The 57,017-nt window shown below is 56.3% G+C and carries 54 protein-coding genes and 1 pseudogene (2 of these 55 only partly in view); 33 read left to right on the top strand and 22 right to left on the bottom strand.

The window, feature by feature from the left end; translation table 11 throughout:
* Positions 1–1,813, top strand: the 3' portion of a protein-coding gene (locus N6G83_RS40775; RefSeq protein ID WP_024529532.1) for a class I adenylate cyclase. Its footprint begins 746 nt before the window's first position; 1,813 of the gene's 2,559 nt are visible here — the last part of the coding sequence; its start codon lies off the left edge, out of view; its stop codon occupies positions 1,811–1,813.
* 37 nt (positions 1,814–1,850) lie between these two features.
* Here the strand turns inward: N6G83_RS40775 and cyaY are convergent, their stop codons facing one another.
* Positions 1,851–2,171, bottom strand: coding sequence for an iron donor protein CyaY (gene cyaY / locus N6G83_RS40770; RefSeq protein ID WP_024529533.1), 321 nt, complete (start codon positions 2,169–2,171; stop codon positions 1,851–1,853).
* Between the two features lie 78 nt (positions 2,172–2,249).
* Between cyaY and lptM the strand changes: the two genes are divergently transcribed.
* The 6 genes from lptM (at position 2,250) to uvrD (ending at position 7,903) form a co-directional block, all read left to right on the top strand.
* A complete protein-coding gene (gene lptM, locus N6G83_RS40765; protein WP_282440812.1) occupies positions 2,250–2,444 on the top strand; it encodes an LPS translocon maturation chaperone LptM in 195 nt (64 codons plus the stop codon).
* Between the two features lie 69 nt (positions 2,445–2,513).
* Positions 2,514–3,338 (top strand): diaminopimelate epimerase, encoded by an 825-nt coding sequence (gene dapF / locus N6G83_RS40760; protein ID WP_021181537.1) that lies wholly within the window; start codon positions 2,514–2,516, stop codon positions 3,336–3,338.
* Complete coding sequence (locus N6G83_RS40755) at positions 3,335–4,039, top strand: DUF484 domain-containing protein (RefSeq protein WP_024529535.1); 705 nt, start codon at positions 3,335–3,337, stop codon at positions 4,037–4,039. The genes dapF and N6G83_RS40755 overlap by 4 nt, the downstream gene beginning before the upstream one ends.
* A complete protein-coding gene (xerC, locus tag N6G83_RS40750; RefSeq protein ID WP_024529536.1) occupies positions 4,036–4,947 on the top strand; it encodes a tyrosine recombinase XerC in 912 nt (303 codons plus the stop codon). Before N6G83_RS40755 ends, xerC begins: the two co-directional genes overlap by 4 nt.
* Positions 4,947–5,663 (top strand): 5-amino-6-(5-phospho-D-ribitylamino)uracil phosphatase YigB, encoded by a 717-nt coding sequence (gene yigB, locus N6G83_RS40745; protein ID WP_021807765.1) that lies wholly within the window; start codon positions 4,947–4,949, stop codon positions 5,661–5,663. Before xerC ends, yigB begins: the two co-directional genes overlap by 1 nt.
* Before the next feature lie 77 nt (positions 5,664–5,740).
* Positions 5,741–7,903, top strand: coding sequence for a DNA helicase II (gene uvrD / locus N6G83_RS40740; protein WP_211135623.1), 2,163 nt, complete (start codon positions 5,741–5,743; stop codon positions 7,901–7,903).
* A gap of 194 nt (positions 7,904–8,097) precedes the next feature.
* Here uvrD and N6G83_RS40735 read toward each other — a convergent pair whose 3' ends face one another.
* Positions 8,098–8,571 carry a WbuC family cupin fold metalloprotein gene (locus tag N6G83_RS40735; protein ID WP_024529537.1) on the bottom strand — a complete coding sequence of 158 codons (474 nt, stop codon included), beginning with the start codon at positions 8,569–8,571 and terminating at the stop codon, positions 8,098–8,100.
* Between the two features lie 190 nt (positions 8,572–8,761).
* On the opposite strand from N6G83_RS40735, the gene ysgD reads away from it, so the two are divergent.
* From ysgD to N6G83_RS40725, 3 genes are all read left to right on the top strand, one after another.
* Positions 8,762–8,851 (top strand): YsgD/CorL family protein, encoded by a 90-nt coding sequence (gene ysgD / locus N6G83_RS54965; RefSeq protein WP_367651464.1) that lies wholly within the window; start codon positions 8,762–8,764, stop codon positions 8,849–8,851.
* A gap of 167 nt (positions 8,852–9,018) precedes the next feature.
* A complete protein-coding gene (gene corA, locus N6G83_RS40730; RefSeq protein ID WP_024529538.1) occupies positions 9,019–9,969 on the top strand; it encodes a magnesium/cobalt transporter CorA in 951 nt (316 codons plus the stop codon).
* Between the two features lie 132 nt (positions 9,970–10,101).
* Positions 10,102–11,163 (top strand): AbrB family transcriptional regulator, encoded by a 1,062-nt coding sequence (locus tag N6G83_RS40725; RefSeq protein ID WP_074030106.1) that lies wholly within the window; start codon positions 10,102–10,104, stop codon positions 11,161–11,163.
* Here N6G83_RS40725 and rarD read toward each other — a convergent pair.
* Together rarD and N6G83_RS40715 are read right to left on the bottom strand one after the other, a co-directional pair.
* Positions 11,155–12,042, bottom strand: a complete 888-nt coding sequence (gene rarD / locus N6G83_RS40720; RefSeq protein ID WP_260524150.1) for an EamA family transporter RarD — start codon at positions 12,040–12,042, stop codon at positions 11,155–11,157. The genes N6G83_RS40725 and rarD overlap by 9 nt on opposite strands.
* A 92-nt stretch (positions 12,043–12,134) precedes the next feature.
* Positions 12,135–12,605, bottom strand: a complete 471-nt coding sequence (locus N6G83_RS40715; RefSeq protein ID WP_074030108.1) for a thioesterase family protein — start codon at positions 12,603–12,605, stop codon at positions 12,135–12,137.
* Positions 12,606–12,807: 202 nt separating this feature from the next.
* On the opposite strand from N6G83_RS40715, the gene pldA reads away from it, so the two are divergent.
* From pldA to rhtC, 3 genes are read left to right on the top strand one after another with little or no spacing between them, the layout of a single operon-like run.
* Positions 12,808–13,686, top strand: coding sequence for a phospholipase A (gene pldA / locus N6G83_RS40710; protein ID WP_024529541.1), 879 nt, complete (start codon positions 12,808–12,810; stop codon positions 13,684–13,686).
* A gap of 60 nt (positions 13,687–13,746) precedes the next feature.
* Entirely contained in the window at positions 13,747–15,579 is a 1,833-nt protein-coding gene (gene recQ / locus N6G83_RS40705) for an ATP-dependent DNA helicase RecQ (RefSeq protein WP_024529542.1), read from the top strand.
* A gap of 12 nt (positions 15,580–15,591) precedes the next feature.
* Complete coding sequence (gene rhtC, locus N6G83_RS40700) at positions 15,592–16,218, top strand: threonine export protein RhtC (protein WP_024529543.1); 627 nt, start codon at positions 15,592–15,594, stop codon at positions 16,216–16,218.
* Between the two features lie 33 nt (positions 16,219–16,251).
* Here the strand turns inward: rhtC and rhtB are convergent, their stop codons facing one another.
* The gene (gene rhtB, locus N6G83_RS40695) at positions 16,252–16,872 is read right to left on the bottom strand and encodes a homoserine/homoserine lactone efflux protein (RefSeq protein ID WP_021181524.1); all 621 of its coding nucleotides are present in this window, start codon (positions 16,870–16,872) and stop codon (positions 16,252–16,254) included.
* 105 nt (positions 16,873–16,977) lie between these two features.
* Here rhtB and pldB point away from each other — a divergent pair, with 105 nt between their 5' ends.
* The 3 genes and pseudogenes from pldB to N6G83_RS40680 all read left to right on the top strand — a co-directional run.
* Positions 16,978–18,015, top strand: coding sequence for a lysophospholipase L2 (gene pldB / locus N6G83_RS40690; RefSeq protein WP_211135166.1), 1,038 nt, complete (start codon positions 16,978–16,980; stop codon positions 18,013–18,015).
* Between the two features lie 11 nt (positions 18,016–18,026).
* Entirely contained in the window at positions 18,027–18,827 is an 801-nt protein-coding gene (gene yigL, locus N6G83_RS40685) for a sugar/pyridoxal phosphate phosphatase YigL (protein WP_024529546.1), read from the top strand.
* 62 nt (positions 18,828–18,889) lie between these two features.
* Positions 18,890–19,062 (top strand): annotated as a pseudogene (locus tag N6G83_RS40680) (IS6 family transposase); the annotation flags it as partial.
* Between the two features lie 37 nt (positions 19,063–19,099).
* On the opposite strand, the gene alsS reads toward N6G83_RS40680, so the two are convergent.
* Positions 19,100–20,779, bottom strand: coding sequence for an acetolactate synthase AlsS (alsS, locus tag N6G83_RS40675; protein ID WP_199061518.1), 1,680 nt, complete (start codon positions 20,777–20,779; stop codon positions 19,100–19,102).
* A 28-nt stretch (positions 20,780–20,807) separates the two neighbouring features.
* Positions 20,808–21,587, bottom strand: a complete 780-nt coding sequence (gene budA / locus N6G83_RS40670; RefSeq protein WP_211135164.1) for an acetolactate decarboxylase — start codon at positions 21,585–21,587, stop codon at positions 20,808–20,810.
* A 430-nt stretch (positions 21,588–22,017) separates the two neighbouring features.
* On the opposite strand from budA, the gene N6G83_RS40665 reads away from it, so the two are divergent.
* Complete coding sequence (locus tag N6G83_RS40665) at positions 22,018–22,920, top strand: LysR family transcriptional regulator (RefSeq protein ID WP_074030112.1); 903 nt, start codon at positions 22,018–22,020, stop codon at positions 22,918–22,920.
* A 123-nt stretch (positions 22,921–23,043) separates the two neighbouring features.
* On the opposite strand, the gene glpQ is transcribed toward N6G83_RS40665, so the two are convergent.
* Positions 23,044–24,123 carry a glycerophosphodiester phosphodiesterase gene (gene glpQ / locus N6G83_RS40660; protein WP_024529558.1) on the bottom strand — a complete coding sequence of 360 codons (1,080 nt, stop codon included), beginning with the start codon at positions 24,121–24,123 and terminating at the stop codon, positions 23,044–23,046.
* Between the two features lie 104 nt (positions 24,124–24,227).
* Positions 24,228–25,580 (bottom strand): glycerol-3-phosphate transporter, encoded by a 1,353-nt coding sequence (gene glpT / locus N6G83_RS40655; RefSeq protein WP_024484654.1) that lies wholly within the window; start codon positions 25,578–25,580, stop codon positions 24,228–24,230.
* A gap of 361 nt (positions 25,581–25,941) precedes the next feature.
* Between glpT and glpA the strand changes: the two genes are divergently transcribed.
* From glpA to glpC, 3 genes are read left to right on the top strand one after another with little or no spacing between them, the layout of a single operon-like run.
* Complete coding sequence (glpA, locus tag N6G83_RS40650) at positions 25,942–27,591, top strand: anaerobic glycerol-3-phosphate dehydrogenase subunit A (RefSeq protein ID WP_211135162.1); 1,650 nt, start codon at positions 25,942–25,944, stop codon at positions 27,589–27,591.
* Complete coding sequence (glpB, locus tag N6G83_RS40645; RefSeq protein ID WP_211135170.1) at positions 27,581–28,852, top strand: glycerol-3-phosphate dehydrogenase subunit GlpB; 1,272 nt, start codon at positions 27,581–27,583, stop codon at positions 28,850–28,852. Before glpA ends, glpB begins: the two co-directional genes overlap by 11 nt.
* On the top strand, positions 28,849–30,048 hold the full coding sequence (glpC, locus tag N6G83_RS40640; RefSeq protein ID WP_021181516.1) for an anaerobic glycerol-3-phosphate dehydrogenase subunit GlpC: 1,200 nt from the start codon (positions 28,849–28,851) through the stop codon (positions 30,046–30,048). Before glpB ends, glpC begins: the two co-directional genes overlap by 4 nt.
* A 40-nt stretch (positions 30,049–30,088) precedes the next feature.
* On the opposite strand, the gene N6G83_RS40635 is transcribed toward glpC, so the two are convergent.
* Positions 30,089–30,655, bottom strand: a complete 567-nt coding sequence (locus N6G83_RS40635) for a DcrB family lipoprotein (protein WP_211135160.1) — start codon at positions 30,653–30,655, stop codon at positions 30,089–30,091.
* A gap of 218 nt (positions 30,656–30,873) precedes the next feature.
* Positions 30,874–31,539: a 7-cyano-7-deazaguanine/7-aminomethyl-7-deazaguanine transporter gene (locus N6G83_RS40630; protein ID WP_024529563.1), complete on the bottom strand. Its 666-nt coding sequence runs from the start codon at positions 31,537–31,539 to the stop codon at positions 30,874–30,876.
* 198 nt (positions 31,540–31,737) lie between these two features.
* Between N6G83_RS40630 and tusA the strand changes: the two genes are divergently transcribed.
* Positions 31,738–31,989, top strand: coding sequence for a sulfurtransferase TusA (gene tusA, locus N6G83_RS40625; protein WP_074030134.1), 252 nt, complete (start codon positions 31,738–31,740; stop codon positions 31,987–31,989).
* A 15-nt stretch (positions 31,990–32,004) separates the two neighbouring features.
* Here tusA and N6G83_RS40620 read toward each other — a convergent pair whose 3' ends face one another.
* From N6G83_RS40620 to N6G83_RS40600, 5 genes are all read right to left on the bottom strand, one after another.
* On the bottom strand, positions 32,005–33,123 hold the full coding sequence (locus tag N6G83_RS40620; RefSeq protein WP_074030136.1) for a DUF4056 domain-containing protein: 1,119 nt from the start codon (positions 33,121–33,123) through the stop codon (positions 32,005–32,007).
* The gene (locus tag N6G83_RS40615) at positions 33,123–34,259 is read right to left on the bottom strand and encodes a BamA/TamA family outer membrane protein (protein ID WP_074030137.1); all 1,137 of its coding nucleotides are present in this window, start codon (positions 34,257–34,259) and stop codon (positions 33,123–33,125) included. The genes N6G83_RS40620 and N6G83_RS40615 overlap by 1 nt, the downstream gene beginning before the upstream one ends.
* Positions 34,259–35,176 carry a hypothetical protein gene (locus N6G83_RS40610; RefSeq protein WP_235163296.1) on the bottom strand — a complete coding sequence of 306 codons (918 nt, stop codon included), beginning with the start codon at positions 35,174–35,176 and terminating at the stop codon, positions 34,259–34,261. Before N6G83_RS40610 ends, N6G83_RS40615 begins: the two co-directional genes overlap by 1 nt.
* A 320-nt stretch (positions 35,177–35,496) precedes the next feature.
* A complete protein-coding gene (locus N6G83_RS40605; protein ID WP_211135158.1) occupies positions 35,497–37,833 on the bottom strand; it encodes a zinc/cadmium/mercury/lead-transporting ATPase in 2,337 nt (778 codons plus the stop codon).
* A 141-nt stretch (positions 37,834–37,974) separates the two neighbouring features.
* Positions 37,975–38,601, bottom strand: coding sequence for a lysoplasmalogenase (locus N6G83_RS40600; RefSeq protein WP_021181510.1), 627 nt, complete (start codon positions 38,599–38,601; stop codon positions 37,975–37,977).
* A gap of 164 nt (positions 38,602–38,765) precedes the next feature.
* Here N6G83_RS40600 and N6G83_RS40595 point away from each other — a divergent pair, with 164 nt between their 5' ends.
* Positions 38,766–39,125, top strand: coding sequence for a DUF2500 domain-containing protein (locus N6G83_RS40595; protein ID WP_021181509.1), 360 nt, complete (start codon positions 38,766–38,768; stop codon positions 39,123–39,125).
* A gap of 5 nt (positions 39,126–39,130) precedes the next feature.
* On the opposite strand, the gene N6G83_RS40590 is transcribed toward N6G83_RS40595, so the two are convergent.
* The 3 genes from N6G83_RS40590 to rsmD all read right to left on the bottom strand — a co-directional run bounded on the left by N6G83_RS40590 (position 39,131) and on the right by rsmD (position 40,689).
* Complete coding sequence (locus tag N6G83_RS40590; RefSeq protein ID WP_248006603.1) at positions 39,131–39,736, bottom strand: hypothetical protein; 606 nt, start codon at positions 39,734–39,736, stop codon at positions 39,131–39,133.
* Positions 39,737–39,803: 67 nt separating this feature from the next.
* Complete coding sequence (locus N6G83_RS40585; protein ID WP_021181508.1) at positions 39,804–40,076, bottom strand: DUF1145 family protein; 273 nt, start codon at positions 40,074–40,076, stop codon at positions 39,804–39,806.
* Positions 40,066–40,689, bottom strand: a complete 624-nt coding sequence (gene rsmD / locus N6G83_RS40580; protein ID WP_024529570.1) for a 16S rRNA (guanine(966)-N(2))-methyltransferase — start codon at positions 40,687–40,689, stop codon at positions 40,066–40,068. Before rsmD ends, N6G83_RS40585 begins: the two co-directional genes overlap by 11 nt.
* Before the next feature lie 228 nt (positions 40,690–40,917).
* On the opposite strand from rsmD, the gene ftsY reads away from it, so the two are divergent.
* From ftsY to rpoH, 4 genes are all read left to right on the top strand, one after another.
* Entirely contained in the window at positions 40,918–42,477 is a 1,560-nt protein-coding gene (gene ftsY, locus N6G83_RS40575) for a signal recognition particle-docking protein FtsY (protein ID WP_260524149.1), read from the top strand.
* A 5-nt stretch (positions 42,478–42,482) separates the two neighbouring features.
* A complete protein-coding gene (gene ftsE, locus N6G83_RS40570) occupies positions 42,483–43,154 on the top strand; it encodes a cell division ATP-binding protein FtsE (RefSeq protein ID WP_024529572.1) in 672 nt (223 codons plus the stop codon).
* Positions 43,144–44,097 (top strand): permease-like cell division protein FtsX, encoded by a 954-nt coding sequence (gene ftsX / locus N6G83_RS40565; RefSeq protein ID WP_024484638.1) that lies wholly within the window; start codon positions 43,144–43,146, stop codon positions 44,095–44,097. The genes ftsE and ftsX overlap by 11 nt, the downstream gene beginning before the upstream one ends.
* A gap of 315 nt (positions 44,098–44,412) precedes the next feature.
* Positions 44,413–45,270, top strand: coding sequence for an RNA polymerase sigma factor RpoH (gene rpoH, locus N6G83_RS40560; RefSeq protein WP_074030142.1), 858 nt, complete (start codon positions 44,413–44,415; stop codon positions 45,268–45,270).
* A gap of 290 nt (positions 45,271–45,560) precedes the next feature.
* Here the strand turns inward: rpoH and N6G83_RS40555 are convergent, their stop codons facing one another.
* The 3 genes from N6G83_RS40555 to panM are packed head-to-tail and all read right to left on the bottom strand — an operon-like array spanning position 45,561 to position 49,229.
* Complete coding sequence (locus N6G83_RS40555; RefSeq protein ID WP_211136182.1) at positions 45,561–47,636, bottom strand: hypothetical protein; 2,076 nt, start codon at positions 47,634–47,636, stop codon at positions 45,561–45,563.
* Positions 47,623–48,840, bottom strand: coding sequence for a DUF3142 domain-containing protein (locus N6G83_RS40550; protein WP_211136183.1), 1,218 nt, complete (start codon positions 48,838–48,840; stop codon positions 47,623–47,625). Before N6G83_RS40550 ends, N6G83_RS40555 begins: the two co-directional genes overlap by 14 nt.
* A complete protein-coding gene (gene panM / locus N6G83_RS40545) occupies positions 48,837–49,229 on the bottom strand; it encodes an aspartate 1-decarboxylase autocleavage activator PanM (protein WP_024529575.1) in 393 nt (130 codons plus the stop codon). The genes N6G83_RS40550 and panM overlap by 4 nt, the downstream gene beginning before the upstream one ends.
* Before the next feature lie 463 nt (positions 49,230–49,692).
* Here panM and N6G83_RS40540 point away from each other — a divergent pair, with 463 nt between their 5' ends.
* The 7 genes from N6G83_RS40540 to ugpB all read left to right on the top strand — a co-directional run.
* A complete protein-coding gene (locus N6G83_RS40540) occupies positions 49,693–50,808 on the top strand; it encodes a branched-chain amino acid ABC transporter substrate-binding protein (protein WP_024529576.1) in 1,116 nt (371 codons plus the stop codon).
* 148 nt (positions 50,809–50,956) lie between these two features.
* Positions 50,957–51,883 (top strand): high-affinity branched-chain amino acid ABC transporter permease LivH, encoded by a 927-nt coding sequence (gene livH, locus N6G83_RS40535; RefSeq protein ID WP_211136184.1) that lies wholly within the window; start codon positions 50,957–50,959, stop codon positions 51,881–51,883.
* Complete coding sequence (locus N6G83_RS40530) at positions 51,880–53,163, top strand: high-affinity branched-chain amino acid ABC transporter permease LivM (protein WP_024529578.1); 1,284 nt, start codon at positions 51,880–51,882, stop codon at positions 53,161–53,163. Before livH ends, N6G83_RS40530 begins: the two co-directional genes overlap by 4 nt.
* Complete coding sequence (gene livG, locus N6G83_RS40525) at positions 53,160–53,927, top strand: high-affinity branched-chain amino acid ABC transporter ATP-binding protein LivG (RefSeq protein WP_024484631.1); 768 nt, start codon at positions 53,160–53,162, stop codon at positions 53,925–53,927. Before N6G83_RS40530 ends, livG begins: the two co-directional genes overlap by 4 nt.
* Positions 53,928–53,931: 4 nt before the next feature.
* A complete protein-coding gene (gene livF / locus N6G83_RS40520; RefSeq protein WP_021807790.1) occupies positions 53,932–54,633 on the top strand; it encodes a high-affinity branched-chain amino acid ABC transporter ATP-binding protein LivF in 702 nt (233 codons plus the stop codon).
* 43 nt (positions 54,634–54,676) lie between these two features.
* Complete coding sequence (locus tag N6G83_RS40515) at positions 54,677–55,864, top strand: PLP-dependent aminotransferase family protein (protein WP_024484630.1); 1,188 nt, start codon at positions 54,677–54,679, stop codon at positions 55,862–55,864.
* Positions 55,865–56,057: 193 nt separating this feature from the next.
* Positions 56,058–57,017 carry the 5' portion of a sn-glycerol-3-phosphate ABC transporter substrate-binding protein UgpB gene (ugpB, locus tag N6G83_RS40510; RefSeq protein WP_211136185.1) on the top strand. Its footprint extends 360 nt past the window's final position, so only the first 960 of its 1,320 coding nucleotides appear in the window; the start codon lies at positions 56,058–56,060; the stop codon falls past the right edge of the window.

Below are 57,017 nucleotides of genomic sequence, written 5' to 3'. Positions count from 1 at the left end.
GCAGCTGTATAAGAGCATCGATTCGCCTTACAAGGCGGTGCTGAAAACGCTGCTGCTCGAAGCCTATTCATGGGAATACCCGAAAACTCAGTTGCTGGCGATGGGGATCAAGCATCGTCTGCACCAGGGGGAGATCGTCTGCTTTGGCCTTGATGCGTATTGCATGATGCTGGAGCGCGTCACCCACTACCTGACAGAAATCAACGATACCACCCGCCTTGATCTGGTTCGCCGCTGCTTCTATCTGAAGGTCTGCGAGAAGCTGTCGCAATCCAACAACGCTACTATCGGTTGGCGGCGGGAAATCCTCAGCCAACTGGTCAGTGAGTGGGGCTGGGACGAAGAGCGGTTGGAGATCCTCGATAACCGGGCTAACTGGAAGATCGAACGGGTGCGCGAAGCCCATAACGAACTGCTGGATGCGATGATGCAAAGCTATCGCAACCTGATCCGTTTCGCTCGCCGCAACAATCTCAGCGTCAGTGCCAGCCCGCAGGATATCGGAGTGTTGACTCGTAAACTGTATGCGGCCTTTGAGGCACTGCCGGGTAAGGTGACGCTGGTGAACCCGCAAATTTCACCAGACCTGTCAGAAAACGACCTGACCTTTATTCACGTGCCGATTGGCCGCGCCAACCGCACCGGCTGGTACCTGTATAACCAGGCACCAGAGATGAGCTCGATCGTCAGCCATCAGCCGCTGGAATATAACCGTTATCTTAACAAGCTGGTGGCCTGGGCTTACTTCAACGGCCTGCTCACCTCACGCACCCGCTTGCATATCAAGAGTGGCAATATCTGCGACACCGCCAAACTGCAGGAACTGGTTACCGACGTGTCGCACCATTTCCCGCTGCGCTTGGCCGCTCCGACGCCGAAAGCGCTCTACAGCCCGTGCGAAATCCGCCATCTGGCGATTATCGTCAACCTGGAAAACGACCCGACGGCGGCCTTCCGTAATCAGGTGGTGCATTTCGATTTCCGCAAGCTGGACGTGTTCAGCTTTGGCCAACAGCAGCAATGTCTGGTTGGCAGTATCGATCTGCTGTACCGCAACTCATGGAACGAAGTGCGTACCCTGCATTTCAGCGGTGAGCAGTCGGTGCTTGAAGCGTTGAAGACCATTCTGGGCAAGATGCATCAGGATGCTGCACCGCCGGAATCGGTGGAGGTATTCTGCTACAGCCAGCACCTGCGTGGCCTGATCCGTACCCGCATTCAACAGCTGGTTTCCGAATGTATCGAGCTACGTCTTTCCAGCACTCGCCTGGAGCCGGGCCGGTTTAAAGCGGTGCGTGTGGCCGGGCAAACCTGGGGCCTGTTCTTCGAACGCCTGAGTGTGTCGGTGCAGAAGCTGGAAAACGCCGTGGAGTTCTATGGGGCTATTTCCAACAACAAACTGCATGGTCTGTCGATCAAGGTAGAAACCGATCAGGTGCATTTGCCACCGGTAGTCGATGGTTTTGCCAGTGAGGGGATTATCCAGTTCTTCTTTGAAGACACCACGGATGATAAAGGCTTCAACATTTACATTCTGGATGAGTCGAACCGGGTTGAGGTTTATCACCATTGTGAAGGGAGCAAAGAGGAGTTGGTGCGCGATGTCAGCCGCTTCTATTCCTCCTCACACGATCGCTTTACCTACGGCTCGAGCTTTATCAACTTCAACCTGCCGCAGTTCTATCAGATAGTCCATCTCGATGGGCGCACCCAGGTGATCCCATTCCGCAGCAATGCGTTGTCGAACCTGTGTATCACGGTCGCCGACGGCAATGCCGCACAGCCTCTGAAGCAACAGTTCCAACTGCATTAATGCTTGAGGGCGCAGTATTGCGCCCCATCAGCAGAACTCAGCTAAAGCTGACCGTCTCGCCGGACTGTGTGCTGGCCGCTTCACTCAGTAACTCATAAAATTCCCGGCCGCTGCGATCGCACTGCCAACTCTCGTCACGATAGTTAAAGTGATAGCCACCGGCCTTGGTGGCCAGCCACACCTGATGCAACGGCTCCTGACGGTTGATCACAATCTTGCTGCCGTTTTCGAAGCTTAGCGTCATCACCCCGCCGTTGGTTTCGTAGTCGATATCCGCATCACCATCAAAATCGTCCAGGGTCTGTTCAATATTCAGCATCAGTTGGTCGGCCAACTGGTGAAACTCACTATCGTTCATATTCGATTCCTATTGCTTTTCATGATCCACCTGCGATTATAGTGAGCTTGGACGCATGAATTACAGGCATTAATGCAAATGAAAAAACAACTACGCTATGCGCTGATGGCCGTTTTGCTGGCCGGGCTCTCTGGCTGTGGCCTGAAGGGCCCGCTGTATTTTCCACCGAAGGACAAACCGGCAGAGCAACCGGTAACCAGTGCAGGTACCGTTAGCAAAAACCAACAAGAACCCGCTGGCACTCAGCAGCAACCGTCGATGATCAATCAGTAATGAGCCTTTAGGGTGGTTGATGCCACCATAAGTATCAGACGGTACGTCGTCCAGATAGCGGAGTATGATATGCAGTTCTCCAAAATGCACGGTTTAGGCAACGACTTTATGGTGGTCGATGCGGTTACACAGAACGTCTACTTTTCACCTGAGCTGATCCGCCGTCTGGCCGACCGGCATCTGGGCGTGGGTTTTGACCAGATGCTGGTGGTAGAACCGCCGTACGATCCTGAACTCGATTTCCATTACCGCATTTTCAATGCTGACGGCAGTGAAGTGGCCCAGTGCGGTAACGGCGCCCGCTGCTTTGCCCGCTTTGTGCGCTTGAAAGGCTTGACCAACAAGCGTGATATCCGCGTCAGCACCCAGACCGGGCGTATGATCCTGAGCGTCACCGATGATGACCTGGTGTGCGTCAATATGGGCGAGCCGAATTTCGATCCGCAGATTGTGCCGTTTCGCGCCACCAAAGCGGAAAAGACCTACATTATGCGCGCGGCGGAACATACGGTGCTGTGCGGCGTAGTCTCAATGGGTAACCCACACTGTGTGTTGCAGGTGGACGACGTGAAAACTGCCAAGGTGGAGCTGTTGGGACCGGTGCTGGAAGGACACGATCGCTTCCCGGAACGTGCCAACATCGGCTTTATGCAGGTGGTGAGCCGTGAGCACATCAAACTGCGGGTTTATGAGCGTGGTGCCGGTGAAACTCAGGCCTGTGGCAGTGGTGCCTGTGCCGCCGTGGCGGTGGGCATTCAGCAAGAGCTGCTGGCGGAAGAGGTGCATGTCGAACTGCCCGGCGGTAGCCTGCATATCCGCTGGAAAGGGCCAGGAGAGCCGTTATTTATGACCGGCCCGGCCACCCATGTTTATGACGGATTTATTCACTTATGAAGCAGGTTGACGATCGGATAGCCACGGGCGTTGAGCTTGATGATGACTCGGTGATGCAATTTCTGATGCAGAATCCGGACTTCTTTATGCGCAATGCGCGGCTGGTTGAACAGATGCGAGTGCCTCACCCGGTGCGGGGCACGGTATCGTTGGTGGAGTGGCATCTGGCGCGCCAGCGCAACCAAATCACCCAGTTGGAAGAAGAGATCACCTTGCTGATGGAGCAGGCCAGCGCTAACGAATCGCTGTTTGGCAGCCTGCTGCATCTACAGGCCGACCTGGCCACCGCCAGCAGCCTGCAGGATATGCTCAACCGCTTACAGCGTTGGGCGCGCGGGTTTGGGTTGGCGGGGGCGAATATCCGCCTGTTTGCCGATCGCTGGAATATTGGCGCACCGTCGGACTTCACCCATCTTGGCCTGGCGCGCTCGGCGTTTGAGCCGCTGCGAATTCAACGCCTGGGGGATCGCTATCACTACCTCGGCAACCTTAATGGCCCCGAACTGCTGCTGCTCTTGCCGCAGGCCAAACAGGTTGGCTCCGTGGCGCTGTCGTTGTTAGGGGAGCAGGGCGATCTCGGCATGGTGATCTTCAGCAGCCGCGATACTCAACATTATCAACAGGGGATGGGCACCGTGATGCTCGGCCAACTGGCGCGTATGTTGCCAAAACTGTTGGAACGCTGGATAGAACGCGCATGACCAGCGTAGCGGCCAACCTGCAACCGCCGGTGGACGCTTTCCTGCGTTATTTAAAGGTGGAGCGGCAACTCAGCCCACTGACTCAGATCAGCTATTCGCGCCAGCTGCAGGCATTGATCGCCATGGCAGGCGAACTGGGCATCAGTGAATGGCCGATGCTGGATGCCGCCAGAGTGCGTCAGTTGGCAGCCCGGAGTAAGCGCGCCGGGTTACAGTCTTCCAGCCTGGCGCTGCGCCTTTCTGCATTACGCAGTTTTCTGGACTGGCTGGTCGGCCAGGGCGTGATAAGCGCCAACCCTGCCAAAGGCATCCGCACACCGCGCAGTGGCCGTCATTTGCCGAAGAATATCGACGTCGATGAAATGAACCAGCTGCTGAACATCGATCTTAACGATCCGCTGGCAGTTCGCGATCGCGCAATGCTGGAAGTGATGTACGGGGCCGGGCTGCGTCTGGCCGAACTGGTGGGGCTGGATTGCCGCCATGTCGATCTGGGCGGCGGTGAGATCTGGGTGCTGGGGAAAGGCAGCAAAGAACGCAAATTGCCGATAGGCCGTACGGCGGTCACCTGGTTGGAACACTGGCTGGCGCTGCGCGATCTGTTCGCGCCGCAGGATGATGCCATGTTCCTCTCCAATCAGGGCAAGCGCATCTCGGCGCGCAACGTACAGAAACGTTTTGCCGAGTGGGGCGTCAAGCAGGGCGTCAACAGCCATATCCATCCGCACAAACTGCGTCACTCCTTTGCCACCCATATGCTGGAATCGAGCGGCGATCTGCGCGCGGTGCAGGAGTTGCTGGGGCACGCCAACCTGACCACCACGCAAATTTATACCCACCTCGACTTTCAACATCTGGCGAACGTGTACGATGCCGCGCATCCACGCGCCAAACGAGGGAAATCCTGATGCACTTTTACCGTCCGTTACGCCCGCTGGCCGCGCTGACTTTCGATCTGGACGATACGCTGTATGACAACCGTCCGGTGATCAAGCAGACCGAGCATGAGTCGGTGGCCTTTTTGCAGAACTACCATCCGGGATTGAGCCATTTCCAGTCGGCGGACTTCCACCGTTTGCGGCAGGAACTGCGTGAACAGGATCCGGAGATTTACCACGACGTTACCCAATGGCGCTGGCGGGCGGTCCACCTGGCGTTGAGCCGTCAGGGGCTGCGCGATGCTGAAGCGTCCATCGGTGCGGATGCCGCCATGCAGAACTTTGCCCTGTGGCGTAGCCGGATCGATGTGCCGGAAGCCACTCACGCTACCTTGCGGGCGCTGGGGCAACGTTATCCACTGGTGGCGATCACCAATGGCAATGCCGATCCGGCCCAGTGCGGCTTGGAGCAATACTTCCAGTTTGTCCTGCGCTCCGGGCCAGATGGCCGCGCCAAGCCGTATCAGGATATGTATCAACTGGCGGTCGAAAGGTTGGGCGTGGCGCCGGAACAAATCCTGCACGTCGGGGATGACCTGACCACCGACGTTGCTGGGGCGCTGCGTTCGGGCCTGCAGGCCTGCTGGATCAACGACCGTCAGCGCAGCCTGATGCAGGTGGCTGACAGCCGTCTGCTACCACATATTGAGATTTCGCAGTTGGCATCGCTGACAGCATTGTTATAATCCCAGCAGAACTCTGTATAAATTCCCAGTGGAAAGTGCGTGGAAGCGGGCTTTCCCTTTACCAATCAATGGTGCCTATGGACGTTTCCGACCTGCTCGACAGCATGAATGATAAACAACGCGAAGCCGTGGCTGCGCCACGCAGCAACCTGTTGGTGCTGGCCGGTGCAGGCAGCGGCAAGACCAGGGTGCTGGTGCATCGCATTGCCTGGCTACTGGCGGTGGAGAACTGCTCGCCGTACTCCATCATGGCGGTGACTTTCACCAACAAGGCGGCGGCAGAGATGCGCCACCGTATCGAACACCTGATTGGCACCAGCCAGGGCGGCATGTGGATCGGCACCTTCCACGGCTTGGCACACCGCCTGCTGCGCGCCCATCATATGGATGCCAACCTGCCGCAGGACTTCCAGATCCTGGATAGTGAAGACCAGCTGCGCCTGCTGAAACGCATCGTGCGGGCGCTGAACATTGACGAGAAGCAATGGCCGCCACGCCAGGCGATGTGGTACATCAACGGCAAGAAAGATGATGGCCTGCGCCCGCAGCACATCGAAAGCTACGGCAACCCGGTGGAAGCCACCTGGCTGCGGATCTATCAGGCTTATCAAGAGGCTTGCGATCGTGCAGGGCTGGTCGATTTTGCCGAATTGCTGCTGCGCGCCCATGAGCTGTGGCTGAACAAGCCGCATATCCTCAATCATTATCGTGAGCGCTTCACCAATATCCTGGTGGACGAATTCCAGGACACCAACCGCATCCAGTACGCCTGGATCCACATGCTGGCCGGGGGCAAGGCCAACGTGATGATCGTGGGGGATGATGACCAGTCGATCTACGGCTGGCGTGGTGCGCAGGTGGAAAACATCCAGCGTTTCCTGAAAGATTTTCCCGGTGCGGAAACGGTGCGTCTGGAGCAGAACTACCGCTCGACCAGCACCATCCTGAAGGCTGCCAACACCCTGATCGCCAATAACGACGGGCGCATGGGCAAAAACCTGTGGACTGAAGGGGCCGAAGGCGAGCCGATATCGATTTACTGTGCGTTCAACGAGCTGGATGAAGCCCGCTTTGTGGTTAACCGCATCAAGGCCTGGCAGGACAACGGCGGCGCGCTGAACGACTGTGCCATCCTGTATCGCAGCAACGCCCAATCGCGCGTGCTGGAAGAGGCCTTGCTGCAAACCGTCATGCCATACCGCATTTACGGCGGCATGCGCTTCTTCGAACGTCAGGAGATCAAGGATGCCCTGGCCTATCTGCGACTGATCGCCAACCGTAACGACGATGCGGCCTTTGAGCGCGTTGTGAATACCCCAACGCGCGGCATTGGCGATCGTACCCTCGACGTAGTGCGCCAGGCGGCACGAGACCGCCAACTGACGCTGTGGCAGGCTACGCGTGCGCTGCTGCAAGATAAGGTGCTGGCGGGCCGTGCAGCGTCCTCCCTGCAGCGTTTTCTGGAGCTGGTGGACTCACTGGCTCACGAAACCGCCGAAATGCCGTTGCATGTGCAAACCGATCGGGTGATCCGCGATTCCGGGCTGTTTATCATGTATGAGCAGGAAAAGGGTGAGAAGGGCCAGGCGCGTATCGAAAACCTTGAGGAACTGGTCACGGCTACGCGCCAATACAGCTACCAGGATGAAGATCAGGATCTGATGCCGTTGCAGGCCTTCCTGTCCCATGCCGCACTGGAAGCGGGGGAGGGACAGGCAGATGCCTATCAGGACGCGGTACAGCTGATGACCCTGCACTCGGCAAAAGGGCTGGAGTTCCGCCAGGTGTTTATCGTCGGCATGGAAGAGGGTATGTTCCCAAGCCAGATGTCGCTGGACGAAGGTGGCCGCCTGGAAGAGGAACGCCGTCTGGCCTATGTTGGCCTGACCCGTGCGATGCAAAAATTGACGCTGACCTATGCGGAAACCCGCCGCCTGTATGGCAAAGAGGTGTATCACCGACCATCACGCTTTATCGGTGAGATCCCGGAAGACTGTGTGGAGGAGGTGCGCCTGCGGGCCAGCGTCTCCCGCTCGGTGAGCCACCGCCGGATGGGGACGCCGATCAGTGAAAACGACACTGGTTACAAGCTTGGACAGCGCGTGCGCCATGCCAAGTTTGGCGAAGGCACCATCGTCAACCTGGAAGGCAGCGGTGAACACAGCCGGTTGCAGATCGCGTTTCAGGGTGAAGGCATCAAGTGGCTGGTAGCAGCTTACGCCAAGCTGGAAACGGTGTAACATCCCCTCACCCCAACCCTCTCCCACAGGGAGAGGGAGCTAAAGTCCCTGCTCTGTTGGAAGCAAGAAGATAATCTCAGCAAAAATTGAGTTTATCTTCTCCTAAGGTGAGTCAACAGAAGTCCATGATGTATCACCGTTTTTGCAGGCCAACTCGATCTGCCCCCTGTGGGAGAAGGTGAGGGGGCAATAATTTAGTGAGCGAAACGGTCACCCACCTTTGCAGTGGCATACCAGCGCATCACCGCTTCGATCCCCTCGCCACCTTCCGGTGGAGCCCAACTCATACAGTCGTCTTCACCGAGCGCCTGATAAGGGCCCTGCTTCACTTCAAACACCACGCCACCTGGATCGACAGATAGCACAGCATGCCAGGTAAACGCCGGCATCTCCAGCACCTTGGTTTCTTCACCCAGCAGGGTGCGTTGGGTGACCACGCCTTCGTCATTGAACTGCAACACTACGAAACGGCCACGTAGTGGGGTGAGTAACTCCCAGGTCTGCGGGTGGCGGTGTGGGCGAATATAGGTGCCAGGCTCCATGGCGATCGCCAGGCGTTGCACCGGATCGCTCAACTCTTCATGCAAGGTACGGTGGGCACGCAGGCGTGGCAGTGTGGCAGCCTGTTCGCTCATGGTCGTCAAATCGTGGGCGGTAATCTGTTTCATGTCGTCAATCCGCAATATTTCTGTGTGCTAATCTTAGCAAGATTCCTGGCCGCGGTCAGAGATCGCGACCAGGTTTTCCATCAGGCATGAGCAAGGTTGCAGGTGTGTTACAAACCGGCCGCGAGCGTGATGAATTGTTGCGCGATTATCCGCCCTAACCGGTTGACAGGCTTTTTCTTCTCGGCGTAACATGCGCGCACGAATCTCAATGAGGACACACGCCTTGGACACACCCAGTAGATACTGGCTCACAGACCTGGACACCAGGTACAACTTCTAAGGCTATCCCATTGCGCTGATACCCTTCGTGGTTGTCGGCGACCCTCCCCAGCGTCGCTCCGAGTCAGATCTCTTCATGGTCTGGAACGAGCCGGTATTGCATACTTTCCTCGCTTTCTGTGCTTCAATGCGTTGTCTACCCCCGTTACCATTAGGGAGCTTTGGCACATGCTAAGCGCTTTTAAATTAGATAACAGCCGCTTATCCCGTCTGGAGTTGGATGACTCAGAGGATCTGACCTCGTCGCTGTGGGTTGACCTGGTCGAGCCGGAGGAGGGCGAACGCGAGCGCGTGCAAAGTGAGTTGGGCCAAAGCCTGGCGACACGCCCCGAACTGGATGATATCGAAGCCTCGGCCCGTTTCTTCGAAGACGATGACGGCCTGCATATCCACTCCTTTTTCTACTACGAAGACGCCGAAGATCACGCGGGCAACTCTACCGTGGCATTCACTATCCGCGATGGCCGTCTGTATACCCTGCGTGAACGCGAACTGCCTGCTTTCCGGCTTTACCGGATGCGCGCGCGCAATTTACGAATGGTGGATGGCAACGCCTACGAACTGCTGCTGGATCTGTTTGAAACTAAAATTGAACAGCTGGCCGACGAGATCGAAAACGTCTACAGCGATCTGGAAAAGCTCAGCCGGGTGATTATGGAAGGGCACCAGGGCGACGAATATGATGAAGCGCTGTCCACGCTGGCCGAGCTGGAAGATATCGGCTGGAAGGTGCGCCTGTGTCTGATGGATACCCAACGCGCACTGAATTTCCTGGTGCGCAAGGCGCGTTTGCCAACCAGCCAACTGGAACAGGCGCGGGAAGTGCTGCGTGATATCGAATCCCTGCTGCCGCATAACGAATCGCTGTTCCAGAAGGTCAACTTCCTGATGCAGGCGGCGATGGGCTTTATCAACATTGAACAGAACCGCATCATCAAGATCTTCTCGGTGGTATCGGTGGTGTTCCTGCCACCGACGCTGGTGGCCTCAAGCTATGGGATGAACTTTGAGTTTATGCCCGAGCTACGTTGGTCGTTTGGCTACCCTGGGGCGATTGCGCTGATGATCGTGGCGGGATTGGCACCTTATCTCTATTTCAAACGCAAGAACTGGCTTTAAATCCGGCTTTCGTTCGCTTCGGGTGGTGGTCTACACCACCGCCCCATTTTATCTTCAATGATCCCCTCTTTCGCCCGTTAAACCGGGGTAGAATATCCCCATTGCTTATCGGCTCGTAAGGCATGCGTCTTAATGGAGAAGTTCCCGCGCGTCATTCAATGGCTGATCCTGCTGCTGGCTTCGCTGGTGTTGGGATTTGGTCTACAGGCCTTTCACGTTCCTGCTGCCTTGCTGCTGGGGCCGATGATTGTCGGCGTCGCGATGGGGCTGCTCGGCGCTTCGGTGCGCATCCCTGGTCCCTTCTTTATTGCGGCACAAGCGATCTTGGGCTGCATGATTGCCCAAAGCCTTTCGCCCAATATTCTTACCCCCTTGTTGGATGACTGGCCGCTGGTGTTGCTGGTGCTGATAGCGACGCTGTTGGCGAGCGGTGTTTCCGGCTGGTGCCTGGTGCGTTTCAGTGGTCTGCCCGGCCCTACCGGTGCCTGGGGATCTTCCCCTGGCGGCGCATCGGCGATGGTAGCGATGGCGGGAGATTTCGGCGCAGATGTGCGGCTGGTGGCGTTTATGCAGTATCTGCGCGTGCTGTTTGTCGCGACGGCAGCAGCGGTCGTGGCGCGTATCGGCCTAGGAGATGAAGCTGGGCATGGGAGCGCCGCTCTGGAGTGGTTCCCCGCCCTCGACTGGCGCTTTGCCGGTACTTTGGCCGTGGCCGTTATCGGCTCCTGGTTAGGACCGCGCCTGCGCATTCCTTCCGGTGCGCTGATGTTGCCAATGATCGCGGGGGCAGCATTACATTCTACCGGCACCATGGCGTTACAGGTGCCCGAATGGCTGCTGGCGCTGGCCTACACGTTGATTGGCTGGAGCGTCGGGCTGCGTTTTACCCGGGCCATCTTCCTGCTGGCGTTGCGCACCTTGCCGCAGATGGTGGTATCGATTGTCGCGCTGATGCTGTTTTGCGGTGGGCTGGGGTGGATGTTGACCCAGTTCCTGCCGGTCGATCTGCTGACGGCCTATCTGGCCACCAGCCCAGGTGGATTGGATACCGTGGCGATCATCGCCGCAGGCAGCCGGGTTGATATGACCTTTGTGATGGCGATGCAGACGCTGCGGCTGTTTACTATTTTGCTGACCGGCCCGGCGATGGCCAGATTCATCTCTAACCACGCCCAGCCAGTGCAATCAACGTAGCTTTCGTTGCTGGTATAAGGCATCCAACAGGAACAACACCAACGCCGCCCAGATGAAGCCAAAGGTCACCAGTTTATCCTGACCGATGGTCTCACCGTAGAAGGTGACCGCCAGCAGGAACATCAGCGTTGGCCCCAGATATTGGAAGAACCCGAGCGTTGACAGGCGCAGGCGAGTGGCCGCTGCGGTAAAGAACAGTAGTGGAACGGTGGTAACCACCCCGGCGGCAACCAGCAGTAAATTCAGCGACCAGGGGTTGGCGTTCAGATGGCTGGTCGGGCTGTTGGCAATCAGGAACAGGTAGATGGCGGCCACCGGCAGCAGCCACAGGGTTTCGATCAGCATGCCGGTTTGTGCATCAATGGCAATCTTCTTGCGCAGCAGGCCGTAGAAGGCAAAGCTGAAGGCCAGGCCAAGCCCGATGATCGGCAGCGAACCAAACTGCCACAGCTGCACCAAGACTCCGGTAAAGGCCAAGGCTACGGCCACCCACTGCATACGGCGGAAACGCTCACCCAGGAACAGCATCCCCAGCAGCACGTTCACCAGTGGATTGATGAAATAGCCCAGACTGGCCTCCAGCATATGGTGGTTATTCACCGCCCAGATAAACAGCAGCCAGTTCCCTCCCACCAACAGCGCGGTGACGGCCAACAGCAGTAGCCGCTTGCGGTTTTTACAGGCGGCCCGCACCTGCGGCCAGTTGCGGCCCAATGACACCAGCCCCAGCATAAAGAAGAAGGACCAGATCACCCGGTGGGTGAGGATCTCATCGGCAGGGACTTGTTGGATCAGCTTGAAATAGGCGGGGGCGATACCCCAAATAAAATAGGCGGCCAGAGCAAAGAAAATGCCCTGCCGGGTCTGTTGAGCGTCCATGACGATTACCGGGTGGGAAAAGGAGATGCGGTGATTTTACTGAAGATAACCGGCTGTGTCTTACAATTGTGTGGCACAACCGGTTGGTACCCCTAGCCTACCAGGTAGGTGGCGGTGGCGCTGGCGATGTGTAAGCCATCGTGGTTGTGCAGCTCGACGCGGGCTACTGCCACTTTATTGCCACTGCGCAGTACGCTGGCGGACGCGACAAAATGCTCACCACGGCCAGGGCGAAGATAGTCGACGCGCAGATCGATTGTTCCCATGCGCGATAAACGTGACGCCAGCTCTTCTTCGATCAGCGGATCCTGACGCATCAGCACGCTGCCTACGCACGCTAGCCCGGCGGCAACATCCAGTACGGAAGCGATCACGCCGCCATGCAGGATTTTCTGGGCGGCATTGCCCACCAGCTTAGGCTGGTTGGTAAAGCTCAATTCAACGAAGTCGTCCTCAAAGCGGCGTAGCTCCAGTCCCAATTCACGGTTAAACGGCATGTGATAGACGAAGATTTCGCCTATCTTCTGGCGGGCGGCCTCGAGGGTCAAAGTTGTGTGTGACATAGTTCCTTTCTTCATTTGAGTTTTGCCAGCCGATGTACTGGTCAGTCCAGGTTAATGACTTGTGGATTTTATGCTTATCTTTTGTTGCTTTCCAGAGCCACCAGATAAATGTATTCACTAGTGCGGTAAATCCTGCAATGTGTGTAAAATGACCTGCTTTTATTTCTGGGTTTTTCCTTATCTTTCGAGAGTGAACTAAATTATGCGCGTTCTGTCTGGGATTGTGATGGCGATGCTGTTTACGCCAGTAGTGGTGCAGGCCAATGAGGCCACTGAGCAAAAGAATCTGAATAAACCGGCAGTTCGTGGCAGCATCATCGGCAACATGCTGCAAAACTACGATAACCCGTTCACACTCTATCCCTATGAAACCAACTACCTGCTTTACACCGATACCAGCGATCTGAACAAAGAAGCGATCAAGTCCTACAACTGGGCGGAGAACGCGCGCAAAGATGAGGTGAAGTTCCAGCTTAGTCTGGCATTCCCGATCTGGCGTGGCATTGCCGGGGAAAACTCGGTTTTGGGGGCATCTTACACCCAACGTTCCTGGTGGCAGTTTTCTAACCACGACGAATCCTCACCGTTCCGTGAAACCAACTACGAACCGCAAATTTTTGTCGGCTGGGCCACGGCGTATAAGTTTGCCGGCTGGACGCTGCGTGATATCGAAGTGGGTTTGAACCATGAATCCAACGGCCGTGAAGATCCTACCTCGCGTAGCTGGAACCGTGGCTATGCGCGTCTGATGGCGCAGAACGGTGACTGGCAGGTCGAGGTCAAACCCTGGTTCCGCTTCTCGGAAAGCGATAGCAACGACGATAACCCGGATATCACCAAGTACATGGGCTATTACCGCCTGACGGTGGGCTATGCCTTGGGGGAAAGCGTGTTCAGTGCCGAAGGCCAATACAACTGGAATAGCGGGTATGGCGGCGCGCAGTTGGGCTGGAGTTACCCAATTACCAGCCATGTGCGTTTTTATACCCAGGTGTTCAGCGGCTACGGTGAATCGATGATTGATTACAACTTCAAGCAGACACGGCTGGGTGTTGGTGTCATGCTTAACGATATTATGTAATTTGCCGTCCAGATAGCGGTGCCCAGATTGGCACCGCCGTAAAGAAAAATGGGGAAGTGTGTGTCAACCGCAGCAGTGATAAACAGAGAGTTGCTGGCAGAGCAGGTATTACGCGATACCTTCGGCTACCAGCAGTTCCGTCCGGGCCAACAAACGATTATCAACGCAATTATCGGCGGCCAGGATTGTCTGGTGGTGATGCCGACCGGCGGAGGTAAATCGCTGTGCTATCAAATCCCGGCGCTGGTGATGGATGGGCTGACGCTGGTGGTATCCCCACTGATTTCGTTGATGAAAGATCAGGTCGATCAGCTCTTGGCCTATGGCGTTTCCGCCGCCTGCTATAACTCGACGCAAACGCGGGAGCAGCAGTTGGAGGTGATGGCGGGCTGTCGCAGCGGCCAGATCAAGATGCTGTATATCGCCCCCGAACGGCTGATGATGGACAGCTTCCTCGAACTGTTGGATCACTGTCCGCCGGTGATGCTGGCGGTGGATGAGGCACACTGTATTTCCCAGTGGGGCCATGACTTCCGCCCGGAATACCGTGCGCTGGGCCAACTGAAGCAACGCTTCCCGACCATGCCGGTAGTGGCATTGACGGCCACCGCTGATGAAGCCACGCGGGGGGATATCGTTCGCCTGTTGGCGCTAGACGATCCGCTGATCCAGATCAGCAGCTTCGATCGCCCAAATATCCGCTACACGCTGGTGGAGAAGTTCAAACCGCTCGATCAACTTTGGCGCTTCGTGCAGGACCAGCGCGGTAAAAGCGGCATTATTTACTGCAACAGCCGCGCCAAGGTGGAAGACACCACCGCACGTTTGCAAAGCCGTGGGTTGAGCGTTGGGGCTTATCACGCCGGGCTGGACAACGAACGCCGCTCCCAAGTGCAGGAAGCCTTCCAGCGTGATGACTTGCAGGTGGTGGTCGCCACCGTGGCCTTCGGCATGGGCATCAACAAACCCAACGTGCGTTTTGTGGTGCACTTCGATATTCCGCGCAACATCGAGTCCTATTATCAGGAGACTGGTCGTGCAGGGCGTGATGGCCTGCCAGCGGAAGCGATCTTGCTGTATGACCCGGCGGATATGGCCTGGTTACGCCGTTGCCTGGAAGAAAAACCGGCGGGGCAGCAGTTGGATATCGAACGTCATAAGCTCAATGCCATGGGGGCATTTGCCGAAGCACAAACCTGCCGCCGTCTGGTGCTGCTGAACTACTTCGGTGAAGGCAAACAGCAGGCCTGTGGCAACTGCGATATCTGCCTTGACCCGCCCAAGCGTTATGACGGCCTGGAGGATGCCCGCAAGGCGTTGTCGGCGATTGGTCGCGTTGGGCAACGTTTCGGCATTGGCTATGTGGTGGAGGTGCTACGCGGCTCCAATAACCAGCGTATCCGGGAGTTTGGTCACGAAAAGCTGCCGGTGTACGGCATTGGCCGCGATCAGACCACCGAACACTGGACCAGCGTGCTGCGCCAACTGATCCATCTGGGCTTTATCACCCAGAACATTGCGATGCATTCGGCGCTGCAACTGACCGAGGCCGCGCGCCCGGTGCTGCGTGGTGAAGTAGTGCTACAACTGGCGGTGCCGCGTATTCAAAGCTTCAAGGTACGCAGCAGCGCCAACCAGAAATCCTACGGCGGCAATTACGATCGCAAGCTGTTTGCCAAACTGCGCAAGCTGCGTAAATCGATTGCCGACGAAGAGAACATCCCCCCGTACGTGGTGTTCAACGACGCAACGCTGCTTGAGATGGCCGAACAGATGCCGATCAGGGCCAGCGAGCTGTTGAGCGTCAACGGCGTGGGGCAGCGTAAGCTGGAACGTTTTGGTGCGCCATTTATGGCGATGATCCGCGCTCACCTCGACGGTGACGACGAATAAGGATAATCACTCATGCTGATGTTGTTTTTAACGGTGGCGATGGTGCATTTGATTGCACTGATGAGCCCAGGGCCGGACTTCTTTTTTGTTTCGCAAACCGCAGCCAGTCGTTCCCGTCGCGAGGCGATGATGGGCGTGGTGGGGATCTCCCTCGGCGTCATGGTCTGGGCCGGTGTGGCGCTGCTGGGGCTGAACCTGATCCTGCAAAAGATGGCCTGGCTGCACCAGATCATCATGGTGGGCGGTGGCCTGTATCTGTGCTGGATGGGCTGGCAACTGCTGCGTTCCGCCCGTAGCCAGAATGCGCAAACTGCTCCGGCAGAAGAGGTGAAGGTGGCGTTACCCAAGCCGGGCCGCAGCTTTATCCGTGGCTTGCTCACCAACCTTTCCAACCCGAAGGCTGTCATTTACTTTGGTAGCGTATTCTCGCTGTTTGTCGGTGAGGATGTAGGGGCCGGAGCGCGTTGGGGATTATTCGCTCTGATCACCGGTGAAACCTTTATCTGGTTCACCCTGGTGGCGATCATCTTCGCGTTACCCGCCATGCGCCGGGGTTATCAGCGGATGGCGAAATGGATCGACGGTTTGGCCGGGGTGTTGTTCACCGGTTTTGGCCTGCATCTGATTTTTACCCGTTAATGATCGTCGGGCCGAACGCTTCGGCCCAATCGATCATGCCTTTCTTGCCGTTGCCAGTAATCCCGCCACCAGAATAAACAGCGAGCCAAAAATCCGGTTCAGCAGCTGCATTTGGCGCGGGGTCTTTAACCAACCGGCAATGCGCGTGGCCAGCGTGGCGTAACCAATCATCACCAGGATATCGATCACCACCGTGGTGACGCCGAGAATGACATACTGCTCGGCCTGGGGCTGGTTGGGCATGATGAACTGCGGGAACAGAGCTGCCAGAAACACGATGCTCTTGGGGTTGGTCAGATTCACCAGTACCGCGCGGCGAAACAGACGGCGCCGTGGCATGGTGCCTGCCAGAGTGTGCAGATCCAACGCGCCTGCGGCGCGCCACTGCTGGATACCCAGCCATACCAGATAGGCCGCACCAAACCATTTCAGTAGTTCAAAGGCCAGCAGCGATTGGGAGACCACCGCGCCGAGGCCAATCCCCACCAGCACGATATGGATACTCAGGCCTACCTGCAGACCCGCAATCGACGCTGCCGCTCCGCGATAGCCGTGGCTGATGCCGGTACTCATGGTGTTGATGGCACCGGAACCGGGGGAAAGACTGAGGATAAGGGTTGTCAGCAGATAGGTTAACCACCAGTCTAAGGTCATCGCAATGCTCCCTGAATACACCAATTTGTGCCACAATACGCTAGTATGATTTCCCGTGCCAGAGATCACATTTACCTCTCTGAACATCCCGTTAAAAGGTAGGCCATGTCGTCATTCACCCTTGATCCCGCGCAATGGTTAAACCGTGAAAAGCAGTTCTCTGCCTTCGCGACCGGGCCACTGCTGGATTTTTGGCGGCGACGCGAGGAAGGGGAGTTCACCGGCGTCGGGGGCGTACCGATCCGCTTTGTGCGTTTTGCTTCCCCGCTGCACCAGCGGGTAGTGGTGATCAGCCCGGGGCGCATCGAAAGCTATATCAAGTACCCGGAAGTGGCGTACGATCTGTTTCACAGCGGTTATGACGTGATGATCATCGATCATCGTGGTCAAGGGTTGTCCGGGCGGATGCTGGCAGATACGCACCGGGGGCATGTGGTAAACTTTGCCGACTACGTGGACGATTTTGCCCAGTTTTACCATCAGCAGGTCAAACCCTTGGGTTACCGGCAGCACGTCGCGCTGGCACACTCTATGGGGGGCGCGATACTGGCGCAGTTCCTGGCGCGTGAGCCACAGGCGTTTGCCGCCGCCGCACTCTGCGCGCCAATGTTGGGCATTTATCTGCCAATGCCGGGCTGGATGGCCAACGGTATTTTGAACTGGACGGAAAAGCGCCCAGGGTTGCGTGACTATTATGCGGTTGGGACCGGGCAGTGGCGGCCATTGCCCTATGTGGTCAATACGCTGACCCACAGCCGCGAGCGTTATCGCCGCAACCTGCGTTATTACGCCGATCATCCCGAACTGCGGGTAGGTGGGCCAACCTATCATTGGGTCAAGGAAAGTATTCAGGCCGGGCAGCAGATCATTGCCCAGGCTGCTAACATCACTACGCCGATTTTATTATTGCAGGCCGGTGAGGATCGGGTGGTCGACAACCGTTCCCAGCGCGCTTTTTGTCAGGCACTGTCAGACGCGGGGCACCCTTGTGAAGGGGGAAAACCGTGGATTATCAAAGGCGCTCGCCATGAGATCCTGTTCGAACGGGACGCGATGCGCGCCGAGGCACTGAACGCAATCCTGCGATTCTTTGCTCAGCACTTAGGCGGTACTGCTGCCGCCGAAAATTCCACTAGAGGTTAGAACATATCGCTATGTATCACGTCGTTGCTTCCGATTTAGATGGCACTCTGCTGTCCCCTGAGCACACCCTGACACCGTACGCCAAAGAAACGCTGCAGCTGCTGACGCAGCAGGGCGTGCACTTTGTTTTCGCTACCGGCCGCCACCATATCGACGTTTCCCAGATCCGCGATAATCTCGGCATCAGTGCTTTTATGATCACCTCCAACGGTGCGCGGGTACATAACACCGCCGGTGAGCTGATCTTCAGCCACAACCTGGATCAGGATATCGCCCGCGATCTGTACAACATGATGCACGACAACCAGGATATCCTGACCAACGTCTACCGCAACGACGACTGGTTCATGAACCGTGAAAGCCCGGAGCAGGAAGAATTTTTCCAGGAATCGATCTTTAAATATGAGCTGTTTGAGCCGGGCTTGCTGGAAACCGATGGCGTGTGCAAAGTGTATTTCACCTGCGACGATCATGAAAAACTGCTGCCGTTGGAAGATGCCATCAACGCGCGCTGGGGCGATCGCGTCAACGTCAGCTTCTCGTTCCCAACCTGCCTGGAGGTGATGGCCGGTGGCGTCTCGAAAGGCCATGCGTTGGAAGAAGTCGCCAAGATCATCGGCTATTCGCTTAAAGAGTGCATCGCCTTTGGCGACGGCATGAACGATTTGGAAATGCTGTCGATGGCGGGGAAAGGCTGCATCATGCAGGATGCCCAGCAACGTCTGAAAGACAAGTTGCCGGAGCTGGAAGTGATTGGCTCCAACGTTGACGACGCCGTGCCTCATTACCTGCGTAAAATGTACTCGATTTAACTGATTGGGGCGCAGTCTTTACCGGCTGCGCCACCGAGCGACCTGGCTCACATTCCATCAACAATAACATGATTGAATGTGACCACGGTAAGCTGAAACGGATAATCAACCCGATGTTAGGCTTCAAGTCCATGAAGACGGCTTATAGCGGTCATGCGTGTGTTACGTAAAGGCCAGGCTGAACCTTGGTCCCCAAGGGAAAGTGCGTCTGGTGAACGACGTTTTCAGTCTCTAAGGGGAGTAGCTGAAGGGAACGTTTTCCCTAGCCCGAATCAAATCATCTGGCTGAAGTTCATTTGAGCCATCAGTTTGTAATTGTCAGCATAATCTACCGGGATTGCCACCACCACCGGCCCCTGAATTTCCATAGCCTTACGCAACATAGGCCGCAACTCCTCCACTGATTGCACCGCAAACCCGACTGCACCGCATGCCTCTGCATAGGCTTTGAAATCAATCGGGCCAAACTCTACACCAGACTTGCGTTGATATTTACTCACCTCCTGCATTTCCACCATGTTGTAGGCATTATCTACCCAAATCACATGCACAATATTGGCTTTCAGCCGCACCGCGGTTTCCAACTCCATGCTCGACTGCATAAATCCTCCATCGCCGGAGATGGATAACACTTTGTCTCCCGGCCGGACCAGCGCCGCACCAATGGCCCACGGCAGGGCAACCCCCATGGTCTGCTGGCCATTGGAGATCAGGAGTTGGCGGGCGCGGAAGCTATACAAATAGCGAGCGATCCAGATATGGAAGCTCCCCATATCCACACATAGCGTCACGTCATCGCTGACGATATCCTGCAGTTCCTTGACGATGCGCAACGGGTGAATCGGCATACCGCCACGGCGTGCAGCACGCTCTGCCAGCTCCGCGCGCTGCAGGCCGAGATCGGATAAGATCAGTTCCACCTCGGCAGGCATACCGATCACATTGCTGAAACCTTCGGTCAGCAAATTGATAGTGGCGTTGATATTACCGACCAGCTCCACATCTGGGCGGTAACAGGTATCAATTTCGGCCGGTTGTACATCGATATGTACCAGCATCAACCGCCTTTGGCTGTTCCACATGCAGGGATCGTATTCGATCGGGCTATAGCCCACACTGACCACCAGATCGGCTTTTTGCAACAGTTGGTCGGCAGGCTGATTGTTAAATAACCCGACGCGGCCAGCAAAGCGGGAAAAATCATTTGCATCAATCACTCCGGCGGCCTGATAGGTTCCTACCACCGGCATATGCGTACGCTGTAACAAATGGCGTATTGCGGCACTATTTTCCGGGCGGCTGGCTTGCAGCCCCAGCAACAGTACCGGACATTTCGCCTGCTGGATCAGTTTAAGCGCTTCGTGAATGTCCTCAGTTGAAGCGGCCCCCAGACGGGGTGAGCGGCCTCCGGTCAGCACCGGTGCCGTAACCGGTTCATTGATGATATCCATCGGCAAGCTGATAAACGCAGCCCCAGGACGGCCAAATTCAGCACTGCGGAACGCATTGGCCATCACTTCTGAAATGGCGGAACCGGTATGTACCTCGGCACAATATTTGGTTACTGGCCGGAACATGCTGACGGTATCCATGCTCTGGTGTGTTTGCTTAAGGTTGTCAGCACGTTTCACCGCCCCGCCCAAGGCCACCACCGCATCCCCTTCGGAGGTCGCGGTGGCCAGCCCGGTGATCAGGTTAGAGCTGCCAGGCCCGGAGGTCACCAGTGCGACTCCTGCCTTGCCGGTCAAGCGGCCAACTGCTGCCGCCATAAATGCCGCGTTGGCTTCGTGACGTACCACCACGGTTTTTATCTCAGGTTCATCTTCCAACGCATCGAACACGCGATCTATTTTAGCCCCGGGAATACCAAATACCTGTTTCACGCCCTGCGCGTGCAGATTTTTAACCACCAAATCTGCACCACACCGCCAGTGATTGTCTGAACCAACCATAATCCACCTCCTGAAAAAACGACGCCGATTAACCCTCGGCAGAACGAATGGCGCAATCCAAATCCTCTGGACAGAGGTCGGCGCACAGGAAATCCGCATCGTGCGGCAATTGAAGATTGAGACGAGCGATCACGCCAAACTGCAGACGGCCATGATCGAGCTGATAATCCAGGACATGACCCCCACCGATGCGATCGTCAGTGATAAAGTGTTCGTGGTAACCCGCAACACTGATGCCCTGCATATAATCAGGTGAGCGGAATCCCACCAATGTGCCGCTGCGTTGCTGAAATGCAAAGGTCGGCTGCGATTCGATCGCTTCCAGCATCGGTTTGTAGGGCCGCTCTTGCCGCGGTACGGTCCGGGTTTCCACATGGCTGAACAGACCATCAACCCGTAACGCACAGAATAGATTAGGTGAAGCTACCTTCTGGTCGATGCACCGGTGCAGGTCGGCTTTGCAGATCGGTTTTTCAATCTTTAGCGTCACACTCGGCTGAAAAAAAGTGACCACCGCGAACGGCGTTCTTTGTTGCAAACTGGCCGCACGGGCGCTGCCATCTGCACGCAACTGATGAACTTCCCGATCAAAAGCGATCAGTTCGCCATCAAGATGGTTGAAGGTTCCCAAGCCGAAGTTACCGTGCTTGAGCAACTCGGCGATAGTGACATCCCCTTCGTAAACACCATCAAGCAAGGCGCTCATCAATGAGGTCTGATAAATTTCCCCCTGACCACAATCCAGCGCTTGCCTGGCAAAACCTTTCGCCAGCTGCTGCGCACATGAACAGCCATGATTTTCATTCATTACCACCTCCTCCACCCGCACGGCACCTAAGGTGCGATGCGTATAAATGCTCAAGAACATGAGCAAACCTGCCGCTGCTAAAGTGCTCACTGAGACCCCTTCAGCTGGCAACGGCAAAAAACAGTGATACAAACAGGCAACGCGCCGGACTCAACCAGAGTCTAGGTAAAACAAAGACCTGCTAATGATTTTAACCGCGCCACACCACGTTTACGATTAATGTGGTATTGATTTTAAAATGCATGAAGCAGATGAATTAACTATCTAATTTCAAATTTTAAGTTTTATAAAGATAAATTAAGGTTTTTTATATTGATAATTGAATATTATTAGCACGATATCGCTGACTCACTCTGGAAGTAGAGTAGCGCTAACTCAGCCGGTAGAGAACCGAGTATTCATAAGTAATGCTTTTGCATATAATGCAAAGATGAATGACGCACGCTATGCCGAACATTTGCCGATCTTTCTCGATGTTGCCCAATTGGGTAGTTTCTCTGCCGCCGCACGCAAACTGGGTATGGTGCCTTCTTCATTGGTGCGGCATATCGATACGCTGGAAGGTGAGCTTGGGGTCATGCTGTTTGTGCGCTCAACTCGCGGCCTGGTGCTGACCGATGCTGGTGAAATGCTGAAAAAGCGTGCCACACTGTTGCTGACGCAAATCATCGACATCCGCGCCGAACTGGCAGCACAAAACGAGACTCCGCAAGGCGTGCTGCGTATCAGTTGCTTGCCCACCTTCGGTAAAACCTATCTGTTGCCGCTGTTGCCGGTGCTAATCCAGCGTTATCCAAGGTTGGCAGTTGAGTTGGATCTCACCGAGCGCCAGACCGATCCGAAACAAGAATTGCTGGACGCCGCCATCCGTATCGGCGAGCAGAAAGACAGTTCACTGTACGCAACCCGCATCGCCACCCAGCGCTGGTTCATGTGTGCCAGCCCGGACTATATCGTTCACAATGGGATACCGGCCAACCTACAGGAGTTACGTGATCATCAGTTGATCGCTCGCTATCACAAACAGCAACCCGCTTGCTGGGCGCAAATCCTCAGTGAACCTCTGATGAATCAGTGCAAGATGGTGCTGCGCTGTGATGATTTCTCGGCACAGCGGCAAGCGGCATTACTCGGATTAGGCATCGCTTTCTTGCCTAACTGGGTGGTAGGACCGGATATTCAGGCAGGAAGTTTGTTGCCTCTGCTGGCAGATCCACGCGGCGAGGAACAAGGGATCTATCTGTTGCGCCCAGTAGCCAGAATCTCGGCCAAATTGAGCGTTTTTATAAGTTTGCTTACTGAGCGTATTGGTCAACCTCCAAGCTGGCAATGACGTGGCTCAATCGAGCTTTTCAATCCCGGTTCAGCCTCTGGTATCGGCATTTATGTGGTTGCTTTGCTGTTACGGCAGGCTTGGTTCTGATCCCCACCGGGGTAACCCGGTGGGGAGTCGTCGTTACTTATGTTGCCCCTGCTTTTGCAGGAACTGTACGCCCTTGTCCGGGAAGTCGGTAAACACGCCGTCAACGCCCGCCTGATTGTAAATCGCGTCGAACAGTTGGTTCACGTCGGTGACGTATTTCGGCAGCTTATCGGCACGAATGGTGTAAGGGTGCACCGCCATATTGCTGGCATGAGCGTCCTTGACCATATCGGTCAACACGATCTGGTTCGGTTTGGATTTTTCTTCGACGATCAGCATATGATAGTCAGGCCCGATGCCGTCGGCATACTGGGCGATCTTTTTCATCGCGCCCGGTTTGAACATCCAGTCGTAGTCATAGTTGACCCACTTGCCGTCGGCCTTCTGCTCGTAGGTTTCGTTCCAGTCGGTGTAGGCAATCAGCTGCACCAGCTTCAGATCCATCCCCATCTTGGGTTCCAGCTGATCCTTGATGCGTTTCAGCTCGTTGGCATCAAAACACTGCAGATAGACGTTATCGCTCTTGCTGGTGTAGCCGTATTGCTTAAGGACTTCCAGCACCCTGGTGGAGATGTCTTTTCCTTCCTGCTGATGGAACCAGGGGGCCTTGATTTCCGGGTAAAGGCCGATGTTCTTGCCGGTTGAATGGTTGAGACCCTGTACGAACTCGATCTCTTCCTGGAAGGTGTGGACGCGGAAGTCGGATTTGCCCATCGGGAAGCGGCCTGGGTAGCTTTGCACCTGCTTACCGTCTTTGATATCAAAGCCTTCGGTGAACTTCAGCGATTTGATCTCAGGCAGCGTAAAGTCGATGGCGTAGTAGCGGCCATCTTTACGCGCCCGGTCGGGGAAGCGCTCGGCAACGTCGGTGACGCGATCCAGATAGTGGTCGTGCAACACCACCAGCTCGTTGTCTTTGGTCATCACCAGATCTTGCTCAAGGAAGTCGGCACCCTGCGCGTAGGCCATCGCCTTGGCCGGTAACGTATGCTCCGGCAGATAGCCACTGGCACCGCGGTGAGCGATAACCACTTTATCTGCAGCTTGGGCGGCACTGAGCATTGAAGTGGCAAGAATGATCCCTGTCAGCAGGGCTTTGGTTTGAGTCCGCATTCTGTGTTGCTCCATGTTGTAGAGGTAAGAAAAAGGCCGCAGCGCGGCCTTAGATTGACGATAAAGGGTAGGTAGGGGCGCTGCATGCTGCGCCCGCTTAGCTTTTAACCGCGTTTGGCCGCGATTTCTGCGTGGTGTTTCTTCTCGCTGATCATGGTCAGCACCAGCAGGATCACCGCACCGATGCTGCCGCCGATCATCACCATAAAGCCGCCGTCCCAACCGAAGTAGTCAACGGTATAGCCGACGATGGCGCTGGCTGCGACCGAACCGCCCAGGTAACCGAACAGGCCGGTAAAGCCTGCGGCGGTACCTGCCGCTTTCTTCGGTGCCAGTTCCAGCGCGTGTAGGCCGATCAGCATGACTGGGCCATAGATCAGGAAGCCGATGGTGATCATACAGGCCATATCGATGCCTGGGTTACCCACCGGGTTCAACCAGTAAACGATGGTGGCGATGGTCACCAGAACCATGAAGAACACCCCGGTGGCGCCACGGTTGCCTTTAAACACCTTGTCCGACATCCAGCCGCACAGCAGGGTGCCTGGGATACCGGCGTATTCGTACAGGAAGTAGGCCCAGGAGGACTTATCCAGCGCGAAGTGTTTCACTTCTTTCAGGTAGGTTGGTGACCAGTCCAGGATGCCGTAGCGCAGCAGATACACGAACACGTTGGCGATCGCGATGTACCACAGCAGTTTGTTTGGCAGCACGTACTGCATGAAGATCTGCTTGGCAGTCAGCTCTTCTTCTGCTTCTTCGCTGTAATCATCCGGATAGTCGTTTTTGTATTCTTCAATCGGTGGCAAACCAACAGATTGCGGGGTGTCACGCATCAAGGCGAAAGCGATCAGGGCCACCAGGATCGCACCGAAGGCAGGCATATACAGCGCCGCATGCCAGTCGTTAAACCAGGCCATACCCAGCAGGAACAGCAGTGGGGGCAGGCCACCACCGACGTTGTGCGCACAGTTCCATACCGAAACAATACCGCCACGCTCTTTCTGTGACCACCAGTGCACCATGGTACGGCCACAAGGCGGCCAACCCATACCCTGGAACCAACCACACAGGAACAGCAGCACGAACATCACGGCAATGCTGGAGGTAGCCCAAGGCACAAAGCCCATAAACAGCATGACGGCAGCAGCCAGGATCAGGCCGGCGGGTAGGAATACACGCGGGTTGGAACGGTCAGAAACCGACCCCATGATGAACTTGGAGAAACCGTAGGCGATGGAAATCCCTGACAGCGCAAAGCCCAGGTCACCACGGCTGAAGCCCTGATCGATCAGATACGGCATCGCCAGGGTGAAGTTTTTACGCACCAGATAGTAGGCGGCGTAACCGAAAAAGATCCCCATAAAAATCTGCCAGCGCAGCTTACGGTAGAGCGGGTCTACCTTGTCGACTGGCACACGAGAAATGTGTGCAGCTGGCTTAAAAATACTCAACATGAGCGCCTCCGATGGCTTTATCTGTTTATTGCCTCAACAGGAAACGGCTGTCCTGAAGATGAGCTTGCGGATACCTGAAGTGTTGTTAAATGTTCCATAACGAGCGCAATGCTAGAGAAAACCCCCCGGTCACACCGTGATGGATGGCTCATTTGTTACACTTTTATGAAACTGTGGCGAATTTTGAGTGATCGGTTAACATTTTGGAATGGCTAAATAGCACAAATACGTGATGTTTGTCACATTCATGGCTTTTTATGGCCATATTATTTTCGTTTTCTGTTCGTTATTGTTCCTTATCAAACAAAAACCCTACTGACTGTGGCTAAATAAACGCATAACTACAGGCTCAGGGGGCGTGATGAGCAACAACTCACCAATCACCGAAACGGACGTGATCATCATTGGCGGCGGCGCTACCGGCGCGGGGATTGCCCGTGACTGCGCGCGGCGCGGTCTGCGTTGCGTTTTACTGGAAAGGCATGACATCGCCACTGGCGCGACTGGCCGCAACCACGGGTTGTTGCACAGCGGGGCGCGCTATTCGGTCACCGACGGCGAATCGGCACGCGAGTGTATTGAAGAAAACCGCATCCTCAAGCGCATTGCACACCACTGCATCGAACGTACCGACGGCCTGTTCATTACTTTGCCTCAGGACTCATTTGCCTTTCAGCAGCAGTTTATTACTGCCTGTCGCAGCGCTGGCATTGAGGCCGAAGCCATTGACCCCGCGCTGGCATTACGCCTGGAGCCTGCGGCTAACCCGGCGCTGATCGGCGCGGTGCGAGTGCCGGATGGCACCGTCGATCCTTTCCGCTTAACGGCGGCCAACATGCTTGATGCGCGTGAACATGGCGCACAAATCCTCACCTATCATCAGGTTACCGGTTTGTTGCGTACTGGCGATCGCGTGACGGGCGTGCGCGTTTTCGATCATCAGGTTGCACAGCAGTACGATATTCATGCTCAGGTGGTGGTCAATGCCGCCGGGATCTGGGGCCAGCAAATTGCCGAGTATGCCGATCTGCGCATCCGCATGTTCCCTGCCAAAGGGGCGTTGCTGATCCTGGGCCATCGCATCAATAACATGGTGATTAACCGCTGCCGTAAACCGGCGGATGCCGACATTCTGGTACCTGGTGATACCATCTCGCTGATTGGTACCACCTCCACTCATATCGAGTACGACCAGATTGACAACATGGTGGTGACGCCACAGGAAGTGGATATATTAATCCGCGAAGGCACGCTGCTGGCCCCGAAACTGGCGCAAACGCGCATTCTGCGTGCCTATGCGGGCGTGCGGCCACTGGTCGCCAGCGACGACGACCCTTCTGGGCGCAACGTCAGCCGCGGCATCGTGCTGCTCGACCATGCGGCGCGCGATGGGTTGGAGGGTTTTATCACCATTACCGGCGGCAAGCTGATGACTTACCGGCTGATGGCCGAATGGGCCACCGATTTGGTCTGCACCAAGCTGGGCATCGACAGCCCTTGCACCACGGCGGAAGTGGCGTTGCCCGGCTCCCGCCAGAGCGCCGAAGAGACGGTGCGCAGCGTGGTTTCACTGCCTGCCAGCATCCGGGGTTCGGCAGTGTACCGCCATGGCGATCGTGCCAGCCTGGTCCCTTCTGGCAACCGGCTGGACAACAGCCTGGTGTGTGAGTGTGAAGCGGTGACCGCCGGTGAGGTACGTTACGCGGTGGATTCTCTGACCGTCAACAATCTGGTCGATCTGCGCCGCCGCACCCGCGTTGGGATGGGGACCTGCCAAGGTGAGCTGTGTGCCTGCCGTGCTGCAGGTTTGTTGACGCGGTTTAACGTGGTGACGCCGCAGCAATCCATCACCCAACTGTCCCATTTCCTCAATGAACGCTGGAAAGGCGTGCGGCCTATCGCCTGGGGCGATGCCCTGCGGGAGAGCGAATTCACCAGTTGGGTATATCAAGGGTTATGCGGGTTAGATGCGCAGGGTGACGCTAAGCAGGAGGCGGATGATGCAATTTGATGCGGTGGTGATTGGTGGTGGTTTGGCCGGGTTGAGCTGTGCTATCCGTTTAGCCGAGCATGGCAAACGCTGCGCAGTAGTCAGTTCTGGCCAAAGCGCGCTCTATTTTTCTTCCGGCTCGCTCGATCTGCTGGCCCATCTGCCCGATGGGACGCCGGTGGCGTCGCCTCTGTCTGCCTTGCACGAACTGGCGCAACAGGCTCCACAGCATCCATATAGCCTGATGGGGGCCACACAGGTGGCCGCGCTGGCAACGCAAGCCGAGCAATTGCTACAGCGTTGCGGGTGGCAGATGCAGGGCGATAGCAGCCAAAACCATCTACGCGTGACCCCCCTCGGGACCCGCCGTGGCACCTGGCTCAGCCCCCTGGCGATCCCTGTCTCTCCCTTGGATGGGAAGTTGCCGTGGCGGAATATCGCCGTACTAGGGATTGAAGGCTTTCTGGATTTCCAACCGCAGATGGCGGCCAGCTCATTGATTCAGGAGCAGGGCCTCAAGGCAGAAGTGGCATTTTTGCATCTGCCAGTGTTGGATCGCTTACGTAATAACCCTAGCGAGTTCCGCGCGGTGAATATTGCCCGCGTACTGGATCTGCCAGAACATCTAGCCCTGCTGGCGGAAGAGATTACACGCCAGGCAGGTGAGGCAGAGGCCATCTTGCTGCCAGCCTGCCTGGGGTTAGAGGATGATGAACCCTTGATGACGTTGCGCCGGTTGGTCGGTAAGCCCGTTTATCTGTTACCCACGCTGCCACCTTCCGTGCTTGGTATGCGGCTGCATCAGGCATTGCGCCAGCGCTTGCAGCAACTGGGTGGGGTGTTTATGCCGGGGGATAGCGTGTTGCGTGCCAGCGTCGACGGGCAGCGTGTCACCGGTCTGTATACCCGCAATCACACCGACATTCCGCTGCGGGCGCAGCAGGTGATATTGGCCAGCGGCAGCTTCTTCAGCAACGGCCTGGTGGCCGCTTTTGACGGCATTCGTGAGCCAGTATTTGGCCTCGACGTGTACAGCAAAGCCGAACGCGCCGACTGGAGCGATGCCAATCTGTTTGCTCCGCAGCCGTACCTGCAATTTGGGGTTCAGACCGATGCCGCGCTGCGGGCGTTAAAACAGGGGGAGGTGATGACCAATCTGTATGCTATCGGTGCCGTGGTTGGCGGTTACGATCCGTTGCAGCAGGGCTGTGGTGCCGGGGTTTCGCTGCTCGGTGCGCTGCACGTTGCCCAACAGATCCTGTCACAGGAGGTTTCAGCATGAGCCTGTTACCAGACAACAGCTTCGAGAGCTGCATCAAATGCACCGTCTGCACCACCTATTGCCCGGTCGCCAAGGCTAACCCGCTCTATCCAGGGCCAAAACAGGCCGGGCCGGATGGGGAACGCCTGCGGCTGAAAGATCCGGCGCTTTACGACGAAGCGTTGAAGTATTGTACCAACTGCAAGCGCTGTGAGGTGGCTTGCCCTTCCGACGTTAAAATCGGCGATATTATCCAACGTGCCCGGGCCAATTTCAGCCAAAGCAAACCGACGCTGCGCGACGCCATCCTCAGTCATACCGACATCATGGGCACCCTATCGACGCCGTTTGCGCCGATCGTTAACGCGACTACCGGCCTGAAGCCGGTGCGCAAGCTGTTGGATAAGGCGCTGAAGATCGACCATCGGCGTGAACTGCCGAAATACTCGTTTGGCACCTTCCGCCGTTGGTATCGCCAGCAGGCGGAACAGCAGCAGCGCTATGCCGAGCAAGTGGCGTTTTTCCACGGTTGCTTTGTTAATTACAACCATCCGCAGCTTGGTAAAGACCTGATCAAGGTGTTTAACGCCATGGATATCGGCGTGCAACTGCTCAAGCGTGAGAAATGCTGTGGCGTACCGCTGATCGCCAACGGCTTTATTGCGCAGGCGAAGAAGCAGGCCAAAGTGAATGCGGAATCACTGCATGATGCGGTCCTGACCAAAGGTATACCGGTGGTGGCTACTTCGTCGAGCTGCACGTTTACCCTGCGTGATGAGTACCCGCATTTGTTGGAGGTGGACACCTCGGCGGTGCGCGAACGGGTTGAGCTGGCTACGCGTTATCTCTATCGTCTGATCAGCCAAGGGCGCACCTTGCCGCTCAAACAGACGCCGCTGCGGGTGGCTTATCACACGCCGTGTCATATGGAGAAAATGGGCTGGACGGCCTATACGCTGGAGCTATTGCGGCAGATCCCAGGGCTGGAGCTGGTGGTGCTGGACTCGCAGTGCTGCGGTATCGCCGGGACTTACGGCTTCAAGTCGGAAAACTATGAAACCTCGCAAGGCATTGGTGCCTCGCTATTTCGCCAGATTGAAGCGAGCGGGGTGGACATGGTGATCACTGACTGTGAAACCTGCAAATGGCAGATCGAGATGTCCACCAGCAAGCGCTGTGAACATCCGATCACCCTGTTAGCACAGGCATTGGCGTAGCGCATTAAAACGGGCCAGCATGCTGGCCCACTGCGGTGACTTACTGCTTGATCTTCACCGTATTGAACACGCCAGCTGCTACGCTTTGAGACTGCTGCTGGTTATCCGCTGGCAGCGTGATTTGCAGGGTCAGTTGCTTACCGTCTGGCAGCATAGCGAGCAGCACGCCAGAGTAGGCTTTCTGGCCAGCTACGGTGATCACGGTATCCAGTTGGTGCATTGGCGTACCGTTAATTTCAACCGCTTTATTGGTAATGACCTGCAGGTTGGCATCGCGGGAGTGTTGCTGCTCTTCCATGCGCTTGGCCAGGGTGTCCAGATCGCCCGCTGCCTTGTCGGCAACGATCACGATCACCGCACGCTGGTTGGTGCTGTCGGCATAGATGTGCACGTTAGTCGGCTGGTTGGTCAGCTTATCGCTCTGATCGGCCAAACCGTTTGGCAGGGTAAAGGTCAGCTTGCCATCCAATAAACTCACCTGTTGTCCGCTTGGGACGCTGGCTGCTGCGCTGCCTGCGGGGGCATTAGTGTCTTTGGTGGCGTTATCACAGGCCGCCAGGCCAAGCACTAACAGGCCGATACCCATCAATTTTGTTACTTTACGCATCTGGTGTTCCTTATTCCTTTGCACAGAGAGTTGGTTGACCGTATGGCTAGATGTCACAGGTTTTTTTAAGTAATAGACGATACTCGTCTACTTCGCCTTTCTTTTCTAGAGCGAAAATCCGATATTCGTGGCTAATGAGCATTATTAGCATGGCGAGTGGTTAAGCGCATGGGCAGCCGCCATAAAGTCAGGCTGCCCAGTATAAACCAGAAGGCGGGTTAACTCAGTTGCAACCGGCTGGTAGGTTGGCGCTCTGCCAGGCGTTTGAGCAGCATATTGAGCAGTACCCCGTACATCGGCAGGAAGAACACCAGACAGATCAGCACCTTGAAGCTGTAATCCACCAGTGCGATCTCCACCCAGTTGGCGGCCATAAAGGGATCGCTGCTTTTGTAGAAGGCGATAAAGAAGAAGGCCAGGGTATCGCTGATATTGCCCAGGAACATGGCCGCGGCGGGAGCAACCCACCAGGCGCTGCGTTGGCGCAGGCGGTTGAACACCTGCACGTCCAGGATCTGGCCCAGCACGTAGGCCATAAAGCTGGCGGCGGCGATACGCGCCACAAACAGGTTGAAGCTGGTTAAGGCGGCAAAGCCCTGCCACTCACCCTGGAAAGTGACGGTAGAGATCACATAGGAGATAAACAGCGCCGGGACCATCACGGCAAGGATAATCCTGCGTGCCAGCGGGGCACCGAAGATCCGCACGGTCAGGTCAGTGGCCAGGAAGATAAACGGAAAAGTGAAGGCACCCCAGGTGGTGTGAAAGCCGAAAATGCTGATCGGCAACTGCACCAGGTAGTTGCTGGAAGTAATGATGGCAATGTGGAATAGCGATAGCCAAACCAACGCGATTAAGCGTTGTCGATCGGTAAACGAATACATAATGTAGCCTTTTTGAGTGTGGGGTGAGGGAACCCATTGTTAACTGCGCGGCGACATGGTACGCGTTTGGGCATTCAATGCAATGGTTAAATTTAACGCAAACGTTAACGTATCTTGCGCAGAAAAACTACCGGCGTAAACTAGCGGGTAATCAGATCCGGCGAGGGTTCGCCGATCGTTTTAGATCGAGAGAGATGTATGACTGACATTTTTGCCCAGGCAGACCAGACGCTAGACGCATTGGGGCTGCGCTGTCCTGAACCGGTCATGATGGTGCGCAAAACCGTGCGCCATATGGATAACGGTAAAACCTTGCTGATCATTGCCGACGATCCGGCCACCACCCGTGACATCCCGGGTTTTTGCCGCTTTATGGAACATACGCTGGTGGCTCAGGAAACCGATCAGGCCCCGTATCGCTATCTGCTGCGCAAAGGACTCGAGAGTTAATCACTGAGCGGTTGCTTAACGTTTCTGCAGTATCTGCTGCGCGTCCTGTGCGCTCGCGTGTAAGGCCAACCCACTAAAATCCTCTGGGCGATAATAATGCGCCGGGACTGGCAAGTTGTGCATGGAATCCCCAGGCCAGAGCTGCAGTTCCGCCAGTTTGGCCAACGTTAATCCCTCAATCTGTAGCGGCAACGTCAGGCGTTGCGGAGCGGCATACTCGAAAGGGGGCTGATTGGGCAGCCGATTACTGCTGGTGGTGTAATCCCGTTTTAAGACTAAAAATTTATCCGGTACTCGGCGGTGGCTGTCCCACCAGTCGCCGTCAATGCCGTCAAACTGCCGCTGGGTTTCGGTAATCGAAACAGCGCCAAGCTGGTGCAATGCCTCGGGTAGCAGTGTCTCCATTGCGCTGTTGTAACTGGTAACGGATACCGCGCGCCCTTGCAAGATAGCGTCGATCGCCAACCTTGCCCCGAGCAGGTTGGAATACAAATCTTCTGGTGTAAATGCAGAGATCTCTTCAGAAAATCCAGGCACCGATTGGTAGCCGTACCACTGTGCCACCTCATGCCATGCCGCCATCTGGAAGGCGAGCTCCCCGGCCAGGTAAGCCGCTAACGTATAGCGTTGAGCAGCCTCTTGCGGTGGGGTGAAGGCGTTCAGCTGTATACGACGCTTTGCTAATTCCGGGCCAAGATCGAGTGTCCATTGCTGGCCCAGCTTAGGCAACAGCTGGCTGAACAGGAACAGGGTGTTGTCGGCGGTATCACGAACGTGAGCGATGTCGATAAATCCCCCACGATAGGTGTAGACCAATCCCAATTGCTCACTGCCCAACCCCATCAAGTTGCCGACGGCATTGAAAGCGCTGTCATTATAGTGATGTGCGCCAAGCCGATCGGCGTCTACGACGTTACCCAATTGATAAAACGGCACCGGGATGCCTAACGCCTGTACTTTGAGGTTATAGCCAAAGGCACAGCAAGGGCGCAAGCCATTCGGTGGCGAGAGTGGCTCAGTCACCGGCCAGGCAAGAGGGCTCTCACGGGTAGGTTGCGAGGTGATCAGCGTTTCCAGGGCCTTGGCGGGCAGTAACGGGCTAAGCAGCAAAAATATCAGCGCAACAAAACGCATTAAAAAGCTTCTCCTACCTGAAAATAAAACCCGCTGCTTTCACGCCCGACCCCAAAATCGAGCCGTACGTTCATCCGCGGTTTGAATTCAAAACGGTAGCCAACCCCCACCGTCGGCAACCAAGGCCCTTGGCCCAGATCGCCGGTTTTGTGACTTAGGGTTCCGGCGCCTGCCCAAAGAACGTAACCGTGCCGCCAGTTCAATTTGCGGCGATATTCAACCTGGCCGCTGAACGTATTCCTGTCGCGATAACGTCCTTGGTAATAGCCCCGCATCCGTTTGTCGTCCCCCAGTTCGGACAGCCTGTCCCAAGGGACATCGCCAGTGGTCAGACGGCTGTAGACATCGAGTGCCAATACGCTCTTCTCACTCAGACTGTAATAGGCGTTGTATTGGCCTTCAAGGGTATTGAAGCGGCTATCGCCGCCCAATTCTGGCGCGAAATAGGTGTCGCTCAGGCTGAGAAACTGGCCACGGCTGGCATTAGAAACGAAATCGCGCGTATCGTAGCTTAACGAGCCACTGATCCCTGAACTGATCGATGAGGTGCCAGCTGCTTGAGCTTTGAACAGGCTGCTATCTCCCCTATCGGGATCGCTGGCGTGCGTCGAAGAAAAATCCCAGCCAACTCCCGCGTAGGTGGCATTGGCAATACGATACAGCAGCTGTGGCGCTATCTGGAACGATTGCTGGGTGTATTTTTCCTTGTTGCCGTCGTGACGCCCGGCTTGATAACCGGTGCCCCAGAAATAGGTGGGCATATTATTCAAGTAGCCGCTGGCAAAGAAGCGCCATTGGTCGTTAGCGAAAAAGCTGTAGTTTTCAAAGCCAACGCCGAAGGCACCGGTACTGCTGAAAAAGCCCTTCAACGCCAGCGTTGAATTTTGGCTGACGCTATCAAGGCTGTCTGGACGGTACATGCCCACGACAGCGGTGCCGATGCCAAGACCGAGTTCTGGGGTATAAAACGGGCCGGGCAACACACCCCAATCGATGGTTTTACTGCTGTCGAAATGATTATCTGAACCCAGAGGGGCTAGCATTTCATCAACTTGTTGACGCGACAGCAAAGCCGCATGGGCACAGGGCATCAGAACGAGCAGGGTCAGCGCCAGGTAGCGGAGCGGCATCGCCATCAGAAGCGATATTCACCCGAGACCATAAAGCTGTTGCGTTGGCTAAAGCCAAATTCGGTCAACAGGTTGAAATGCTGCGTAACCTCATATTGTGCGCCAAGCAGCATATTCCAAGGTGATTGTAGATGCTGCTTCACGTCGAAACGGCCTTCTCCTTTCTGGTTGGCGATGGCGATCAGGGGCTGAAGCGCTGCGGGCATCTGCAAATCAGACAGGCTGCCTCTGAACTCCTGCTGCACATCCTGGTACATGCTGCCGACCCACAGGTTCAGATTGCTTTGCCCTTGGATACCGGGTACCTGGAAGCGGTAGCCGACACGGGGTGTCACCGTCAGCGCGGAAATTTGGCCGTCAAGGATATTGAAGCTGGTGCGGGTATAGTTGGTATCGAGCGTGGTGAACCAGTTCTCATAACCCCCGGCTAGCGTGACGCCTGCGCCGTAAGTCGTGCCTTTAAAATCGAGCTTGAAGTCGAGATCGCGCAGTTGCCCGCTTTGGTTCAGACTGTGCACGGCAGACGCGATGATACGATCCAATCCTTTGTATTTACTGGGATCGGCGTCCACAGAGACCTGAGACAACGAGCTGCCTTTGGTATGGCCAACAATGCCGTAAACGTTGAGGAATGGGAGCAGCCAGGTGTCCAGACGCATGGTTTCCGTTTTGCTTTGTTCGCGGGTTTTGCCAACGCCGATGTTGAACAAATCCGACGGAATGGCGAGCGATCCCAGGCCTAGTCCGGAAAAATTGATACTGTCGACATTGATATTCTGCCGCATGTTCATGTAGTTGACGCCAATACCGAATGGCTCTGGCAGCTCATAGCCGCGGGCTCGAGCCTCATCCCCCCAAATCGGCAACATACGATGTTCTGGCTGTGGCGCGGTCGTTGGTGCGTTGTGTTGGGCGGTTGGCATCGCCGCACCTTGGGTGAATGGTGGACGTTTTGCTGCATCAATGAGCTGTGCGGTAGAAGTGGCATCAGGCTGTTGCGCGAGAGCGAGGGAAGGAATGCAGGTAATAACGATCAGATTCAGGATTTTATAATGTTGTGGTTTCATTCATTCGACCATTACCCTGATAAATTCATAGAATTTATAGGTATGTAGTGTAAAGGTGCTTGGAGGGTATAATAAAATCCTGTGGTTTGTAGGGGCATTAAGTGCGTCTTGGCCGTGCTATTTTTCAGGTAAGAGCGTCAGGGCACAGTGGATTGCGCCCTGACGATAGAATGGACTTACTGGCGTTTTTTCAGCAGCCGTAAGGCGTTGGCGGTCACCAGCGCGGTTGCCCCAGAGTCTGCCAATACGGCCAGCCACAGGCCGGTCATTCCCAGCAGGGTGGTGACCAGGAAAATCGCTTTCAGCCCGAGCGCAATGGTAATGTTCTGGCGAATATTGGCGTGCGTAGCGCGGGAGATGCGGATCATCTCGGCAACGCCGGTCAACCGGTTGTGCGTCAGTGCTGCATCCGCCGTTTCCAAAGCCACGTCGGTGCCGCTCCCCATCGCAATGCCAATGTTGGCGGCCTTCATCGCCGGGGCATCGTTGATACCATCGCCGATCATGGCGGTAGGTTGCAACTTGCTCAGCTCGGTTACTGCGTTCACTTTGTCTTCCGGCATTAACCCGGCGCGGTAATCGATCCCCAATTCATTGGCAATAGCGGCCGCAGCGCGCGGGTTGTCGCCGGTGAGCATCACGCCACGCACGCCTAACTGCGCCAACTCGGCAATCGCCTGTTTAGCGTCGCTACGCAAGGTGTCACGCAACGCCAGCAAACCGATAGGCTGCCCGTCCTCTAACACCACCACTGCGGTTTTACCCGCCGTTTCCAGCTTCTCTACCTGGCTGCGCCATTCGCTGGTCAACTGGCTTTCCGTCAACTTGCCCGGTGCGCTGATCAGGATAGTTTTACCGTCAACCTTCCCCTCAACCCCAATACCCGCCAGCGCACGGCGGTTCTCGGCCAGTGGTAACACATCCCCGTTTTGCGCGGCACGGTTGACGATAGCTTGCGCCAAGGGGTGGTGTGAACCCGCCTCGACAGCCGCTGCGATGGCCAGCAGCTGCTGCTCGCTGAGGCCGTCTGCCGGCAGCACGTCGGTCACCGTCGGTTTGCCTTCGGTCAGCGTACCGGTTTTGTCGAACGCGATGGTTTGCACTTGGCCCAACTGTTCTAATGCCGCACCGCCTTTTATCAGCGCGCCCCGGCGTGTAGCCGCCGCAAGGCCAGAAGTGATGGCCGCTGGCGTGGAGATGACCAAGGCGCACGGACAACCGATCAGCAGCAAGGTCAGACCCCGGTAGATCCACATCTCCCAAGGTTCGGCAAACAGCAGCGGTGGCACCAGGATCACCGCCACGGCCAGCAGCATGATCGCCGGAGTGTAATAACGGCTGAAGCGATCGAGGAAGCGCTCAATTGGTGCGCGGCGCTCTTCGGCCTCTTCAATCAGTTGCAGGATACGGTCGATGGCATTTTTGCCCGGCTCGGAAGTGACTTTCATCTGCGCGGCCTGATCGACGGACAGGCTGCCAGCGGCCACTTTCTGACCCTGTTGGCGTTCTACCGGCACGGATTCACCGGTTAAAGCGCTTTCGTCAAAGCTGGCGAATGGGTTTAGCAACTCGGCATCGGCAGGCAAGCGGCCACCGGGCGCGATCTCTATCACGTCACCAGGGCGCAGGCTGGCCACCGGTACGCGTTTACGTACGCTGCCCTGAATAAGCAGAGCATCTTCCGGCACCAATTCCATCAATGCTTTCACGCCACGGCGTGCACGATTGGCCGCGTAGGATTCCAGCAGTTCCCCCACCATAAACAGCAACAGCACCATGGCCGCTTCGGCGGTGGCACCGATAAACAACGCACCGATGGCGGCAACGCTCATCAGGGTTTCTATGGCAAACGGTGTGCCTGAACGGATCAGGCGCAGGGCTTTGCTGGCAATCGGCACCAGGCCGACCAAGGTGGTAGCGATAAAGGCAATTTCACCCAGACGTGGGTTGAATAAGTCCAGAACCCAACTGAGCACCATCAGCGCGGAGAGCAGCAGCAGGGGGCCGTACTCACCAAACCGGGAGGCTTTCGGTTCATCACCTATTGCCGCCGGGGTAGTCCCCAGCAGGGTAAAACCAGCCTGTTTTACCGCGTCCTGGATCCGCACGCTGACGTCGGATTGGGCATCCACCACCAGTTTTTCCGTGGCAAACAGCACGCGAGCGCTGTCGACGCCGGGGATCGACGTTACGGCATTTTCGATTTTCTTGGCACAGCTCGGGCAATCCATGCCGGTGACTTTCCAACTGAAACGCTGGCTGCCGGAAGGGGGAACGGCAGCCAGTCTGTCGCTTTCCTCATCCGGGTCGTCGGGGCCATCGCTACTGCAACAGCTGGCGCCGTGCTCATGGGCCGCTTGATGGTCATGTGCAGCAGTTGCTCCCACCGGAGTTTTTTCAGTGCTACAGCCATGTTGGGTTTTGGCATGGTCATGACTACAACCGCAGCCATGATCGTGGGTATGTTCGTGATGCTGATGTTCTGGGTGATTGTGTGATTTATGAGTCTGCATAGCGCCCCCTTCAGGCAATCCAATATCATCTCAACAAGCACTCTACACCTTGGAGCTGACTCCAGAGTCAAGCGCGATATGAGAATTATTGTTAATTGCAGGGGCGCTACGGATCCGGTTGCCCGAACCCGTAGCCTGCCATTACAGATACAGCGAGCGGACGATGAGGAAATGCCCGGAGAAGTAGCAGAAGGCGACCACGGCATCTGCCGCGCGGAAGGTAAAGCGGTAGCGGTTCAGCAGCCAGACGATATTCGCCAACAGCAGCAGCGAGGTACCCGCCAGCAATGAGAAGCCAAAGTCGGTACTGCGCAGGAAATATTGTTCCCCTGCCAGCCATACCATCAGCAGCGTCATGGCGACCAACGTGGCGATTGGCCACCGCATCTCTTCCAAGCGGCTCCAGATGATGGCCAGCAGCAGCGCACCAATCACCAGCAGCACCAGCGGCAAGGGCCAGAACAGGCTGAAGGTCATCTGGCTGGCAAAGCTCAGGGTATACAGCAGGTGCGAGAGGAAGAAAGCGCCGATAGCGTACAGCACCCGCTCACGCGGCAACAGCAGCAAGGCATCACCCGCCAGCGTTGCCAACAGGCCCAAAACGATCAGGTAACCCGCAGGGCCCAATACCGGAGCCTGCCAGGCCAATAACAGCAACAGTAACAAGGTGACTGGTTTAAACACCCAGCGCTGCCAGCGCGGGCCGCGATAGGAGGCATCAACGAACAACCAACCGGAAAAAAATACGGCAAGGAACGGCCAACTCATATGTCTTCCTTATTTATGATGGGAGCCAGGATAACCAACTCCAGGTTGTTACTTTCCCAGTGTAAGCAGCGCGCGTGGGTTCGACAATGCTTTCTTGTGAATGCTATGTTTACGCGGTTTTAGGCGTGAATGAAATTCGCCGGATAAAAAGAGGAAAACCGTCAATGAGTAAGCCACCGTTGTTCTTTGTTGCCGTGATCGCGCTGATTGCGGTGCTGGCGACCCGCCAATACCTCAACAAACGCCGCCAGGATGCGGATAATGACCGCCAGCCGGTACGTACATTGCAGGTGGAAGTCAGCGCCAAGCGGGAGTTCCCCTCGCCGAATCGTCGTTCGCGGCAGCGGGAAAACATCGTGGTGGAAGATATGCGTTACGAAGTGTACTTCCGTCCGTTGACGGGCGGCAGCGAGATCAAAATACCGTTGCCGCAGCAGCAATATAATCAGATAGATAAAGGCGCTCAGGGTACGCTGAGCCTACAGGGCACCCGTTTTATCTCCTTCACGGCGCAGAAATCGTAGGGGCGTTAATTGCTGGTTGCTGACAGCTTGCGTTGCACTGAGAGCAGGGTACGGCGTCTTATCCAGCCGCTAGCGGGCCGAATAAGCGCCCAGTAGCAGGCAAATAGTGCTTTGACCCGTGGCGTAGGGCACCAGACGAAGGTTTCTGTTCGCAGCTGGGTATGTCCAGCGTTGTCTTGTATGACCATAAAACGCAGCACCAGCTTGGCGGCCGCGGGATCGGTAAAATGGTGAAACTCGTCGGCACTTTCCAGCTTGTGCACGCCCAATTCCGGCCGCCAGAATTGACCAGCCAATCCAAAAGAAACTTCATGGCTATTTTGCTGCAGCAGGGTAAAGGTGTCGAAACCAAAGGCTGCCGGGGGAGTTTGCCTGGTGCCGAAGAAGCGTTGGCGTAACCTGCCGGGCAATTGACGCAGCATCAGCAAACGTCGGATGAAGGGATCTTCCTCCATATCCAGAGCGAGCACCGCCTGGATAATGGCTTCAGGCGAGGCATCAATGGGATGAGACTGATGTTTCTCATAAAAGCTGAAGGCGGGAAGATAAGCGGGCGCGCCTTGCCAGCGCCGACACTCCTGTTCATTAACGAATCCCAATAATGCCATCATCCGTTCCTTACGTTTAAAGGATTTACCGGCTAGCAACGGGACGCGGTAGGCTGCGCCCGCTAAAAGGTTATTTTTTCTTCAGTGGCGGCTGCTTTTTCTGCCAGTCCAACAGCTCAAACACGCCAAAAATAAAGATCTTGGTTTCCAGCCAGCGGCTGATGGGCTGATCTTTCGGCTGGGTGGATTTCAGTAGCACCAGCTGTAGCCCGTGCATCACCACCATAAAGAACAAGGCTACGTTGATGAAGTAGGTCAGTGGTTTGGGGTACGGGTGGAACAGGTTGGTGAGCAGAAAGCCCCACACGCACAGCATCAGCAGACGGCCCAGATTAATCAGCATGTTCGGTTTTCTCTTCAAGGGTACGGAGGTAAAGTCGGTAGGCTACCTGGCCGGCAACCTTCTCGCGGTGCAGCGTCCAGGTCGCAGGAACATCGGTGGCGGCGCTTTCGGCTTCGGCCTCAACGTAAATCCAGGCCTCGTTCGCTAACCAACCCTGTTTCTCCAACAGCGCGACAGTTTCGGCCAGCAGCCCTTTGCGGAATGGGGGATCGAGAAACACCACGTCAAAAGGTTGCCCGTTGCCTGCCAACCAGGTTAAGGCATTGGTATTAACGACGTTGCCATTGCCTTGCAACAGCGCCAGGTTTTTCCCCAACTGTTGGGCTACTGGCCGCTCGTATTCCAGCAGCGTGGCGCTTTCGGCATAGCGCGACAAGGCTTCCAATCCCAACGCACCGCTACCCGCGAAGCAATCCAGACAGCGAGCCCCACGGATCACCGGGGCTAACCAGTTGAACAAGGTTTCGCGTACGCGGTCGGTGGTTGGCCGCAGCCCTTCGCTGTTGGGCACCGGCAGTTTGCGCCCGCGCCATTGGCCGCCAATGATGCGGATCTGGCCAGCGGAGGCCGTCTGCGGTTTTTTGAGCGCGCCGCGCGGTGGTTGTTTTGCCATAAAGAGTCTTAATCAGTTGCGGGGTTAACGAAAAGTTACCGCTATTCTATACCCAATCGTTAATAAGTTGCAGCCCGGAGGCGATGGGGCGCAGTACAGGCAGAGGGGGCAGTAAAACTACCTCTATGAAAGCATTGCCGATGCGTGTTGCTGTGCCAGGGAAAGTGATAGACTCGGCGAATTAATTTTTCGCATTTGCAAGCCATTGGTACGGAGTAGGGTCAGAACATGGCAAAAGATAAAAAACGTGGGTTTTTCTCCTGGCTGGGTTTCGGCCAGAAGGAAGAAGAGCAGCAACAACCTGAATCTGCCGCAGAACAGGCGGAACAGCAGGCCGCAGAAACCCCGGCTGCCCCCAAACTGGACGATAAGCTTCCTGCCCAGGAATCTGCTCCAGCCGCCACCAAAGATACCCCAGGGGAGTGGGATAGCAGCCTGAGCGGCGAGCCTATCACCGAAAATATCCTGCCGCTGGACGAGCACCACGCTGAGCCGGTGGCGATCGAAGAAGTTACCGTAGCGCAACAGCCTGAGCTGCAAGCAGAAGAACCAGAGGTGATTGAAGCGGTAATCGAAGCGCCTGCTGAAGTTATCAAGCCTGAACCAGAGGTGATTGAAGCGGTAATCGAAGCGCCTGCTGAAGTTATCGAGCCTGAGCCAGAGGTGGTTGAAGCCGTAATCGAAGCGCCTGCCGAGATTATCGAACCTGAGCCAGAGGTGATTGAAGCGGTAATCGAAGAGCCTGCTGAAATTATCGAACCTGAGCCAGAGCTGATTGAAGAGGTTATCGAGCCAGAGCGGGAAGCGGAACCTGAACAGTCTGAACTGCTGGCTCCGGCGGTAACGCAAGAGCAAGAACGCCCAAGCAAAGAAGGCTTCTTCGCACGCCTTAAACGCAGCCTGCTGAAAACCAAGCAGAACCTGGGCTCCGGTTTTATCGGCCTGTTCCGCGGCAAGAAGATCGACGACGATCTGTTCGAAGAGCTGGAAGAACAACTGTTAATCGCTGACGTTGGCGTAGAAACCACTCGTAAAATCATTGAGTCTCTGACTCTGCACGCCAGCCGTAAGCAGCTGAAAGACGCCGAATCGCTGTATGGCAAACTGAAAGAAGAGATGGCGGAAATTCTCGCCAAGGTGGATCAGCCACTGGATGTCGGTGGCAAAACGCCATTCGTGATCCTGATGGTTGGCGTCAACGGCGTGGGTAAAACCACCACCATCGGCAAGCTGGCGCGTCAGTTCCAGGCAGAAGGTAAATCGGTGATGCTGGCCGCAGGCGACACCTTCCGCGCCGCTGCGGTTGAGCAGTTACAGGTTTGGGGTGAGCGTAATCGCATTCCGGTCATCGCTCAGCATACCGGTGCAGACTCTGCTTCGGTGATCTTCGACGCGGTGCAGGCGGCAAAAGCCCGCAATATCGATGTGCTGATTGCCGACACCGCCGGTCGCCTGCAGAACAAGGCTCACCTGATGGAAGAGCTGAAGAAGATCGTGCGGGTGATGAAAAAACTGGACGAGCAGGCCCCCCATGAGGTTATGCTGACTCTGGATGCCAGCACCGGACAAAATGCGGTTAACCAGGCGAAATTATTTAATGAAGCCGTGGGCCTGACCGGCATAACGCTGACTAAACTGGACGGTACCGCCAAAGGCGGGGTGATCTTCTCCATCGCCGATCAGTTTACTATCCCGATCCGTTACATCGGCGTTGGTGAAGGCATCGAAGATTTGCGGCCGTTTAAGGCTGATGATTTTATTGAGGCACTTTTTGCCCGAGAGGATTGATACGGATGATTCGCTTTGAACAGGTCAGTAAAGCTTATCTGGGCGGACGGCAAGCCCTGCAGGGGGTAGATTTTCATCTACGTCCGGCGGAGATGGCGTTTCTGACCGGCCATTCCGGCGCAGGGAAAAGTACCCTGCTGAAACTGATTTGTGGGATTGAGCGGCCAAGCGCCGGTCATATCTGGTTTAGCGGCCATGACATCAGCCGGTTGAAAAACCGCGAGGTGCCTTTCCTGCGCCGCCAGATCGGCATGATTTTCCAGGATCACCATCTGCTGCTGGATCGTACGGTGTATGACAACGTGGCAATGCCGCTGGTTATCGCCGGAGCCAGTACCGAAGATATCCGTCGCCGCGTTTCGGCTGCGCTGGACAAGGTCGGGCTGCTGGATAAAGCGAAGAACTTCCCCATTCAGCTTTCCGGTGGTGAGCAGCAACGCGTTGGCATTGCCCGCGCGGTGGTGAACAAGCCAGCGGTACTGTTGGCGGACGAACCGACCGGTAACCTGGACGACGCCCTGTCGGAAGGGATCCTGCGCCTGTTTGAAGAATTTAACCGGGTTGGGGTGACGGTGCTGATGGCAACCCACGACACCGGGCTGATCGCCCGTCGCAATTACCGCATCCTGACGCTGAGTCAGGGCCGTATGTTAGGGGGCGCACACCATGGCGAATAATGCAAAAACCGCCAAGAGCAAGGCACTGCGCGGTGGCTGGCGTGAACAGTGGCGCTATGCCTGGATGAACGCCATTGCCGATATGCTGCGCCAACCGCTGGCAACGCTGCTGACCGTGATGGTCATCGCTATCTCCCTGACGCTGCCGAGCGTTTGCTACATCGTCTGGAAGAACGTCAGTACCGCGGCAACACAGTGGTACCCAACGCCACAGCTGACGGTGTATCTGGATAAATCCCTCGACGATGACGCTGCGGTCAAAGTGCTGGATGCCATCAAGGCCGAGGCCGGGGTGGAGAAGGTGAACTACCTGTCGCGTGAAGAGGCGCGGGGCGAGTTCCGCAACTGGTCTGGTTTTGGTGGCGCACTGGATATGCTGGAAGAAAACCCGCTGCCAGCCGTGGCGATCGTCACGCCGCAGATGAGTTTCCAGAGTTCCGATACGCTTACCACCCTGCGCGATCGCGTGGCGGCGGTGCAGGGCGTGGATGAAGTCAGGATGGACGACAGCTGGTTTGCCCGCCTGGCGGCGCTGACCGGGTTGGTGGGCCAGGTGGCCTTGATGATCGGCATACTGATGGTGGTGGCGGTGTTCCTGGTGATTGGTAACAGCGTGCGTCTGAGCATCTTCAGCCGCCGCGATACCATCAACGTGATGAAGCTGATCGGTGCCACCGACGGCTTTATCCTGCGGCCGTTCCTCAACGGTGGTGCAATGCTCGGCTTCTTCGGCGCGCTGTTGTCGCTGGTTCTGTCTGGCGCACTGGTGTGGAAGCTGGAGTCGGTAGTGACCAACGTGGCGAAGGTATTTGGCACCACCTTTACCCTGCATGGCCTGGGTTGGGATGAGGCGCTGTTGCTGCTGCTGATCTCGGCGATGATTGGCTGGATTGCCGCCTGGTTGGCCACCGTGCAACATTTACGCCGATTTACACCACAATAGTGAATTTTTGGTATACTCTTCTCCTGCTGCGGCCCGGTTGCCGTGCTGCGGGAGAAGAGCTGCCAGACCTCAATATCTCCGATCTCTTCTCAAACGCACAAATTCCCAATCAACCTGAGCTTGCATGACGTATTGTCGTGTGCACTGTGTGTGAAAAACGGTGAACTTTTGGGGTTGAGCACGGTCCAAATCTGCAGCAAATGTTTAGGTGCCCGGCGTGTGGAACCGCTTTTGCAACAGCAACTGCCGTAAGATCACTAACTCCCCCGCCGTGAAATCACCTGCATGACCAGTTTTATCAAGAGAGGGTTTTGAATGACCAAAGAAATGCGCACTTTAGCCTTAGTCCCACAGGGCAGCTTGGAAGCCTACCTGCGGGCAGCCAACACCTATCCGATGCTGACGGCAGAGGAAGAGCGGGAACTGGCTGAACGGCTGCATTATCAGGGCGATCTGGAAGCAGCTAAGCAGCTCATCCTGTCTCACCTGCGCTTTGTCGCTCATATTGCCCGTAACTATTCAGGGTACGGTTTGCCGGTGGCAGATCTTATCCAGGAAGGTAATATCGGCCTGATGAAGGCCGTGCGTCGCTTCAACCCAGAGGTTGGCGTACGTCTGGTGTCCTTTGCGGTGCATTGGATCAAGGCAGAAATTCACGAGTACGTGCTGCGCAACTGGCGTATCGTCAAAGTGGCGACCACCAAGGCACAGCGCAAGCTGTTCTTCAACCTGCGTAAAACCAAGCAGCGTCTGGGCTGGTTCAACCAGGATGAAGTGGAGCTGGTCGCGCGCGAGCTGGGTGTCACCAGCAAAGACGTGCGTGAGATGGAGTCGCGCATGGCGGCACAGGACATGACCTTTGACCCAACGCCGGAAGACGAAGGGCGTGACGGTCATGCCATGGCCCCAATGCTCTATCTGCAAGATAAAAGCTCGGACTTTGCCGAAGGGATCGAAGAAGATAACTGGGAAAGCAACGCCGCAGACAAACTGACCTATGCGCTGGAAGGTCTGGACGAGCGTAGCCAGCATATCATCCGCGCCCGCTGGTTGGACGACGACAACAAGTCCACCCTGCAAGAGCTGGCCGATCAGTACGGCGTCTCTGCTGAGCGTGTGCGTCAGCTTGAAAAGAACGCCATGAAGAAACTGAAGATGGCGATCGAAGCCTGATACCGATATAGCGCTTAACGCTCGAAAAGCCCGGCTTGCCGGGCTTTTCTGTTTTTATCACACGACTTACTTACCTGCTCGCTACATAGTTCGGTGCGCTGCATGCTGCACCCGCTTAGCATTATTAGCCTTCATCCCAGCCCTCTCCCACTGTATGCCCGAGGGCGTTATAAATACTTGTTTGGGGGAGAGGGATCTAGCCCGAAGCCGCAGTTGGATGCAGGGGATAACTTAGGACGCGGACGGTTCCCTCTCCCTTCGGGAGAGGGTTAGGGTGAGGGGGCCGTTCACTAGTTGGCTGCGGTATCAAACTCCGGTGCCGGGCAGTTGTAGCCAAACTTGGCCCCCCACTCAAACTGGGTGCCGTTCTTGATATAACGCTGATACAGCGCCCGGCCAGTCTTGGCGTCGCGGGCTATCACCCAACCAGCGGCATTACACAGCACGGCTGCATAAGCCTGGCTTTTCGGTGGCAGCAGATCGGCGGCCTTTTGTGCCAGATCCACCGCCTGCCAGCGGTAATGCAGGAAACGGTTATCCGCGTCTGGCAACGATTTCTTGGCCCGTGCCGCTTCCGCCGCGCTGATCCAACTCTTGTCTTTGATATCCTTGGTGTTGAAAGCATCCCCCAGATAGGAATACCCTGCGCCATAAATATTGTAATCCGGCGTCATTTCGTAACCGGTGAAATCCAATCCCTGCGAGCGCAACAGCGCCGCCGCCTGATAGTAGCTTTTGGCGCGTGCGTTCTTATCCGCCGATTTATCCTTCGCCGCTTTCATCAGGTTGGCAAAGTCCTGCGCCGCCTGGCGGTAGTTCGGAATGGCAAAGTAGTTCACCGCTTCCTCATAGCGGCCAGCGCGCATCATGCGCCGTGCCAGCAATTCACGCAGTTGAACCTCTTGGGTGATCCGCTCGCCATTGTATTCGTCAGGTTTGACCGGCTTGAGCGGCGTGGTGGGCGCTGGTGCATGCTTATCCACAAAGCCTTTCAGCTCATCGACCGTCAGCACCCGCTCGGCGATATCCGCCACGTCTGCCCAGTAGTTTTCTTTGCCGCGATACATCAGATCCATCGCTTGCAGATAATCACCCCTGTTCAGCGCCAGAATGGCCTGCTCACCGGCAACTCGGCAATCCGGCACGATCATTTCGGCTGCGAAGTCTTCGTTACGCTGTTCTCCCCAGCTTTCATCCGTAGGGAATGCGGCTGCGGCTTTGGCATAGGCGGCAGTGGCGGCTTTCACATCACCATCACGCAGGGCCATTTTGGCACGTAACCACCAGGCTAAACCGCCATCACCCGCATTTTTCAGCAGGTTGGCCGCCATGGCATATTGCCCGGAACGATAGGCCAGCGCCGCCAGCCGGTCGCTACCGGTGAAACCACTTTTAACCGAGTCATTGAGCAACGTCAGGGTCTGATCGACAAGCTGTTTGGCACCGGTCTCACCGTTAATGATGCCGGACATCTCCAGATTACTGCTGCGGGCGAACAGCTCAATGGTGACCAACTGCTGCACCAGCGGATCGTGAATGGCCTGTTTTAACGCCTCTACATGCTGCGGGTTGATCAAATAGCTGGAGATATACTGCAACGAAAGTCCGCCATCGGGATCGCCTTGAGCGGCCTGCTGGGCATACAGTTGTGCTGCCGGAGCGATTTCCCCGAGCCACAAATGAATACGTGCTTGCTGGCCCAGGCTACTCAGCGCCAGTTGATCGGGATCGGCAGTACCACTTTTCACCTGGTCGATCACCTGCTGGAAGGCGGCCAGGGCCTGCTCAAGCTGAGCTTTCTCCGGATGTTTCACCACCGGCTCGCTACCGGATTCGTTTTCCGGCGTGCCATGATCGTCCATCAGCAGGCGGCCAAGCGAGTATTGCGCCCGTAACCCCCATGCTCCCTGCTCGGCGGCTGGCAATGCCAACACCTGTTGGAAATATTGCGACGCCCGAGGATCTTCTGCGGCAAAGGCTACCGCCCCCAGCGTGTATAAGCGCGCGGCATTAGATAGCCCTTGCGCATTTACCGCGTCGGCTTCTTCTACGGTCTTGGTTGCCCGCATTTGGGCAATGGCTTGCTGTTCTGGCGAGAGGGGCATCGGTTTTGGCGGCGTCGCCGGTGCTTCGGCCTGCCAGCGTGGCAGCTGCGGGTCTACCGGCACCAGACGGGTGGCTTCGAAAGCGAAGTTGCCCTCAGGCATATACAGCAGGGTGCCGTTGCGGTTGACCAGCAGGCGATTGGGGAAGTCTGGCCCACAGGCCTGGCCGCTCAGCGGCACCATCAATGCTGCGGCGATCAGTGATGCTAACGGAAACGCACGGCGACGATGCCCTGCGGTGTGCAAATCAAGGTATGACATGGGTGCCTCCTGGCATGATCTGTTGGCAGCGTAGCCAGCCCAAGGGGCGTGATTGCCCTGCTCGTAGCTGATCGCCGCTAATGCGGATAAAGCGTTGGGGTTCCGATGGTGTTGCCAACTGGTAATGACCTACCGCGTCGGCGGCTAGGCAACCTTTTGCCTGAATGTGGATCTCACGCGGTAACGGTGCATCCACCGGTCCCTGATTCTCAATAATCAAATCATACAGCCCATTTTGCTGTGGCTGCGGCAAAAACTTAACCTGCCAGTTAGTGAGCAATGGCTGATGCTGGATCACTGCCCGTAGCGTCGCCATCGACCAGGCGCGGCGATCGTTTTCCAGTGGCAGGCGGAACCAGATAATGCCGCGCAGACGTGGCAGTGGGCGTTGTGCGAGCTGCTGCAAAAAATCGGCAACCTGCTGCGGTGCCACGGTCAGTTCCTGGATCTTGCCCGCCATGCGCTGCGAGACTTCGCTTTCAACCAGGGCCCCCTGGGCATCGAACCCTAGCAGAGCCATGCCGTAGGCTGGCAGAGCGATACGGAAGGGTTTAGGACTAAGGCGCGCGTACTGGCGTGTCCACTCCAGCGCCAACTGGCCGTCGAATAAACCTTGTGTGGGGGAGAGCACTGCATGCACCTGAAGCACCGAGCTGTCTACCTGTTGCAGTACGCCGGGCAGCGCCGGGGATCCGATCCAGGCGGGCAGGACGGTGATGCCTAGCTGTAATGAAGAGGGAAGCCGTTGGCGCAGTTGGCGCAGAAATTGTTGATATTTGGGCAGCCGTGCGGTGGCGGCGTCATGGTCGATCTCCACACCAATCACCGGTAAACCAGCCGCCTGCCAGCGTTGCAGCTGTTGTTGCAGACGTGTATAGATGGCGATCTCGTCCAACTGCATCAATTGCCCGTCTACCCGCACTACCAGCCATAGCGGGCGGCCATCCTGTTTCAGCAGGGCGGTATTGACCGTGATGTCCCGGAAACCCTCACGGGGGTGCACCTGCAAACCCAACACGCGCAAGGTAGTAAACAGGTCACGGCTGGTAGCCAGCGCCTCTGCGTGCTGTGGCGTCCACACCCTTTGCCAAATGTAGGCCTGCTGATCCCAAGGCTGATGAAGATTCATCGCCTGGTAGCGTCCTGCAAACCAGGCCATTATTGCGAGCAGCATAATGACGATCAGAGCTATCCAACGTTTCATTTTTGCCAGCAATCGCCCCGAGCCTGGAAGCCGCAGGCGCGCATAAAGTTGCCTACCTCACCACGTTCACGTGCTGCCAATCCGGCAGTATCCAGTTGCCAATGTTGTACCTGTGGTAATTGGCGTTGGGCATCTTCCATCAGATACAGCCCCACGCCACGGCGGCGTGTCACTTCGCGCACCAGCAGGTCGTGCAATTGGGCGCTCTGGCCCTCTATCTCGATTTTTACCGCTCCCAGCAGCCGCTCGTTAAATCGGGCGGCAAACAGTGCTTTACCCTCCTCTAGCCAGCTTAGCCACTGCGCAGGTTGTTGATGTGGCCAGATTTTACCAAGGTCGATAAGGTCTTGTGGGGACAAACTGGTCAAGCGTTCAATGGTCAGTTTCATGCCGGATTTCCGCACCGATAAAGGATGTCGACAGTGTAATGGATCTTGCACAGAGCGTTGTGTAAGTTTTTCTATACGAGGTCTGCGCGAAATGTTTTTTGCTGCGAGCATTTTCCGAGTAAACGATTGGTTAATGAGGTGTTAACCAGCATATCACGCTGTTCCTTGCGCTAAACAGCGCAGAATTAATCCGGATTTTATCCTGTTTGCACCGCTTGTTTCTGGCATTGGGAGTTGCTTTGCAGAAGAAAACTCCTGTTTAATGATATGAAAAATAAAGTCTTATTAGAAAATATTGTCGCGAATATACCTAAATCATTATTACTTATAGATAAAAGCGATTTACCGGCGTTTTTCAAGCCACAGTCAGTTGGCCGTTACTTGCAATCTGCCGGGTAGAAACAATGATTAGGTGTGACAAATACAACAGAAACACTCACAACGACAGATGGGGATTATGCGGATGAAATTAACAAAGGGTAAAGCGCTGCTGGCCGGTTGTATCGCGATGGCTATCGGCCATGTCGCTGTGGCAAAAGACATCAAGATTGCCGTAGTGGGCGCCATGTCCGGCCCGGTGGCGCAATATGGTGATATGGAGTTCACCGGTGCGCGTCAGGCGATTGCCGATATCAACGCCAAAGGCGGGATCAAGGGCGATAAGCTGGTGGCGGTAGAGTATGACGATGCCTGTGACCCGAAACAGGCGGTAGCGGTAGCCAACAAGGTCATCAATGACGGTATTCGTTACGTGATCGGCCACCTGTGCTCGTCTTCGACCCAGCCGGCTTCCGACATCTATGAAGACGAAGGCGTGATCATGATCACCCCGGCGGCGACCAACGCCGATCTGACCACCCGTGGTTACAAGATGATCCTGCGCACCACCGGCCTGGACTCCGACCAAGGCCCAACGGCTGCCAGCTACATCCTCAACGAGATCAAACCTAAGCGCATCGCCGTGGTTCACGACAAGCAGCAATACGGTGAAGGCCTGGCGCGTTCAGTGCGTGACAGCCTGAAAAAGCAGGGTACCGACGTAGTGCTGTTTGAAGGTATCACCGCTGGTGACAAAGATTTCTCTACCCTGGTGGCTCGCCTGAAGAAAGAAAACGTCGATTTCGTCTACTTCGGTGGTTACTACCCGGAGATGGGGCAGATCCTGCGCCAGGCCAAGCAGGCAGGCTTGACTACCCGCTTCATGGGGCCGGAAGGTGTGGGTAACTCCTCGCTGTCCAACATCGCCGGTGCCGCGTCTGAAGGCATGCTGGTGACGCTGCCAAAACGTTACGATCAGGTGCCAGCCAACCAGCCGGTGGTTGATGCATTAAAAGCCAAGAAGCTGGATCCGACTGGGCCATTTGTCTGGACCACCTATGCTGCATTGCAATCGCTGGTCACCGGGATGGAGCGTAGCGGTAGCCAGGAACCGGCAGATATCGTCAAAGATCTGAAAACCGGCCAACCGGTGGCAACCGTGATGGGGCCACTGAGCTGGGATGACAAAGGCGATCTGAAAGGCTTCGAGTTCGGGGTGTTTGAATGGCATGCCGACGGCTCATCAACGCCGATTAAATAAGCCCGTTTAAGGTGACCTCTGCGCTTTTTGAACGCGGAGGTCACCTCGACAGCAAAATCTACAAACCGGGAATTCCCGGAGCCTGCAACGCCAGCAGGCCGTTGGGCCGCTCTTTGTCGGCCAGTACAACACCTTAGAAGGTCAGAGTATGTCAGAGCAGTTTCTCTATTTTCTGCAGCAGATGTTCAACGGCGTGACGCTGGGCAGCACCTATGCATTGATCGCCATCGGTTACACCATGGTCTACGGCATTATCGGCATGATCAACTTCGCCCACGGCGAGGTATATATGATCGGCAGCTATGTCTCCTTTATCGTGATCGCCGCCCTGATGATGATCGGCATCGACGTGGGTTGGCTGCTGATCGGCGCAGCGTTCCTGGTATCGATCGTGATTGCCAGCGCCTATGGCTGGAGCATCGAGCGGGTGGCCTACAAACCGGTGCGCAACTCCAAGCGCCTGATTGCGCTGATTTCCGCCATCGGGATGTCGATATTCCTGCAAAACTACGTCAGCCTGACGCAGGGGTCGCGTGATGTGGCGCTGCCAAGTCTGGTCACCGGCCAGTGGGTGCTGGGTGAGAGCAACGGCTTTGCCACGACCATCAGCACCATGCAGCTCATCATCTGGGTGGTCACCTTCCTGGCGATGCTGGCATTGACGATGTTTATCCGTTATTCGCGTATGGGCCGCGCCTGCCGTGCCTGTGCGGAAGATTTGAAGATGGCCAGCCTGCTGGGCATCAATACCGACCGAGTGATTTCGCTCACCTTCGTGATCGGCGCGGTGATGGCGGCGGTGGCGGGCGTGTTGCTCGGCCAATTCTACGGCGTGATCAACCCTTACATCGGCTTTATGGCCGGGATGAAAGCCTTCACCGCTGCGGTACTGGGCGGTATCGGCAGCATTCCTGGGGCGATGATCGGCGGGCTGGTGCTGGGCGTGGCTGAAGCGCTCACCTCGGCCTATCTGAGCACCGAATACAAAGACGCGGTGTCCTTCGCTTTGCTGATTGTGGTGTTGCTGGTGATGCCAACCGGTATCCTTGGGCGTCCGGAGGTTGAGAAAGTATGAAACTCGGTCTGCTTAACGCCTGTATTGCCACGGTCGTGCTGTTTGTCATGGCCTCCTTCCTGATGGGGATGCAACTGAGCCTCGACGGCACCAAGCTGGTGGTGCACGGCGCTGCCGAAGTGCGCTGGATGTGGATTGGTATCGGTTGTGTGGTGGTATTTTTCTTCCAACTGCTGCGTCCGCTGATGCAGCACGGGATGAAGAAAATCTCCGGCCCGGCGTTTGTATTACCCAGCTTTGACGGCTCCACAATGCGCCAGAAGGTGCTGGCAGCGGCGATCATCATTGCCGCCGTAGTCTGGCCGTTCCTGGTATCGCGCGGCACGGTGGATATTGCCACCCTGACGCTGATCTACGTGATGCTGGGGCTGGGCCTGAACGTGGTGGTCGGCCTTTCCGGTCTGTTGGTGCTGGGTTACGGCGGTTTTTACGCCATCGGTGCCTATACCTACGCATTGCTGAACCATTATTACGGTCTGGGATTCTGGGAAAGCCTGCCGCTGGCGGGGATCGTCACCGCCATCTTCGGCTTCCTGCTCGGTTTCCCGGTGCTACGCCTGCGGGGAGACTATCTGGCGATCGTCACGCTCGGCTTTGGTGAAATCGTCCGCATCCTGCTGCTGAACAACACCGAAATTACCGGTGGGCCGAACGGCATCAGTCAGATCCCGAAACCCACCTTTTTTGGTCTCGAGTTTAACCGCAGCGCCCGCGACGGTGGTTGGGATACCTTCCATAACTTCTTTGGCCTGAAATACGATCCCAGCGACCGCATCGTGTTCCTCTACCTGGTAGCGCTGCTGCTGGTGATATTGACGCTGTTTGTGATTAACCGCCTGCTGCGCATGCCGCTGGGCCGTGCCTGGGAAGCGTTGCGCGAAGATGAAATTGCTTGCCGTTCACTGGGCTTGAGCCCGACCAAAATCAAACTGACCGCCTTCACCATCAGTGCCGCCTTTGCCGGTTTCGCCGGTACGCTGTTTGCCGCACGTCAGGGGTTTGTCAGCCCGGAATCCTTCACCTTTGTGGAGTCGGCCTTTGTGCTGGCGATCGTGGTGTTGGGCGGCATGGGCTCACAGTTTGCGGTGATCCTGGCGGCGATCCTGCTGGTAGTGTCCCGCGAGATGATGCGCGATCTGAATGAATACAGCATGTTGCTGCTGGGGGCGCTGATGGTGTTGATGATGATTTGGCGGCCACAGGGGCTGCTGCCGATGAAACGCCCGCAGTTGAAGCTGAAAGTGGCTGATATCAAAGCCGTGAAGGGGGAGCAAGCATGAGTACTCAACCTTTACTGGCGGTAGCCGGGCTTTCGATGCGTTTTGGTGGTTTGCTGGCGGTAAACAACGTCGCGCTGGAACTGCATCAAGGTGAGATTGTTTCGTTGATTGGCCCGAATGGCGCGGGCAAGACCACGGTGTTCAACTGCCTGACCGGATTCTATCGCCCGACCAGTGGCACCATCAAACTGCGCGATCGTCATCTGGAAGGGCTTTCCGGCCAGACCATTGCTCGCATGGGCGTGGTACGCACCTTCCAGCATGTGCGGCTGTTCCGTGAAATGACGGTGATTGAAAACCTGCTGGTGGCCCAACATCAGCATTTGAAAAGCGGCGTGTTTGCCGGTTTGCTGAAAACCCCGGCGTTCCGCCGTGCAGAGGCCGATGCGCTTGAGCGTGCGGCGGTATGGCTGGAGCGTGTGGGCTTGTTGGACATGGCTAACCGCTCTGCGGGTAACCTGGCCTATGGCCAGCAGCGTCGGCTGGAGATCGCCCGCTGCATGGTAACGCGCCCGGAACTATTGATGCTGGATGAACCGGCGGCGGGCCTGAACCCGAAAGAAACCGATGAGCTGGATCACCTGATCGTCGAGCTGCGTGACCAGCACCAGGTGTCGGTGCTGTTGATTGAGCACGATATGAAACTGGTGATGGGGATTTCCGATCGCATCTACGTGGTGAATCAGGGAACGCCGTTGGCACAAGGCACACCGGCAGAAATCCGCAATAACCCGGACGTGATCCGGGCCTATCTGGGCGAATAAGCATATGTTGTCATTTAATCAGGTTTCCGCCCATTACGGCAAAATTCAGGCGCTGCACCAGGTCAGCCTGAACATTCAACAGGGGGAGATCGTCACCCTGATCGGCGCCAACGGTGCCGGTAAAACCACCCTGCTCGGCACGCTATGCGGCGACCCAAGGGCCAGCGAAGGGTCCATCACCTTGATGGATCAGGACATCACCCAGTGGCAGACAGCGCGCATCATGCGTGAGGCCGTGGCGATCGTACCGGAAGGGCGGCGGGTGTTCTCACGCATGACGGTGGAAGAGAACCTGGCGATGGGCGGTTTCTTTGCCGATCGCGAGCAGTATCACCAACGCATCGAGCGGGTATTTACCCTGTTTCCACGCCTGCTGGAGCGCCGTAGCCAGCGCTCTGGCACCATGTCAGGTGGCGAGCAGCAGATGCTGGCGATTGGCCGTGCGCTGATGAGCCAGCCGAAGTTGCTGCTGTTGGACGAGCCTTCACTTGGGCTGGCCCCCATCATCATCCAGCAGATTTTCGATATCATCCAGCAGCTGCGCGAAGAGGGGATGACCATCTTCCTGGTGGAACAAAACGCCAACCAGGCACTAAAACTGGCGGATCGTGGTTATGTGCTGGAAAACGGCCGCGTGGTGTTGGAAGATACGGGGGCCGCATTATTAGCAAACGAAGCAGTACGCTCGGCCTATCTCGGTGGTTGAACCATCGGCAATATACGTATTTTAACGATTACGAGAACAAGCAATGAAGACAGAAGGACTACTCGCGCAGCGCATCGTAAAGGTCAAAAGCTCGGCAATCCGCGAATTGCTCAAGCACAGCAAAATGGAAAACGTCATTTCGCTGGCGGGTGGCATTCCCTCTGATGCGCTGTTTGACTTCGAAGGATTGAGCATTGCCACCCAGCAGGCCATTACCGAGCAGCCAAAAAGCGCGTTCCAATATGGGCTGACCGAAGGCAGCGAACTGCTGCGTGAAGGCATCTGTACCCTATGCGCACAGCGTGGCGTTAATGCCAAGCCGGAAGACATCGTGGTGACCGCAGGCTCCCAGCAGGCGTTAGATCTGGTGATGCGTGCGGTGATTAACCCTGGTGATGTGTTTGTAGTAGAGCGCCCGACCTATCTGGCGGCGCTGCAAACGCTGGAGCTGGCGGAAGCCAACGTCATGTCCGTCTCTTCCGACAGCGACGGCATGGTGGTTGATGAACTGGCTGAACTGCTGAAAACCCAGAAGATCAAAGGGGTATACGTGGTGCCGAACTTCGGCAACCCGAGTGGCCTGACCCTGAGCGCCGCACGCCGTGAGCAGTTGGTGAAACTGGCGGTGGAGCATAACTTCCTGATTATCGAGGATGACCCGTACGGCGAGCTGCGCTTCACCGAAGAGCGTAATGCTACGCTGTATCAGGTTTCGCAGCAGGTACTGGGTCATACCGAAAACATTATCTATACCTCCACCTTCTCCAAGATCCTGGCTCCGGGCCTGCGCTTGGGTTGGGCCATCCTGCCGCCATTCCTGCTGCATAAAGTGGCGATCATCAAGCAGGCGGCGGATCTGCATGCCAGCGCGCTGTCGCAGAGCATCGTCGAATGTTATCTGGGGCTGGATCGTTTACCGGCGCAGATCGAAAAGATCCGCGCGGCCTACAAGCACAAAGGCGAGATCCTGGCCGGGCTGGTGGAAAAAGAGCTGGGTGATGTGATCAGCTTTGATATGCCGAAAGGCGGCATGTTCCTGTGGGCGCGTTTCCGTCAGCAATTCGATGCCACCGAGTGGCTGAAAACCACCCTGAAGCAGGGCGTGGTATTTGTGCCGGGAGAATACTTCTTCTCTGACAAACCGGATCGCTCTACCTTCCGTCTGTCGTTTGCCACGGCAACCGAACAACAGATGCAAGAGGCCGTCGCCCGCCTGCGTCGCTCACTGTAATCTCTCTGCGGCGGTGGGGTGAATTCCCTACCGCCGACATCAAACCGCCATCTGCACTTCACCTCGCTGTCATCTAGCTGTCACGCCAGAGTTATTTTTCTGTCATCCGCGCATGGCATGTTTAGCATCCGAACAAAAACTGTTTCTTTTCGCTCACGCGTTTTGATCACACCCGCTTTTTCAGGAGTTAGGCATGTTTGCTCACGCGATTAAAAAAACCACGTTGTGCGTTACCTTGGCCCTGGCGGTCAGCGGCCATGCAATAGCTGCTACCGAGATCCCATTCTGGCATTCGATGGAAGGGGAACTGGGTACCGAAGTCGACTCTCTGGCGGACCGTTTCAACCAAACTCACAGCGATGTGAGGATCGTCCCGGTTTATAAAGGCAACTACGAACAAAGCCTGGCGGCGGGCATTGCTGCTTACCGTTCCGGCAAGGCTCCGGCGATCCTGCAGGTCTATGAAGTGGGCACCGCCACCATGATGGCAAGCAAGGCGATCAAACCGGTGTATCAGGTGTTCCAGGAGTCGGGCGTCAAGTTCGACGAATCGGTGTTTGTGCCGACTGTGGCCGGTTACTACACCGATAACAAGAGCGGCCATTTGCTGTCCCAGCCTTTCAACAGCTCCACCCCGGTGCTGTATTACAACAAAGACGCCTTCAAGAAAGCGGGTTTGAACCCGGATCAGCCACCGAAAACCTGGCAGGAGCTGGCGGCTGATGCGGCCAAACTACGCGCGGCTGGCATGAAGTGCGGCTACACCAGCGGTTGGCTGGGTTGGATCCAACTGGAGAACTTCAGCGCCTGGCATGGCGTGCCGTTCGCCAGTGAAAACAACGGCTTTGGTGGCATCAATGCCAAGCTGGAGTTCAACCAGCCGCTGCAGGTGAAACATATTCAGTTCCTGCAAGACATGAACAAGAAGGGTGACTTCACCTACTTTGGCCGCAAGGACGAACCTACCGAGAAGTTCTACAACGGCGACTGCGCCATGGCTACCGCCTCTTCCGGCTCGCTGGCCAGCATCCGCAAATACGCCAAGTTTGACTTCGGTGTGGGCATGATGCCTTTTGATGCTGACGCAAAAAATGCACCGCAGAACGCCATTATCGGCGGGGCCAGCTTGTGGGTGATGAACGGCAAAGACGCA

The organism is Serratia sp. PL7 (assembly GCF_945957435.1).
Note: the sequence above shows the minus strand (reverse complement) of the source record. Positions and strands in the feature narration are given on the sequence as shown.

Excerpts from the sequence above, each read along its gene's own strand:
- N6G83_RS40610 (WP_235163296.1), bottom strand. The coding sequence starts at position 35,176 with ATGCCAACCGCCCAACACAACGCACCAACGACCGCGCCACAGCCAGAA.
- N6G83_RS40590 (WP_248006603.1), bottom strand. The coding sequence starts at position 39,736 with ATGATGGCATTATTGGGATTCGTTAATGAACAGGAGTGTCGGCGCTGG.
- N6G83_RS40635 (WP_211135160.1), bottom strand. The coding sequence starts at position 30,655 with ATGCGTAAAGTAACAAAATTGATGGGTATCGGCCTGTTAGTGCTTGGC.
- glpT (WP_024484654.1), bottom strand. The coding sequence starts at position 25,580 with ATGTTGAGTATTTTTAAGCCAGCTGCACACATTTCTCGTGTGCCAGTC.
- ftsY (WP_260524149.1), top strand. The coding sequence starts at position 40,918 with ATGGCAAAAGATAAAAAACGTGGGTTTTTCTCCTGGCTGGGTTTCGGC.
- N6G83_RS40595 (WP_021181509.1), top strand. The coding sequence starts at position 38,766 with ATGAGTAAGCCACCGTTGTTCTTTGTTGCCGTGATCGCGCTGATTGCG.
- xerC (WP_024529536.1), top strand. The coding sequence starts at position 4,036 with ATGACCAGCGTAGCGGCCAACCTGCAACCGCCGGTGGACGCTTTCCTG.
- N6G83_RS40665 (WP_074030112.1), top strand. The coding sequence starts at position 22,018 with ATGAATGACGCACGCTATGCCGAACATTTGCCGATCTTTCTCGATGTT.
- glpQ (WP_024529558.1), bottom strand. The coding sequence starts at position 24,123 with ATGCGGACTCAAACCAAAGCCCTGCTGACAGGGATCATTCTTGCCACT.
- N6G83_RS40540 (WP_024529576.1), top strand. The coding sequence starts at position 49,693 with ATGAAATTAACAAAGGGTAAAGCGCTGCTGGCCGGTTGTATCGCGATG.
- N6G83_RS40600 (WP_021181510.1), bottom strand. The coding sequence starts at position 38,601 with ATGAGTTGGCCGTTCCTTGCCGTATTTTTTTCCGGTTGGTTGTTCGTT.
- rhtB (WP_021181524.1), bottom strand. The coding sequence starts at position 16,872 with ATGACCTTAGACTGGTGGTTAACCTATCTGCTGACAACCCTTATCCTC.
- lptM (WP_282440812.1), top strand. The coding sequence starts at position 2,250 with ATGAAAAAACAACTACGCTATGCGCTGATGGCCGTTTTGCTGGCCGGG.
- ftsX (WP_024484638.1), top strand. The coding sequence starts at position 43,144 with ATGGCGAATAATGCAAAAACCGCCAAGAGCAAGGCACTGCGCGGTGGC.
- rpoH (WP_074030142.1), top strand. The coding sequence starts at position 44,413 with ATGACCAAAGAAATGCGCACTTTAGCCTTAGTCCCACAGGGCAGCTTG.
- uvrD (WP_211135623.1), top strand. The coding sequence starts at position 5,741 with ATGGACGTTTCCGACCTGCTCGACAGCATGAATGATAAACAACGCGAA.
- rhtC (WP_024529543.1), top strand. The coding sequence starts at position 15,592 with ATGCTGATGTTGTTTTTAACGGTGGCGATGGTGCATTTGATTGCACTG.
- pldA (WP_024529541.1), top strand. The coding sequence starts at position 12,808 with ATGCGCGTTCTGTCTGGGATTGTGATGGCGATGCTGTTTACGCCAGTA.
- N6G83_RS40620 (WP_074030136.1), bottom strand. The coding sequence starts at position 33,123 with ATGCGTTTTGTTGCGCTGATATTTTTGCTGCTTAGCCCGTTACTGCCC.
- tusA (WP_074030134.1), top strand. The coding sequence starts at position 31,738 with ATGACTGACATTTTTGCCCAGGCAGACCAGACGCTAGACGCATTGGGG.
- livH (WP_211136184.1), top strand. The coding sequence starts at position 50,957 with ATGTCAGAGCAGTTTCTCTATTTTCTGCAGCAGATGTTCAACGGCGTG.
- ysgD (WP_367651464.1), top strand. The coding sequence starts at position 8,762 with ATGCGCGCACGAATCTCAATGAGGACACACGCCTTGGACACACCCAGT.
- panM (WP_024529575.1), bottom strand. The coding sequence starts at position 49,229 with ATGAAACTGACCATTGAACGCTTGACCAGTTTGTCCCCACAAGACCTT.
- yigB (WP_021807765.1), top strand. The coding sequence starts at position 4,947 with ATGCACTTTTACCGTCCGTTACGCCCGCTGGCCGCGCTGACTTTCGAT.
- N6G83_RS40615 (WP_074030137.1), bottom strand. The coding sequence starts at position 34,259 with ATGGCGATGCCGCTCCGCTACCTGGCGCTGACCCTGCTCGTTCTGATG.
- ftsE (WP_024529572.1), top strand. The coding sequence starts at position 42,483 with ATGATTCGCTTTGAACAGGTCAGTAAAGCTTATCTGGGCGGACGGCAA.
- glpC (WP_021181516.1), top strand. The coding sequence starts at position 28,849 with ATGAGCCTGTTACCAGACAACAGCTTCGAGAGCTGCATCAAATGCACC.
- corA (WP_024529538.1), top strand. The coding sequence starts at position 9,019 with ATGCTAAGCGCTTTTAAATTAGATAACAGCCGCTTATCCCGTCTGGAG.
- yigL (WP_024529546.1), top strand. The coding sequence starts at position 18,027 with ATGTATCACGTCGTTGCTTCCGATTTAGATGGCACTCTGCTGTCCCCT.
- N6G83_RS40735 (WP_024529537.1), bottom strand. The coding sequence starts at position 8,571 with ATGAAACAGATTACCGCCCACGATTTGACGACCATGAGCGAACAGGCT.
- N6G83_RS40555 (WP_211136182.1), bottom strand. The coding sequence starts at position 47,636 with ATGTCATACCTTGATTTGCACACCGCAGGGCATCGTCGCCGTGCGTTT.
- N6G83_RS40725 (WP_074030106.1), top strand. The coding sequence starts at position 10,102 with ATGGAGAAGTTCCCGCGCGTCATTCAATGGCTGATCCTGCTGCTGGCT.
- N6G83_RS40755 (WP_024529535.1), top strand. The coding sequence starts at position 3,335 with ATGAAGCAGGTTGACGATCGGATAGCCACGGGCGTTGAGCTTGATGAT.
- N6G83_RS40515 (WP_024484630.1), top strand. The coding sequence starts at position 54,677 with ATGAAGACAGAAGGACTACTCGCGCAGCGCATCGTAAAGGTCAAAAGC.
- N6G83_RS40630 (WP_024529563.1), bottom strand. The coding sequence starts at position 31,539 with ATGTATTCGTTTACCGATCGACAACGCTTAATCGCGTTGGTTTGGCTA.
- glpA (WP_211135162.1), top strand. The coding sequence starts at position 25,942 with ATGAGCAACAACTCACCAATCACCGAAACGGACGTGATCATCATTGGC.
- alsS (WP_199061518.1), bottom strand. The coding sequence starts at position 20,779 with ATGGTTGGTTCAGACAATCACTGGCGGTGTGGTGCAGATTTGGTGGTT.
- rarD (WP_260524150.1), bottom strand. The coding sequence starts at position 12,042 with ATGGACGCTCAACAGACCCGGCAGGGCATTTTCTTTGCTCTGGCCGCC.
- dapF (WP_021181537.1), top strand. The coding sequence starts at position 2,514 with ATGCAGTTCTCCAAAATGCACGGTTTAGGCAACGACTTTATGGTGGTC.
- glpB (WP_211135170.1), top strand. The coding sequence starts at position 27,581 with ATGCAATTTGATGCGGTGGTGATTGGTGGTGGTTTGGCCGGGTTGAGC.
- livF (WP_021807790.1), top strand. The coding sequence starts at position 53,932 with ATGTTGTCATTTAATCAGGTTTCCGCCCATTACGGCAAAATTCAGGCG.
- N6G83_RS40530 (WP_024529578.1), top strand. The coding sequence starts at position 51,880 with ATGAAACTCGGTCTGCTTAACGCCTGTATTGCCACGGTCGTGCTGTTT.
- rsmD (WP_024529570.1), bottom strand. The coding sequence starts at position 40,689 with ATGGCAAAACAACCACCGCGCGGCGCGCTCAAAAAACCGCAGACGGCC.
- N6G83_RS40715 (WP_074030108.1), bottom strand. The coding sequence starts at position 12,605 with ATGTCACACACAACTTTGACCCTCGAGGCCGCCCGCCAGAAGATAGGC.
- pldB (WP_211135166.1), top strand. The coding sequence starts at position 16,978 with ATGTCGTCATTCACCCTTGATCCCGCGCAATGGTTAAACCGTGAAAAG.
- N6G83_RS40605 (WP_211135158.1), bottom strand. The coding sequence starts at position 37,833 with ATGCAGACTCATAAATCACACAATCACCCAGAACATCAGCATCACGAA.
- cyaY (WP_024529533.1), bottom strand. The coding sequence starts at position 2,171 with ATGAACGATAGTGAGTTTCACCAGTTGGCCGACCAACTGATGCTGAAT.
- N6G83_RS40585 (WP_021181508.1), bottom strand. The coding sequence starts at position 40,076 with ATGCTGATTAATCTGGGCCGTCTGCTGATGCTGTGCGTGTGGGGCTTT.
- livG (WP_024484631.1), top strand. The coding sequence starts at position 53,160 with ATGAGTACTCAACCTTTACTGGCGGTAGCCGGGCTTTCGATGCGTTTT.
- N6G83_RS40550 (WP_211136183.1), bottom strand. The coding sequence starts at position 48,840 with ATGAAACGTTGGATAGCTCTGATCGTCATTATGCTGCTCGCAATAATG.
- budA (WP_211135164.1), bottom strand. The coding sequence starts at position 21,587 with ATGAATGAAAATCATGGCTGTTCATGTGCGCAGCAGCTGGCGAAAGGT.